Source organism: Bradyrhizobium sp. T-12, assembly GCF_058314695.1.
Window position 1 is genome coordinate 501,468 of sequence record NZ_CM177756.1, and the last position, 57,671, is coordinate 559,138.

Below are 57,671 nucleotides of genomic sequence, written 5' to 3' on the forward strand. Positions count from 1 at the left end.
GACGCCCTTGAACTCGTCGACGTCGATATAGAGGATGGCGAACGGCTTGCCTTCGCGGAGCTCGGCAACGCGCCGCTCCAGATGCCCGCGCATCAGCACGCGGTTCGGCAGATCGGTCAGCGCGTCGTAATGCGCCATATGGGCGATGCGCTCGTCGGCGCGGATGCGGTCGGTGACGTCCTCGTGGGTCGCGAGCCAGCCGCCGGCGGCGCCGGGCTGGTTCTTGATCTCGATCAGGCGGCCGTCGGCGGTTTCGACGATGGCGGTCTGGGTACGCCCGACATTGCTCAGGATGTCGTCGCAATAGGACGAGACGTCGCCGTGGAACGATCCGGTGTCGTGACGATGCTGGATGACGTCGCGGAACGCGGCGCCGGGCTTCACCACGTCAGGGGACAAGCCGTACATCTCGATGTAGCGCCGGTTGCAGACGATCAGCCGCTCGTCCTGATCGAACATCAGGAGTCCTTGTGTCATCGTGTTCATCGCGGTGTCGAGCCGCTGCTTCTCGAGCGAGAGCCGGCCCGTCATCTGACGGAAGATCAGGAATAGCGTGAGCACCAAGAGGCCGATCGACGCCACGGCGACGGTGACGAAGAATTTCGTCTGCGTGCGCCAGGTCGCGAGCGTCGCGTCCAGCGACTTGGTCGCGACCACGACCAGCGGCTCGCCGGCGAGCAGACGTGAGGCGACGATGCGGTCCTTGCCGTCGATCGGGCTTGCGAGCTGCATGGAGACGAAGGTGCGATCGAACACCGCCATCTGTTCCGGGCTGCCCTTGCGGAAATTCTGCCCGATCATGGCATCGACACGCGGCATGCGCGCGAGCAGCTGGCCGTTCTGATGGTGCATGGCGATCGAGGATTCCTCGCCCAGCCCGGTCGAGGCGAAGAACGACTCGAGTTGCTCGGGCGCGATCGCGCGCGAGACCAGCCCGAGGAACTCGCCGTGCGGACCTGAAACGCGCCGCGCGAACACGATCGCCGGCCCGGTGCCGAACCGGCCGGGCACGACCTCGATCTCTTCCTGCGAGGCGGGATCGTTCTTGAGGCGGTTGAAATAGCCGCGGTCGGCGACCGAGATATCGGGGACCGGCCAGCGCCGCGACGAGTTGATCAGCATGCCGCGGGAATCGAACAGATTGGCACCGGCCACGTCGGACCAGCCGCTGGCTTTTGCACGCAGCAGCTCGTGCATGGCCAGCGTGCCCATCTCGCTGCGGAACACATCGACGGAGGCGATGCCGCGGCTCTCGAGCTCGGCGATGATGCTCTTCTGCAGCACCGCGAAATCCTCGAACTCGCGGTCGAAATGGCGGGCCAGCAGGCGCACGGAGCTTTCGAGGTGGTCACGGCCGCTCTCGATCGCATTCTGCCGGAAGCGGTCGACGGTGAGCGCGGTGCCGACGGCCGTCGCGGCCATCAGCACGAAGCCGCCGGCGATCAACCATGTCAGCGGCGCCCCACGCCAACGGCGGAGCAACGCGCGTCCTCGCGCGCTCCATCGCATCGATGTGCCCATGCAGCCCTCCCGTGGGATGCAAGATGCGGCAAAACCGACAAGACCCGGTTACCAGTAAGGGTTAGCCAAATGTAAATCGGAGCGGAATCAGGAGGTTGGCTTCCTGAGCAAAGCAACCGCAGATCGAGACCCCGCATGGTGCCGCGACGGAAGCGTGTTCCCTCCTTCGCGAGGGGAGGAACGGAGAGAGCATCGTTGCGGCATCTACCGCTTGATCTCCCAGTTCAACGCTTCCGCGTTGCTCTTGGCGAACATCCTGGGCACGTCGAAGGTCCCCGTCTTGAGGTCGTAGCGGCAGCGCCAATTGGCGAGGCCCTTCACCGCGACGTTCTTCGGATGATTGTCCATTTCGCCTGACAGCGAGATCAGGAGATAGCGGTTGTTGGGCCAGTCGACACCGAGCCAGCGATAGGCATCCTCGGTGCCCTTCATCAGATTGGCCGAGATGTGGTAGTCGAGCTTCATGTTCTTGGTGTCGGGCCGGCTGTGGAAATAGGCCCAGGCGAGGTCGCTGAGCGACTGCTTCGTCGCGTTGACGAAGGCGCCGTTCTCGACATGGTAGAGAAACAGATCCTGCGAGCCCGAGCCGGTCTTCTGCATCCGCACCAGCCATTGCGAGTCGCTGGTGAAGCGGAAGCCGGCGCCATAGCCTTGCTCGGGCTTCAGCTCCGTCATCTGGTTGCCGCGCCGTGCCCAGACCTGCCATTTGACCTCGAAGAGGTCTTCACTGTCCTTCATGTACTGCTCGAGCCTGGTGGCGCCGTCGGGCGAGGTGAAGGCGAGGTCGGCATTGTCGGTGAGGACGAACCCCGGCGGCGGACCGGAGGCGGCGAGCGCAGGGGAGGCGGCGAGCATCAGGACCAGCGTCAGCCCAAATGACAGAGTTGGCGCGGCACGGGAAAATACGGTCACGGCAAAATTCCCTTGAAGAAATGCCGCGAGTGCGGCCTTGATCATTGGACACCCGCACCGTGGCGCCGGTTCATCCCTGATAGCGCCGGGACGGCGCTATCATCCCATCGACCGTCTTGCTGCCGCAGCCAAATCGGCGCAATTTGCCGGTCCCGGTCGATTTGCCAATTAAGGTTTTTCCGATGATTACCGCATCCAAGGCCTTCATTGCTTTCTGCCTGCTCGCGCTGGTCGGCACGGTGCTGGTGATCGGCCCGACCGAGCTGCGCCGCCTGCTGCCTGACGGAAGCAAGACCATGGTCGCCGCCAAGCCGGAAGCCAAGGTCGAACCCAGAGCCGAGGCCAAGGTCGAGCTCAAGCCTGAGCCGAAACCGGAACAGCCCAAAGCGGACCAGCCCAAGCTGGCCGCCGTGACGCCGCCTGCACCTGAACCTGCGCCAGCGGCGGTCCCGGCCGCCGAGCCCAAGCCCGAGTCCGCGTCCAAGGCGCCTCTACTGGCCGAGACCCAAAAGCTCGCCACGGCGCTGCCCGATCTCGCGCCGGTCAAGCCGCCGCCGGCGGTCGCCGACACCGGCCCCCGTTTCGACGTCGCCCGCGTCGACGATCACGGCGAGGCGGCGGTGATCGCGGGCCAGGCCGCGCCGGGTGCCAGGGTCGAGCTGCTGCGCGACGGCAAGCCGCTCGACAGTGCGATTGCCGACGCCTCGGGCCAGTTCGTGATGACCCCGCCGCAGCTTCCCGCCGGATCCTATGAGTTGACGCTGCGGGCCAAGGCGCCGGATGGCACGGTCACGCAGTCCGGCCGGACCATGCCGGTGACCATCGCCGAGGCGCCGCCGCCGCCCGCGCGCCCGGCGCCGGTTGCGAAGCAAGAGAACAGGCAAGAGCCGAAGCAGGCCGAGAAGGCGGATGACAAATCGGACGTCGTGGCCGCCCTGCCGTCGGCCTCGCCGCGTCTGGCGTCAGCTGCCCGGCCGAAACCCAGGGTCATGGCGCGCGCGCCCGCGGCGACCACGGTGGCCTCGGCCTCGCCGGCCGACGCGCTTCACGCCGCACCGGCGGAGGCCGGCGGCAGCCGGGTGATCTCCCGCGGCGACAGCCTGTGGACGCTCAGCCGGCTCGCCTATGGCGACGGCGCCCGCTACGCCGTGATCTTCAACGCCAACCGCGACAAGATCCACAATCCCAATCTGATCTATCCCGGCCAGACCTTCGTGATGCCGCAAAAGGCGGAGTGAGCGAGCGTCCCCGCGTCGTTCGTGCAGGGCATTTGAGAACGCCCCGCGACGCTTTGCCCTGCATCCCCCGGGAACAATTGGTTCCCTCGCGCGTCATTTGCCTGCGGCGCAGTGCGCGCTTGGAGGAGGCCGAATTGGTCAGGTCGGCGGTCATGTCGGGACGCATGGGACTGGCGCTGACCGGAGCGACCCTCCTGATTGCGGCCGTGCTGCTGCCCGAGAGAGCCGAGGCCCAGTTCGGTTTGCGCGGCGGTCCATTCGGCGTCGCGCGTTTCGCCGTCGGCCACGTGATCGGCATGTCGCGCCTGCGCCATTCCCGCACGGCGGTGCGGGGCGGCCGCTACCGCTCCGCTGCGCTGAGATCGCAAGATCCACGTCAAGACCCGCGCGGTGCCGAGCGCGGCCAGCTTGCCAACCCCTATGTTCTGCGCGCGGCGCTGACGGCGCAAGCCGCGCTTGCGGGCTGGCAGGGCGGCCGCCGCGCGCAAGGCTGGTGGCGTCATCCCGACGGCAGCTATGGCTGGGTCGGGCCGGTGTTCTGGCCGTTCGCGCATGACGACCTCACCAATGCTGTGATCTCGGGCGATGCGACCAGCCTCTCGCTCTACGGCTATGGCGACATCTATGCCGCGATCTTCGCGCCCTATGCGGCGACCGAGCTCGCGGCCTACACCGCGCCGCAGGGCAAACGCGCGCGCCGGATTCCATCGGCGCAGAACGTCTGCGATGCCAGCGAACCCGGCGGCTTCCCGGTGGATCGCATCGCCGCGGCCGTAGCGCCGAACGAATTGCAACGCACTGCGCTCGACGAACTCGTGACGGCCTGGAGCGAAGCCCGCGACAGCATCCGTGCCGCCTGCCCATCGCAAGTGCCCGAGACCGCGGCGGAGCGCCTCGGCCTCATGCGCGAGCGGCTCGAAGCCATGATCAAGGCCCTGGACGCGGTCGCACCGCCGCTGTCGAAGTTCACTAGCCTGCTCGACGACGATCAGAAGGCCCGGCTCAATGCCATCGCCGATCAGCGCCGCGCCGCGTTTGCGTCGATGCAGCGCAAGGATTCGAACAAAGGCGCGAACAAGGATCCGAGCAAGGATGCGCAGGCGGCCGCCGCCTGCAGCGCCGACGCCGATCCCCGCTATGACGAGAAGCTGCAGCGTCAATACGAGCAGCTGGTGCAGCAGCAATGGCCTGCGGGCGACATCGCTACCACGCTGCGCCTCGACGAGACCGCCCGCGCCCGCCTCGAGGTGCTGCAGGACACCACCCTGCGTACCATGGAAACGCTGAGCGCGTGCCCTACGGAGGCAGCCGCGACGCCGCAGGCCCGCCTCACCGCCGCGAAGGCGCGGCTGCAGACGATGCTTGCGGCCGTGAACGCCGTCACCGATGCGCTCGATGATTTCGAGGCTGATCTGAGCGATGAGCAGAAGGCGGGGTTCGAGGCGATCGGGCCGAAGCGCGGGGCGTGATCAGCCGCACGCCCAGTCGAACTTCATGTCCTTGAAGTCGAGCTGCGCGTTGCCGCCGCCGAAATTGTAGCCGCCGAAATATTCCTCGAACTCGATATAGAACGGGCTCATCTCCGGCACCTGCTGGCAGGGCCGCATGGTGCCGCCGAGATGGTCGCGGGCGTAATCCTTGGCCCAATCATGCAGGCGGTAGTTCTCGGTGGTCGGGACGCCGCCGGCAAAATAATAGTAGGACTGATAGTCGCTCGGCGGGTTGCGCGGGATATGCGGATCTTGCGGGGCCTTGCCGGCGTTGGGATCGGTCGCGCGCGGCATCAGGCCGATCGCGAGGGTTTCGGCCAGATCGGCACGCGGAGGGCGGGCGAACATCTTCTGCGCGAAGGGCGGGGCGGCCTCGAAGAAAGCGCAGGCGCCGCCGACATCGAGCCAGCGTGGCCGATCGGCCGTCGCCAGCGCAAGCGGCGCCGGCGGTGTCGCGAACGGGCCTTCGTATTCGGCTTTGGTCAGCAGCAGCGCGGCATATTCGTAGTCGAGAATGTCGGTCATGCGCGACAGGCGCGGATGCGAGGGCCGCGCCATGACCGCGTTCCGGACTTCAGGATCATCAGGCGCGCCGCCGTCATTGTGATCGGGCGGGGTGGCGAAGAACGACACTGCGACGATGTCCTCGCCATGCACGCGATAATCCTCCGGCAGCTTCAGCGTGAAGCCGTGCATCAGCGGATAGCCGGTGACGGGATCGAGCGGCCATTGCTCGCTCGAGATGCCCGGCGGCAACCCATAGACCCAGCCCTGGTCGCGCGCCCGGTTAGCGGGCCGGTCCAGCATCTGCAGATCATAAGCACGCGAAGGCAAGGCAAACGCCACGGACCGTCTCCATCCAGGTTCGAGCCTCGCCGTTGAGGCGAGGGTTAGTCGCGGGGAAGGGGGATGTGGTTCGGAGGATGACGGGATGATGCAGCTCCGCCGATGTTTTGGCCGATGTGTCAAAGAGCCTTGCAATCCGGCGTCTGGGCAATCCCGTAACTCATTGATCTTGCAGACCCCGCCTACTGTGCATGGGGTTGTTTTTCATGTTTTGCTTGAGGCCGTAGCCCGGATGGAGCGACGCGCAATCCGGGACTTCTGTCGATTGTGGCACTCCCCCGGATTTCGCGTCGCTCCATCCGGGCTACGATGCCGCTGCAGCCGCTATCCCCGCATCCGCACCGCGGCCGCGTCCACCACGTTGTCCGCCTCCTCGTGCCAGCTCAGGATCTCCATCGCCAGCACGGGGTGGTTGAAGCCCTTGAGCTGGAGATCGTCGAGCGGCTGCGCTTCGACCCAGGGCTCGACCATGCCGTAGACGCGGCGGCTCACCACGATCTGGTTGGGCTTGGCCTCGCCGCACAGGCGCGAGGCGAGGTTGGTGACGCTGCCGATCGCGGCATATTCCAGCCGCTGCTCGAAGCCGACCTGGCCGAGCGTGGCATAGCCGAGCGCGATGCCGATACCGAAGCCGAGGCTGTGTCCGCGGTTGCGCCAGCGCTCGGTGAGGGGACCGATGGTGTCGCGCATCTCCACCGCCATCTTCACGGCGCGCCTGGTGTGGTCCTCGAACTGGATCGGCGCGTTGAACAGGATCATCACGCCGTCGCCGGCATATTTGTCGAGCGTGCCCTCGTATTTGAAGATCAGCTCGCCGAGCGCTGCGTGATACTCGCGCAGCACGTTCATCGCCTCTTCCGGCTCGGTCGCCTCCGTGAACGCGGTGAAGCCGCGCAAATCGCAGAACACCACCGTCACCTCGCGGCGCTGGCTGGTGAGCAGTCCCTCGGGGCTGTCGGAGGAGGCGATCAGCTGCGCCACCTGCGGCGCCAGGAAGCGCTCGAGCTTGCGGATGCGCTCGATCTCGCCGAGCTGGGTCTGGACCCGCTCCTCCAGCGACTTGTTCCAGTCCTTCAGCTGCTCGGTTTGCCTCCGCAGCTGGTCGGCTTGCGCACGGACGGTCTCGTTCGCCGCCCCGAGCTCGCGGCCCTTGTGATCGACCTCGGTGAACAGGCGCGCATTGCGCATCGCCAGCACGGCCTGGTTGGCGAAGGTGCGCATCAGGCCGATGATGCTAGGTGCGAACTCGCCGCCGGCGCGGCGCAGCACCACAAGCGAGCCGAGCGTGCCCTGCTGGTCGACCAGCGGCACCACAAGCACCGAGTGGAAGCCGGCCGCGAGCGCGACCTCGCGCAGCGGCTGCTCGGCGGCCTGTTCGAGATCGGCCAGCGCGATCGGCTCGCCGCTCCCAGCGGCATCGCTCAGGATGTTCTCGCCGTCGTCGATGGTGACATGCGCGCCGTCGGCGGATTTGTCGATGCCGCCGGCCTCGACCAGGTTGAAGCGGCGCCGCTCGGCATCGAAGCCGTAGATCAGCACGGCATCGGCATGGGTGATCTCGATCGCGCGCGCGGCGATCGTCGACAGCACGGCGTTGAGATCGAGCGAGGCGGCGAGCGCGCGGCCGACCTCCTCCAGCACCTTCAGCTCGTTGATGGACTGCGCGAGGTCGCGCGTGCGCTCCTCGACCTTGGTCTCCAGGTTCGAATAGGTCTCCTGGATCTGGCCGGCCATCCGGTTGAACTGACCGGCGAGGTCCTCCAGCTCGTCCGAGGTGTGCACGTCGATGCGGTGACTGAAATCGCCTTCGCCGAGCAGTTGCGCGCCATCACGCAGCGCCGTGATCGGGATGATCATGCGGCGGGCGAGCAGCGTGCCGGCGAGGATCGCGACCATCAGGCCGATGCCGATCAGCAGCGCGATGCGCACCAGCTGGTCGCGGATCGGCATCAGGGCCTGCGTGGTCGGCTGCTCGAACAGCACGCTCCAGCCGAGCTTGGGCACGGTGCTCGCGGCGCTCATCACCGAATGCCCGTTGAAGTCGGTGCCCGTGCTGTCGCCCTCGTGGCCGGGCGCGATCGCGGCCGCGACCTGCGGCAGCTTCGACAGATCCTTGCCGACCTCGGGGCCCTTCGAGGACGTCGCCAGCACGCGGCCGCGCGGATCGACCACATAGGCGAAGGCGGCCTTGCCGACCTGCGCGTCGGACAGGAAGTCGGAGAGAAAGCCGAGATCGATCTCGGCCACGGTGACGCCGGCATTGAAGCCGGAATGCGCCACCGAGATCGACATCAACGGCGTGCCGCCGGCGAACCAGGCCGGCGCATAGCTGACGCCGCGGGCAACGGTCTCGGTAAAGCGGATGTCGCGGGAAAGGTCCGCGTTGCTGCCGGTCGTGGTCGACTGGCGCGAGACGCGCAGCACCTCGCGGCCTTCGCCATTGAGCTGGAACAGCTGGTTGACGACAGAGACCTGGTGCAGCAGCGACGCATAGTCGGCGCGGCGCTTCTCGAGCGTGTCCTGGCTCGCCCGCGTCACCCAGCTGATCTGGCGATCGAGCTCGGAGATCGACTGCTCGATGCGCCGGGCGGCGCTCTGCGCCTTGTCCTCCAGGCCGTCGGTCAGCTGTGTCTTGGTGGCGCGGTAGGAGATCCAGGTCTCCATCGCGCCGTTGACGGCGAGGACGAACACGACGAGGCCGACGAGGGAGACGACGTATTTGGCGAACAGGCCCCCGCGCAGAGATCGTGTCTTGTCGTTCGCTCCTGCCATCCCGATCCTCTCGCGCCGCCATCGACGCCGGCGCTACGGGCCGTAGGCCCTGCGGGGCCGTTCTATCACAATTTGGGCCAAAGGACCGCCGCGCGGCCGGGCCGACCGGCCGGATTGGTTACCCGCTGTGGACGCCGGGGGCAGACGGAAGGGGCTGAATTGTCGCAGCCTCATCCGTTCGGAGGAAGCCGGGGGCGGGCAGGCTGATGTAAGGGGATTGCCGTGGAGCCCAGCCCGCCAATCCGCCCATCACCGGTTAAAGAGTTGCCGCAGCACGTCGTTCATTGGCTGACTGTCCTGCTGCGCGACCGGCGGGTCGTCCATAGCGGGGGGCGCGGGCGAGGCCTGCGGCGCCGGTGTGGAGGGTGTCGCCGGCAGGCTGCGGCTGCGGCCACTGCCTGGCGCGGCGCCAGTGCTGCTTCCCGCGCCATTCGACAAGCCCTGCTGAATCAAATTGCCGATCGCCGCCCCCAGCGGCCCGCCGAGCAGATCATTCTGCCCCGGCTGCTGGGCCTGCGGATTGGCAGTGCCGGCGGGATTGCCGCCCGGCGCGGCGGCTCCGCCAAGACCAAGATTGCTACCGAGGCTGCCCAGGATATTGCCGAGCCCGGCGCCGTCGGGGCCGAACAGGCCCTTGCCCATCTCGCGCAGCTTGGCATAGGCGGCGTCCGGATTGTCCAGCATGCCGGCCATGTCGGGGTAGATCCGCGGCTGCGACCAGGCGCCCTGGATCATCACGGGAATGCCGAAGCCGACCGGTTCGTTGGCGCGGCCCTGGCCCTCGGTCGTCATCACCAGCTTCGGCTCGACGCGAAAGCCCATCATCTTGGTGTCGAGCGCGATGGTGCCGGCGCCGGTGACGCGCACCAGCGGACCGATCAGGTTGAGATCGGTCGTGACCGCCTGACCCTTGTCGATGCGGAACGAGGCCGAGAGCTGCGACAAATCCGTGCTCTGCTCCTGACCGGGGCTCTGGTTGGAGCTCTGGTTGGCTTGCCAGCCGGACAGCGTGCCCGATGTCAGCGAGCGGATCATCTGCGCGACATTGATGCCGCGAATGGCGCCGTCCTGGAAATTGACGAAGGCGGTGCCCTGCATGTTCGCCATCAGCGCGCGCTGGCTGGTGCCGGCGCTGCGCAGCGCGAGCTTGGCCTGCAGCTTGCCGTCGATGCGGTCGAATTCGGCAAGGCCCTGCAGCAGCGGCAGCGCGCGCACGCCGACGAGGTCGGAGTGCATGGCAAAGCTCGGCGCGCCCGTGGTCGCATCGAGGATCACTTCACCCGAGACCTGGCCGCCATAGGCGCCGAGATTGGCGGTGCCGGCCTTCAATACGCCGCCGGCGAGTTTGGCATCGAGCGCCAGCGGTGCGATGCGGGCATCGCCGATCACGGCCTCGTTCGCGGAGATCCTGATCTGGGCATCGACATAATTGAGCCCGGACACGTCGATTGGCGCATTGCTCCAGGGCTGCCCGGACGTCCCCTGCGGCGATTTCGCCAGCGGAACCGACAGCCGCTGGAAGTCGAGATCGACCTTCACCAGCGGCTTGCTCGCAATGTCGACCGACGCCCAGCCGTTGAAGGCGCCGTCGCCGAGCCTGCCATTCACGCCGTTGATCATCACGAGATCACCGTTCAGCCGCATCTCGGCATGGCCTGTGAGCTGGGACTTGAGCACATCGGGCATGTCGATGGCGAAATCCACCGGGATCGTCGGCCGGTCGGCCGGCGGCGCCGGCGTCGTCGCCTTGATGTCGAACTTGGTCGGGTGCTCGCCGACGCGCGCGGTGCCGGTGATGTTGACCTTGCGGTCGCGGCCCACGACCGCGTCCGCGTTGATGGCGCTGATGCGGCCCTCGACACGATCACGCACGCGCGTGAACGCGACTTCGCCGTCGGTGACCTTGACGCGGGCGATCGAGGCGCCGTTGGCATCGATCGCGAGCGGCTTCGACGCGCCTCCCGCATTTGGCAGGCGCTCACGCAGCAGCGGCTGGTAGAGCACGGGATGGGTGACGATGAGCTCGCTGATGTCGGGGCGGCCCGACCACACGCTGGAGAGCGACATGTCGGCCTGCACGCTGTCGATCGTCAGGCGCGTGATGCCGCTGCGATCCCGGGGGTCGGCAAGCGTGAGGTCGTTCAGGGTGACGTTCAGCGTCGGCCACAGGCTGATCTTCGTGGTGCCGTCGATCGACAGCCGATAGCCGGTCGCACTCTCGACGCGCGAGGCGATCGTCGAGCTCAGGAAGCCCGATGGGATCCCGATCACCAGCAGGAGCACGATCACGATGATGACGGCGGACAAAGCCGCGCCGGCGAATTTCACTACTCTCATCTCGACTTTCCAGCGACGGCCAATCGGCGTCGAATCCCGCGGATGACCGTCCTTTGCACCCGTCCTTTGCGCCGGAGTTTATCCCCGGACGGGAAGCGGCTCCAAGCGCGTAAAAATAGTCAGGGGGTGCTGCAAAGTTATGTGACTTATGACACACTTCCCCGGCGCGGTTTTACGCGATCCTGACGGTGATGATTTCAAGCGATTTGCCGAGACCACTGACAAGACACCTGACCTGGACGTTCACAAGGACATTGAAATGAGCAAGCAGGCCGAATTTGCGGTCATTCTGAAGATGAACGCGATGTTCGCGGATCTCGGTACAGACGAGCTCCAGCGGCTGTCCAATCTCTGCCACACCCAGCATCTGGGCAATGGCGAGGTGCTGTTCCAGAAGGGCGATCCCGGGGACGCGCTGTTCGGCGTGCGCCGCGGTCAGGTCCGCATCGAGACCGGCGCCTCCGACGGCAGCCGGCTCACGCTCAATTTCATGGGACCGGGCGACCTGTTCGGCGAAGTGGCCGTGCTCGACGGCCAGAACCGCACCGCGGATGCGACCGCGGGCGAGGCCAGTGAATTGTTCGTACTGCGGCGCGAAGATTTTCTCGCCTTCCTCGAACGTGAGCCGAAGGTTGCGATCAAAATCATCGCACTGCTGTGCCAGCGCATCCGCTGGCAAAGCGAGCGCATGGAAGAATCCATGCTGCAGCCGCTGCCGGTGCGCCTGGCGCGACGGCTTTGCGCGCTCGCCGCCGATTTCGGCTCCGAGGTGCACATCTCGCAGGAACAGCTCGGCGTCTTCGTCGGCGCCGCCCGCGAGAGCGTCAACCGTCAGCTCCAGGCCTGGCGCAAGGAAGCGATCTTGGATCTCCAGCGCGGCCGGATATTGCTGAGGAACATGACCAAGCTGACGGCGATCGCGCGGAACGAGTAGGGCTTTAACCGCTCGTCTTCCTCCAGTGCACGAGCGTGGCCTTTTGAATCCTATTCCGCCGCAGGATGCACGATGGTCTTCGGCGCCGGCCCCGCTTCTGCAGGGGCCGCTCCGTGATGCCCGGTGACCTCGGCGTCCTCGCTGTGCACGATCAGCCGCTTGGCGAAGCGCCAGATCAGGGCGCCGAAATCGTCCATCACCATGAACATCGCGGGCACGAACACCAGCGACAGGATGGTGGAGAAGATCAGGCCGCCGATCACCGCGAGCGCCATCGGCGAGCGGAACTCACCGCCGGCGCCGACCGCGAGCGCGCTCGGCATCATGCCCGCGGCCATCGCGATCGTGGTCATCACGATCGGGCGGGCGCGCTTCATGCCGGCGTCGATCATAGCCTCGTCGCGCGGCTTGCCGGCGTGAATGGCTTCGATCGCGAACTCCACCAGCATGATCGCGTTCTTGGTGACGATGCCCATCAGCATCAGGATGCCGATCCACACCGGCGTGGTGAGCTGCTTGCCGGTGAGGAGCAGAGCCGCGATGGCGCCGCCGATCGAGAGCGGCAGCGAGAACAGGATGGTGATCGGCTGCAGGAAGGTGCCGAACAGCAGCACCAGCACCGCGTAGACCATCATCAGGCCGGCCGTGATCGCGGTGGCGAAGCCGTCGGACAGCTCGTTCAGGCTCTCGGCGTCGCCGGAGGGCGAGACCTTCACGCCCTTTGGCCGGCTCTTCATCACCGGCAGGTCGTAGATCTTCTTGGTGGCGTCGCCGAGCGCGGCCGAGCCGACGAGATCGGCGGCGACCGTCGCCTGCCGCTCGCGGTCGTAGCGGTTGATGCTGGTCGGACCCTGGTCGAGCTTGACGTCGGCGATGACCGAGAGCGGCACGCCGCCCTTCTCGCCATGCTCGCCGAGCGGCACGCGGAGCTGCTCCAGCGTCTTCAGATTGCCGCGGGCGGCGTCCTCGAGCTGCACGCGGATCGGCACCAGGCGGTCGCCGACGTCGAATTTGGCGAGCGCGGGCCCGACATCGCCGATGGTGGCGACGCGGATGGTCTGCGACAGGCTTTCGGTCGAGACGCCGAGCCGCGCGGCGAGATCGGCGCGCGGCTCGACGCGCAACTCGGGCCGCTCCAGCGTGGTTTCCGAGATCACGTTGGAGATGGTCGGAATCCGCTTCATCTGCGTCGCGAGCTCGCTCGCGAAGTTGTTGACGATGTTGGCGTCGACGCCTGTCACGACCAGCGAGATGGCGCGCAGGCCGTTCTCGTCGAGGAACCAGAAGCGGATGTCGGGGATGTTCTCCAGTTCCTGGCTGATCGAGAACTCCAGCTCGCGCTGGGTGATGTCGCGGGCATCCTTGGGCGTGTAGTTGATGATCAGTGCGGCGCGCCGGACTTCCTGCGTACCCGGCGGGACGCGCCCGCCGTCGACGAAGATGCTCTTCACCTCGGGCCGTTTGCGCAGGCGCGCGACGATGTCCTCGGTGACCTTTTCGGTGTAGGCGAGCTGGGTGCCCGGCGGCAATTCGAGGGCCATCAGCGAACGCGCGCTGTCCTGCGCCGGCAGGAAGCCCTGCGGCAGCAGCGTGATGCTCCAGATCGAGGCGGCGAACACGCCGAAACCGATCAGCACCGTGATGAAATAGTGTCTCACCGACCAGGCGACGATGCGGTGATAGGACCGCAGGATGCGCCCGGGCGGCGGCTCCTCGTGATGGCCATGCTTGAGGAAGTAGGCGGCCAGCACCGGCGTGACGAAGCGCGCGGCGAGCAGTGAGAAGAACACCTGCACCGAGACGGTGATGCCGAACTGCTTGAAGAACTGTCCGGCGATGCCCGACATGAAGCTCGCGGGCGCGAAGATCGCGATGATGGTCAGCGAGATCGCGATCACGGCGAGGCCGATCTCGTCGGCGGCCTCGAGCGCGGCGCGATAGGGCGATTTGCCCATGTTCATGTGCCGGACGATGTTCTCGATCTCGACGATGGCGTCGTCGACCAGGATACCCGTCGACAACGTGATGGCGAGGAAGCTGACGAGGTTCAGCGAGAAGCCGAGCAGGTCCATCGCCCAGAACGCCGGGAAGATCGACAGCGGCAGCGAGATCGCGGCAATGATGGTGGCGCGCAGGTCCCGCAGGAACAACAGCACGATGACGACGGCGAGGATGGCGCCCTCGAACAGGGTCGAGATCGCCGCGTGGTAATTGCCGTTGGTGTATTCGACCGAGGTGTCGATCACCTTCAGGTCGACGTCGGGATAGGATGCCTTGAGCGCGTCGACGCGCTTCTGCACGGCCTCGGCCACCTTGACGTCGCTGGCGCCCTTGGAGCGCTTGATGCCGAGCGCGACGATCGGCTCGCCGTTGAAGCGGGCGAAGGTGCGGCGGTCCGCGATGGTGTCGGTGACGGTGCCGAGATCGTCGAGCCGGACCTCGCCGCCGCCGAACAGCGGGATCATGGTGCCGGCGAGGTCGCTCAGCGTCTTGGCGCCCGCGAGCGTGCGGATCGCCTGGTCGTTCTTGCCGATCTCGGCGCGGCCGCCGGCGACGTCGACATTGGTGCCGCGCAGGCTCTGGCTGACATTGACCGCGGTCAGCCCCATCGCCTGCAGGCGGTCGGGGTCGAGCGAGACGAGAATCTCGCGCTCGACACCGCCGATGCGCTCGACCTGCGCGACGCCGCGCACGCCTTGCAGCGCGCGCTTGACCACGTCGTCGACGAAGTACGAGAGCTGCTCCGGCGTCTTGCCGGGCGAGATCGCGGCGTAGGTGACGATCGGCAGGCCGATCACGTCGACGCGCTGGATCAGCGGCTCGGTGACGTTCTGCGGCAGGTTGGAGCGCACGCGCGTCACCGCGTCCTTGACGTCGTTCAGGGCGCGGTCGGTGTTGGTCTCCAGCGCAAACTGGATCGTGGTGACCGACACGCCGTCGGTGATCTGTGAGGTGATGTGCCGCACGCCTTCGACGCCGGAGACCGCGTCTTCGACCGTCTTGGTGACCTGGGATTCAAGCTCGGCGGGTGCCGCGCCGAATTGCGAGACCACGACCGAGATCACGGGAATGTCGGCCGACGGCAGCCGTGTCACCGCGAGCTTGGTGAAGGAGACCCAGCCGAGAATCAGCAGGATGATCGAGAAGACGACCGACGGCAGCGGATTGCGGATCGACCAAGCCGAGATATTGAGAGCCATCAGCGTACCCGCGTGCGATCGAGTTCATCGGCGAACATGGTCTTGATCTGGTCGCCGTCGTGGAGGGACGAACCGGCGTCGGCCACGACGATTTCGCCGACGTCGAGGCCTTCCAGAATTTCCGTTGCGCTGTCGGACGACAGTCCGACCCGCACCTTGCGCGTCTCGATCGTGTTGCCCTTGACGACCTGAATGGTGAGATGGTCGATCGCGGTCTTGGGGATCGAGACGCCGCAGCTTCGCTTGGCGTCGATCGAGGCGCGCGCGAACACGCCGACCTTCAGCGAGGGATTGTTGGTGACGCTGATGCGGACGCGGCCGAGCTGCGTGGCGCGGTCGATCTCGGGCGCGACCAGCCGGACCCGGCCGATCAGGTCGGGTGCGTCGTCGCGGCTGATGCGCACGGTGGCGCCGGAATTGAGCTTGGGCATGTGCACCGCCGGGACCTGGGCATCGAGCTCGATCTCGTTGTTGACGGCGATGCGGAACATCGGGCCGGCCTGCGGCGAGGTCGGCGCGCCGACGATGGTGCGGACTTCGGTGACGAGGCCCGGCGCAGGCGCCTTCAGCGAAATCGGACCTTGCGGGCCGGGTCGCTGCGGCTGGCCCGGGATCTGCGGCGGCGCGGTGAGGTGCGCCAGCTCCTGATTGTCGGCGACGATTGCGCCCTCGGTAACCAGGAGGTCGGTGACCTTGGAGCCTTCCTGGTCGGCGATGACCACGGCCTCGCGTCGCGGCACGAAGAATCCGGTCACGCGCACGAGATCGGAGAAGCAGGCATTGGTCGACTTCGTCACGATGACGAGCGCCTCGCTTTGCGTCTCCTTCGGCTCGGGGCGCTTGCGATGCTCGAACAGGTAATAGCCGACGCCGAGCGCGACCACGAACACCACGGTTCCGGCGGGCTTGAGATATTGGGAGAGATTCATCGCCGGATCATCCTGGCCGGGCTCACGGCCGTCCGCACGAGGCCCATGAAAAGCGTTTCCCTGAAACGAAGCGGCGTCCCGCAAGGCTGCGGGACGCGCGTTGGAAGCGAGACGTTACACCACATCACGACTTGTCACTGCAAAGGGATTACGTCGTGCTCACTTCGATGCGGTGGTCTTGTTTTCCATATTGACGACCTGCACGCGGCGGTTGGCCTCCGCCATCGGCTGGCTCGGGTCCTTCAGCTTGCTCTTGCCGTAGCCGACGGTGACGAGGTCGGTCGCGGAGATGCTGTACTTGTCGACGAGGTAGCGCTTGATCGCATCCGCGCGACGTTCCGACAGGTCCTGGTTGTAGGCTTCGCCGCCGGCGGCGTCGGTGTGGCCGGCAACCACGAAGGTCGAGCCCTTGAGGTCGGGGCTGGTCAGCGCGCGGCCGAGCGCCTGCACTGAGGGCATCGACTTGGCGCTGATATTGGCCGAGTTGTAGTCGAAGGTGATTTCGAGATCGATGTTCGGCTTGTCCTTGGCGACCGACGCGATTTCCTCGCGCTCGGTCGACGACAGCGAACGCGTCGAGCGGCCGCGCACGGACTGGATCAGCTTGGTCTCCGCCGCGTTCGGCGCGGGGTCGGCCTGCGGGGCGATCGAGAGGCCGCGGGTCAGGGGCTTCTTCTGCGCCGGCGCCAATGCGCGGACGATGTCGTCCTCGGTGACGTTCTTGCTGTTGCTTTCCTCGCCCGCGAAGGCGGACGAGGCCGGCAGCGATAGGGCTGCGCCAAGAGTTACAGCAAGAGTGATGACGGACAGGATCGCGGTAAGTCCCTTTGCAACCGATTTCATAACCAGTCCCTCCTGCGCGGCCAGTTCGCGCGGTTCGAAAATTTCAGCAATGAGCCCCCCTGAGAAGGCCGCCTGCGGCATCCGTTGGTTAGTCTTCCCTGGGCCACCAAGGGTTCGAGGCGACGCCTGCCTCAACTCAAAAAAATACTAGCGCACTCCGTAGCTTGCGAATTCCTGAACGATGTTCGGATCCATCGCCTTGGCATTGGCGATATCGAGCGCCCCTTCCTGGGCGGAGCCGTTGCGCTGCTTGGCGAGGCCGCGGCCGTAGAGCGAGGAGGTCAGGCGCGGATTGATCTTCAGAGCCGCATCGAAATCGGCGATGGCGTTCTTGACCGCGCCCGATTTGAGGTTGACGAGCCCGCGGCTGTCCAGCGCATCGACGAAGTTCGGCCGCAGCCGCAGCGCCTCGTTGCAATCCTTCAATGCGCCCTGGAGATCGCCGACCACGGTTCGGGTCCAGCAACGGTTGTTCAGCGCCTCGACATCCTTCGAATTGATCCGGAGCGTGTCGTCGAAATCCTTGATGGCGAGATTGTAGGCGCCCTTGCTGGCATAGACCTGGCCGCGCCGGTACAGCGCGTTCACGTCATCCGGATTGGCCGCAATCTTGGTGGTCAGGCTCTTGATCGTGGGATCGTCGGCCAGGGCCGCGGCACTCGGTCCGCTGTCCGTGCTCGGCGCCGGAGCGGTATCGATCGGTTTGACCGGCGGGGGCGGTGGCGGCGGGGGCAATGCAGCCTCGACCTGCGGCTTCGGCGTCGGGGCCGGCGGAGCTGGAGGTGCGGGGGCCGCGGCGGTGTCGGCCGGCTTCGGCGGCGGAGGCGGTGTCGGCGGGGCGGGCGGTGCCGGTGGCGGGTTGTTGGCGACGACCGGCGGCGGAGCGGGGGGCGCGGGCGACGCGCTCGGTGCCGGACGCGATCCGCCGGCTCCCGGACTGAACGAGAAATCCTCGGCCAATGAAGAGGATATCCACGGCACCTGCTCGCCGCGCGACGCCCTGGTGACGCCCATCTTGGTGCGGTTCAGCGTCTCCTCGGCCATCAGGTCGGGAACGCGGATTTCCTTCAGCAGCTCCTGGACGAACAGGCTGTGATCGCCGCCGGCGTCCGAGACCACCGACGCCAGCGCCGCCGAATACATCACCAGCGTGCCGTTCGGCGCGATGACCGGGGTCAGGCCGGCCGAGAAGCTGCGGAACCGGCGCTCGAACGGATTGCGCCTGGAGGCGTCGATCAGCGCGATCTTGACGCCGGCGCCGCGGGTGTTGAGCTCGCCGAGGACCGTCTCGAGGCTGAACCCGTCGCGGCGCACGTCGGATTCGGTCCAGATCTGCGCGTCGATCGGCAACATGTAGCTCTGGCGCGCCGACTGGATGCCGAAGCCGCTGAAGAACACCAGCGCCACCGAACCCGGCTTGACCTTGGCGTAGAGCTTGTCGAAGGCGCGGCGCATGCCGTCGCCGGTCAGATTCTCGCCGATCTCGACCGCAAAGCCGTCGCGCTTGAGCTCGTCGGCGACGTCGCGCGCATCGTTGATCGGTTCCTTCAGCGGGGCATCCGCGTCCGGATATTTGGCATTGCCGATGACCAGCGCAAAACGGTCACCGGCCGCAAGCGAGGGGGCAGTCGGGACGAGCGAGACGAGCAAGGGCAGAAGAAAAAAGAAGCGAATTTTCATAATCAGCGCGGTCCAGCCAAAAAGGCGCCGTTCCAGCTTGCGCCGCGGCGACCTTAACTTACGCTTCAGGCATTATCAAACCAGGGACGGGGGGCGTCAACCGCTTGGAGATACGGCGTTATCGCGACGATTGACCGCAACGCAAGGGTGCGCCGCAAGGGAATAAAAGGGTTTGTCATGGGCTGTGCTCGACGCGATCCTGTTGGCAGCACGTTAGGGCAACCAAGCCGATGAAAATGTGAGGGGTCTCACATTGAAGGGGCGCCTGCCGTTGCGCCGCGCGCAAGGTTTGACCTTTGCTGCGGACAATGGCTTGCTGCGCAGCATCGTCCCGTAAAGACGCCCTCAGAAAAGCAAAGCAAGAACCATGGGAAACGCCTACGAGATCTACGCCCTGCGCTATGCGACCATGTCGCCGCGCACCCCCAGCATGAACTTCCTGGCGCCCGATCCGCATGACAGCGCGGCGCAGGACCTCGACTATTTCGTCTGGCTGATCCGCGGGGGCGGCCGCGACATCCTGGTCGACACCGGCTTCAATGCCGAGGAGGCGAGCGCGCGGGCGCGCAAGCTGACGCTCAATCCGGTCGACGCGCTGGAGCGCTTTGGCGTCGCGGCGTCAAACATCCGCGACGTCATCGTGACGCATCTGCATTATGACCATGCCGGCAATCTCGATCGCTTTGCGAATGCGCGCTTCCATCTCCAGGAGCGCGAGATGGCCTATGCGACGGGACGCTGCATGTGCAACGGCCTGCTGCGACATCCGTTCTCGGTCGAGCACGTCACGCAGATGGTGCGCCATGTCTATGGCGAGCGCGTCACTTTCTATTCGGGCGACGGCGAGGTCGCGCCCGGCGTCACCGTGCACCGTGTCGGCGGCCATTCCGACGGCTTGCAGGTAGTCAAGGTCGAAACCGCGCGAGGACCGGTGGTGCTGGCGTCCGATGCCGCGCATTACTACGCCAATCTGCAGCGCCGCAGCCCGTTCCCGATCGTCTACAATGTCGGCGACATGGCGGTGGGTTGGGAGACGATCGAGCGCCTCGCCGGCCATCCCGATCGGTTCATTCCCGGCCACGACCCGATCGTGACCGAGATCTATCCGCGGGCCAGCGACAAGGTCGATGCCTGGGCGCTGCATTTGCCGCCGTCGCGGTCGTTTGCGAAATAGGAATTGTCATTCCGGGGCGCGCGTAGCGCGAACCCGGAATGACGAAAAAAAGCTAATACGCCTGCTTCGCGTCGGCCTCTTCGCTGGTTTGGATCAAATCGAGGCTCTGCTCGATCTTGCCGAGCAGCATCGACAGCTGTCTGCGCTCCTGCGCGGAGAGACAGGCGAGGATCTCGTCTTCACGCCGCAGCAATTGCGGGAACAGCTTCTCGTAGAGCGCGCGGCCCTTCGTCGTCAGTTGCAGGCGGAATTCGCGGCGGTCGGCTTCGTTCTCGACCCGCTCGATCAGGTCCTCATTGAGCAGCGTGGTCACCGCGCGGCTGATGGTGGATTTATGCGTGCGGGTGCATTGCGCGATGTACTGCGCGCTGCAGGCATCGTTGCGGAACCCGAGCGTGGCAATCACACGCCAGGCCGGGATGTCGAGGCCGTGCCGCTCCTGATATTCGACCGAGAGCGCGGAACTGACCTCGGCGGCGAGCCGGTTGAGGCGAAACGGCACGAACTTGAACAGATCGAGCCGGGCCTTTCGCCGCCCTGAGGCCTCATCGGCCTCGCGCGCCTTCACTGCAATATCGCCAGATGTCCTCGCCAAGGAGAGCGCTCCGAATTCCAGTTGACGGCCGGCCGGCTCCGGTCCAAAATAGTTGCACGTGAGACTATCTAGCAGATCGCTGCTCTCCTGACCATAGCCGAGGTTCGCGTATGGCGCAGGCCAATCCGCATCAAGCCAAAGCCCAGTTCGGCTATCGCCGCCATCCCGACCAGGACCGCGACGGCCAAGGCACCGCCGAGCATGCGGTCGTCATTGTCGGCGCCGGCCCGGTCGGGCTGTCGCTGGCGATCGATCTCGCCCAGCGCGGCCAGCGCGTCGTTCTTCTGGATGACGCCGACCGCATCGGCGAGGGCTCCCGTGCGATCTGCTTCTCGAAACGGTCGCTGGAATATTGGGACCGGCTCGGCGTCGGTGACCGCATGGTCGCCAAGGGCGTGGTGTGGAGCGTCGGCCGCATCTTTCATGGCGACTCGCAGCTTTATCAGTTCAACCTGCTGCCCGAAGACGGCCACAAGCGGCCTGCCTTCATCAACCTCCAGCAATATTACGCCGAGGCCTATCTGGTGGATCGCGTCAGCGATCTTCCGGAGATCGACCTGCGCTGGCGCAACAAGGTGACGGCGCTGGAGCAGCGCAACGATTCGGTGGCGCTGACGATCGAAACGCCGGAGGGCGCCTATCGTCTGCACGCGCAATATGTCGTCGCCTGCGACGGCGCGCGGTCCTCGCTGCGGCAGATGGTCGGCGCCGAATTCGCGGGCCAAGTGTTCGAGGATCAGTTCCTGATCGCCGACGTCAAGATGACGGCGGAATTCCCGACCGAGCGCTGGTTCTGGTTCGATCCGCCGTTCCATGCCGGCCGCTCCGCGCTGCTGCACCGGCAGCCCGACGACGTCTGGCGCATTGACCTCCAGCTCAATCGTTACGCTGATCCCGTGGTCGAGAAGAAGCCTGAGAACGTGCGGCCGCGGATCGCGCGCATGCTCGGTCACGACAAATTCGAGTTCGAATGGATCTCGCTCTATAAATTCCAGTGCCGGCGGATGGATCGTTTTATCCATGGCCGCGTGCTCTTCGCCGGAGATTCCGCGCATCAGGTCTCGCCGTTCGGTGCCCGCGGCGCCAATTCCGGGCTCGAGGACGCCGAAAATCTGTCCTGGAAGCTCGACCGTGTGCTGCGCGGCATTTCGCCCGCGCGCCTGCTCGAAAGCTACCATGCCGAGCGCAGCGTGGCGGCTGACGAGAACATCCGCGAATCCACCCGTTCGACCGATTTCATGGCGCCGAACTCGCATCAGGAAGCGCGGCTGCGCAAGGCGGTGCTGTCGCTCGCCAAGGAGACCGAGTTCGGCAAGCGCATGGTCAATGGCGGCCGGCTGTCGGTGCCGTGCAGCTACGATTCGCCGCTGTCGTCGCCGGATGCCGATGTGTGGGACGGCGGGCCGCCTCCCGGCTGCTCCATGCTCGACGCGCCGGTTGCCGAGCAGACCTACCTCACGGATGCCTTCCGCAAGGGCGGAACGGATTTCACCTTGCTCTCGTTCAGCAATGGCAGAGCGATTGATGTGCCCGATGGCGTCAAGACCATTCGTATCGGCGGCGAAGGCGGGCTTGCCGATCCCACGGGCCTTGTTGCAAAGCGCTATGACGCCGCGCCCGGCACCGCCTATCTGCTCAGGCCCGACGGCTATGTCGCCGCGCGCTTCCGTCATCCGACCGGCGAGGCGATTGCAGCGGCGTTGTCGCAGGCCCAGGGTCTCAATTGAGGTTTCGCATGCCGTTGTCCACCAGCTCCAATTTCGCGCGCCCCGACGATGCCTTTCGCGCCATCGTCGAAGCGCATCGCGGCCTCAGCGACGAGCAGAGCGCCGATTTCGATGCGGCGCTGGTGCTGATCCTCGCCAACCATATCGGCGACATCGACGTGCTGCGCGAGGCGATCGGGCTCGCGAAGCGCCGCATGATCGACGGCCAGCAGCAACAACAGCAGCAGCAATAACGCTGAGAACTCCAAGAACTCAAAGCAAAGCTCAAAGGACTGATGATGGCGAAGAACTTCGCATCCACCGGCGATCTCGCCGAAAAGAAGATCACCTTCTCCGAGATCGGCACCGATCTCTATGCTTTCACCGCCGAGGGCGATCCGAACACCGCCGTGATCGTCGGCGAGGACGGCTGCCTGGTGTTCGACGCGCAGGCGACGCCGGCGATGGCGAACAAGGTGATCGAGCGCGTCAAGGCCGTCACCGACAAGCCGATCAAATATGTCGTGCTGTCGCATTATCACGCCGTCCGCGTGCTCGGGGCCTCCGCCTATCACGCGCAAGGCATCGTCGCCTCGCAGGAGACCTATCGGCTGATCGAGGAGCGCGGCAAGCAGGATTGGGATTCCGAATATGGCCGCTTCCCGCGCCTGTTCCAGGATGCGCAGAGCATCCCCGGCCTGACCTGGCCGACGCTGACCTTCGAAGGCGAGATGTCGATCTATCTCGGCAAGCGCGAGGTGCGGCTGATGCAGTTGGGGGCCGGCCACACCTCGGGCGACATCGTCGCCTGGGTGCCGGATGCCGAAGTCATGTTCTCCGGCGACCTCATCGAATATCACTCGGCCTGCTATTGCGGCGATGCGCATCTACGCGAATGGCCGCTGACGCTGAACGAGATACGTAATTTCAATCCCAAGGCGATCGCGCCGGGGCGCGGCGACGCGCTGAAGGGCACCGCGACGGTACGCGAGGCCATTGCGATGACGCGCGACTTCGTCACCTCGCTCTATGGCGCCGCCGAAATCTCGGTCGCCAAGGGCCGCAGCTTGAAGGAATCGATGGCGGCGACGCGCGAGGTGATGGATCCGAAATTCCACAGCTTCGCCATCTACGAGCACTGCCTGCCGTTCAACGTGTCGCGCGCCTATGACGAGGCGTCGGGGATCGACGATCCCGTGATCTGGACCGACAAGCGCGACCAGGAGATGTGGGCGGCCCTGCAAGGAGGAGGATAGTCATGAACGTCAACACCTCGCCTGATCAGATCATCCGCAGCTCGGCCCAGGTGACGCCGGGCTACATGTCCGGCTTCGGCAATTCTTTCGAGACGGAAGCGCTGCCCGGCGCGCTGCCGATCGGGCGCAACTCGCCGCAACGCTGCGCCTACGGGCTCTATGCCGAGCAGCTCTCCGGCTCGCCCTTCACCGCGCCGCGCGGCACCAATGAGCGTTCCTGGCTCTACCGCATCCGTCCCTCCGTGAAGCATTCCGGCCGCTTCGAGAAGATCGATGCCGGCCTGTGGCGCTCGGCACCGTGCCATGAATATGATCTGCCGATCGCGCAGATGCGCTGGGATCCGACGCCGTTGCCGAAGGATGAGGTGACCTTCGTCCAGGGCGTGCAGACCATGACGACGGCGGGCGACGTCAACACGCAGGCCGGCATGGCGGCGCATGTCTATCTCATTACCAAATCGATGGTGGACCAGCACTTCTACAATGCCGACGGCGAGCTGATGTTCGTGCTGCAGCAGGGCAATCTTCGCCTCGTCACCGAATTCGGCCGCATCGACGCCGAGCCCGGCGAGATCGTGGTGATGCCGCGCGGCGTCAAGTTCCGCGTCGAGATTCCGAGCGGGCCGGCGCGCGGCTATCTCTGCGAGAATTACGGCGGCGCCTTCACGCTGCCGGAGCGCGGGCCGATCGGCGCCAATTGCCTCGCCAATGCCCGCGACTTCCTCACGCCCGTCGCGCATTACGAGGACAAGGACACGCCGACCGAGCTCTACGTGAAATGGGGTGGCGCGCTGTTCAAGACGCAGCTCGCGCATTCGCCGATCGACGTCGTCGCCTGGCACGGCAATTACGCGCCGTACAAATACGATTTGCGCACTTTCTCCCCTGTCGGCGCGATCGGCTTCGACCATCCCGATCCCTCGATCTTCACGGTGCTGACCTCGCCCTCGGAGACCGCGGGCACCGCGAATATCGACTTCGTCATCTTCCCCGAGCGCTGGATGGTGGCCGACAACACCTTCCGTCCGCCTTGGTATCACATGAACATCATGAGCGAGTTCATGGGCCTGATCTACGGCGTCTATGATGCCAAGCCGCAAGGCTTCGTGCCCGGCGGCATGAGCCTGCACAATTGCATGCTGCCGCACGGCCCCGATCGCGACGCCTTCGAGCATGCCAGCAATGGCGAGCTGAAACCGGTGAAGCTGACGGGGACCATGGCCTTCATGTTCGAGACGCGTTACCCGCAGCGGGTGACCGCGCATGCGGCGAATGCGTCCACGCTGCAGGATGACTACGCGGATTGCTGGAAGGGCCTGGAGAAGAAGTTCGATCCGAGCAAGCCGTAGCGTTCTTCCCCTCTCCTCTTGTGGGAGAGGGTGGCTCGCCGCCTGGCGGCGAGACGGGTGAGGGGTTCTCTCAGCGAGCGAACCTCTCATTTTTGAATACGCGGATAGAACCCCTCATCCGGCGCTTCGCGCCACCTTCTCCCGCAAGGGGAGAAGGAACAAAGAATCGGGCCAAACGTGACAACCCACCCCAACGACCCCAGCCTTCGCTCCTTCATCGAGGTCGATCCGTCCTCCGACTTCCCGATCCAGAACCTGCCCTATGGCGTGTTCTCGACCTCTGCCAATCCGACGCCGCGGGTCGGCGTCGCGATCGGAAACTACGTGCTCGATCTCTGGGAGCTCGAGCAGGATTCCCGGCTCGACGTCGGTCCGCTCGGCGTGTTCTCCGGAGGCTCGCTCAATCCCTTCATGGCGCTGGGACCGAAGGTCTGGAGCAAGACCCGAGCGCGGCTCAGCGAATTGCTGCGTCACGATCATCCGGAGCTGCGCGACAACGAGGAGCTGCGCAAGCAGGCTCTGGTGCCGATGCGCGATGCCAAGCTCCACATGCCCTTCGCCGTCTCCGGTTACACCGACTTCTATTCCTCAAAGGAGCACGCCACCAATGTCGGCGTGATGTTCCGCGGCAAGGACAATGCGCTGCAGCCGAACTGGCTGCATATGCCGATCGCCTATAATGGCCGCGCCTCCACCGTCGTGGTGTCAGGCACCAACGTGAAGCGCCCGCGCGGGCAGCTGAAGCCGCCGAACGTCGAGGTGCCGAGCTTCGGGCCCTGCAAGCGGCTCGATTTCGAGCTCGAGATGGGCGTCGTGATCGGCCAGCCCTCGCCGATGGGCGGCATGCTCAGCGAGCAACAGGCCGAGGAGATGATCTTCGGCTTCGTGCTGCTCAACGACTGGAGTGCGCGCGACATCCAGCAATGGGAATATGTGCCGCTCGGCCCGTTCCTGGCCAAGGCGTTCGCGACCTCGATCAGCCCGTGGGTGGTGGCGCGCGAGGCGCTGGAGCCGTTCCGTCTGAAGGGACCGGAGCAACAGCCCGTGCCGCTCGATTACCTCAAACAGGCAAAACCGCAGAACTACGATGTCGAGCTCGACGTTGCCTTGCGCGCCGCCGGCGCCAACGCGCCCGCCAGCATCAGCCGCACCAATTTCAAATACATGTACTGGTCCTCGGTGCAGCAGCTGATGCACCACGCCTCCTCGGGCTGCGCCATGAATGTCGGCGATCTCCTCGGCAGCGGCACCATCTCCGGCCCGGAGAAGAACCAGCGCGGCAGCCTGCTCGAGATCAGCTGGAACGGCACCGAGCCGGTCGAGCTCCCCGGCGGCGCCAAGCGCTCCTTCCTGGAAGACGGCGACAGCCTCGTCATGCGCGGCTGGTGCCAGGGCAACGGCTACCGCATCGGCTTCGGCGAGGTCGAGGGGACGATTCTGGCGGCGGAGTGAGTTGCCCACCCTACGAGACCTATCGCTTCTCCGGCGGCACGTCTCGTATCCGCGCGCAATGCGCGGCGACATCCTCCACGCTGTACTTCAAGTGCACGCGCTTGTCGGACGGTGCCTGCTTGCTCGTGCAGACGCCCGGCCGCCATTCCTGCATGGGCCGGATCGGACGTGGCGCAAAGCCGCCGCCGCAGTTCGGGCAGACGTTGGACAGTTTGGTCTCGACGCAGTCCGCGCAGAAGGTGCATTCATAGGAGCAGATCCGCGCGTCCGTTGCGTTTGGCGGCAGGTCGCGGTCGCAATATTCGCAGTTCGGCCGAAGCTGGAGGGCCATGGCAAAATCTCCCGGATCGTCGGAGATCATCGCAGATCGCGCCCGCGGTGCGAATGACGTAGTTCCCTCGATTTCAGCCGGGCTCTAGCGATGATCCAGCGCCGCTAGCCGCCGGCCTTCCACGCCTTCGTCACCGCGCCGATCTCCGCACCTTCCGGCTCGCGCACCGCCGACGGCGTGCGCGAGAACCGCGGCGCCGGTGCCGGCTGCTTCACGCCATGGCGCTCGACGAAGACGTTGCGGGCGACCATGTGCGGATGCTTTGTCGCCTCCGACATGGTCAGCACCGGCGCGAAGCAGATGTCGGTGCCTTCCATGATCTTGCACCAGTCCTCGCGCGTCTTGCTCTTGAACACTGCCCTGAGCTTCTCCTTCAGCGCCGGCCAGGCCTTGCGGTCCATCTGCGCGTCGAAATCGGCGTCCGTCAGGCCGGCGTGCTCGCGCAGCAGGGCGTAGAACTGCGGCTCGATCGAGCCGATCGAGACGAAATGGCCGCAGGCGCATTCATAGACGCCGTAGAAATGCGCGCCGCCGTCCAGAAAATTCTGGTTGCGGCCTTCGGTCCAGCGGCCGAGCGTCGTCATGTCGAAGAAGAACGACATCAGCGAGGCCGCGCCGTCGCACATCGCGGCATCGACCACCTGCCCCTTGCCGGACTTTTGCGCCTCCAGCAGCGCTGCGAGCACGCCGACGACGAGATAGAGCGCGCCGCCGCCGAAATCGCCGACCAGGTTGAGCGGCGGCACCGGCGCTTCCTTCGTGCCGATCGCGGCAAGCGCGCCGGTGATGGAGATGTAGTTGATGTCGTGGCCGGCGGCATTCGCCAGGGGGCCTTCCTGGCCCCAGCCGGTCATGCGGCCATAGACCAGCTTGGGATTGCGCGCGAGCACGACATCAGGCCCGAGGCCGAGCCGCTCCATCACGCCGGGGCGAAAGCCTTCGACCAGCGCATCGGCACTCGCGAGCAGGTCGAGCACCTGCGCGATCGCCGCCTTGTCCTTGAGATCGAGCTCGATCACCTTGCGGCCGCGGCCCGCCACCGACTTCATGCTCTTCCTGGCGCCGACCCGGTCGAGCGTGACGACGTCGGCGCCCATGTCCGCCAGCATCATGCAGGCAAACGGGCCGGGTCCGATGCCGGCGAATTCGACGATGCGGAAGCCCGAGAGCGGGCCGGAGGCGCGGACGGTCGAGGTGGGGGCTGATTTGTCGAGCACGTTGTTGTTTCCTCGGGTCGCGGGCGAATGCCGGTGATCCGGCAATCGTCTCCGACATTTCTTCTGTGGAGCGAGTTAATCGGCCGATTAACTTTTCTCGCCTTCGCGCCGGCGAGGCAAGCGGTTTTCATGCCGCATGGCCAAAATAAAACGGCGCGCACCGAAGTGCGCGCCGCGGAAAATTTGTGTCGAGACGCTGGCTGCGGGATCAGCCCGCAGCAGAAACCGCGCGCTGCGCCATCACCTTGATGAGATTGGCGCGGTACTCCGCCGTGCCGTGGATGTCTGCCAGCAATCCGTTCGCCGAAATGCTGACGCTATCGATCGCCGACGGCGACCAGTTCGATTTCAGCGCCGCTTCGATCGCGGGCACGCGCATCACGCCGCTTTGCGAGGCGCCGGTGGCGGCCACCCGAACCTCGCCCGACTTGGTCTGCGCGACGAACACGCCTGTCAGCGCGAAGCGCGAGGCCGGATGCCGCATCTTCTCGTAGCCCGCCTTCGCCGGCACCGGGAACGACACGGCGGTGATGATCTCGCCGTCTTCGAGCGCCGTCGAGAACAGGCCCTGGAAGAAATCCTCCGCCGCGATCGACCGCTTGTTGGTCTTCACGGTGGCGCCGAGCGCGAGCAGCGCGGCGGGGAAGTCCGCGGCCGGATCGTTGTTGGCGATCGAGCCGCCGATCGTGCCGCGATAGCGCACGGCGGGGTCGCCCAGCACCGAAGTGAGATGGGCGATCGCAGGGATAGCCTTCTTCACATCGGCATTCGTCATGATGTCGTAATAGGTCGTGGCGGCCTTGATGGTCAAAGTGTCGCCCGACAATTCGACGCCCTGCAGCTCCTTGATCTTGCCGAGGTCGATGACGTCGGAGGGGCTGGCGAGGCGCTGCTTCATCACAGGCAGCAGCGTCTGGCCGCCGGCGAGGAATTTTGCTTCGCTGCTCTTGCCGAACAGGCTGACGGCCTCGTCGACCGAGGAGGCGCGATGATAGGTGGTCTGGTACATCTTTGATGCTCCCTCTTAAGCCGCGTGGATCGTGCGCCACACCCGGTCAGGGGTCGCGGGCATTTCCAGATTGTTCTTGCCGATGGCATCCGTGATCGCGTTGATCACGGCCGCTGACGCCCCGATCGCGCCGGCCTCACCGCAACCCTTGATGCCCAGGGGATTGCCCGGGCACAGCGTCGTGGTGTGGGAGAGGTTGAAGGAGGGCACATCGTCGGCGCGCGGCATGGCGTAGTCCATGAACGAGGCCGTGACCGGCTGGCCGCTGGCATCGTAGATCGCGTGCTCGAGCAGCGCTTGCCCGATGCCTTGAACGAGGCCGCCATGGACCTGGCCCTCGACGATCATCGGGTTGATCAGCCGGCCGAAATCGTCGGCGGCGACGAAGTTGACGAAGGAGGTCTTGCCGGTGCCGGGATCGACCTCGAGCTCGCAGATATAGGTGCCGGCCGGGAAGGTGAAGTTGGTCGGGTCGTAGAAGGCGCTTTCCTTCAGGCCCGGCTCCATCCCGTCAGGCAGATTGTGCGCGGTGTAGGCGGCGAGCGCGACCATCGGCAGGGCAATCGCCTTGTCGGTGCCTGTCACCTTGAACTCGCCGTTCTCGATGACGATGTCGGCCTCGGAAGCTTCCAGCGCATGCGCTGCAATCTTCTTGGCCTTCGATTCCATCTTCTCCATCGCCTTCAGGATCGCGGTGAGGCCGACGGCCGCCGAGCGCGAGCCATAGGTGCCCATGCCGAACTGCACCTTGTCGGTATCGCCATGGACGATCGAGACCTGGCTGATGGGAACGCCGAGGCGCTCGGCGACGAGCTGGCAGAACGTGGTCTCGTGACCCTGGCCGTGGCTATGCGAGCCCGTGAGGATCTCGATGGTGCCGACGGGATTGACGCGCACCTCGGCCGATTCCCACAGGCCGACGCCAGCGCCCAGGCTGCCGACCGCCTTCGACGGCGCGATGCCGCAGGCCTCGATGTAGCAGGACACGCCGATGCCGCGCAGCTTGCCTTGCGACTTGGCTTGCGCCTTGCGCGCGGCAAATCCTGCGTAGTCGATCGCCTTCATCGCGGCATCGAGCGAGGCGTTGAAGTCGCCAGTGTCATAGGCCATGATCACGGGCGTCTGGTGCGGGAACTGGGTGATGAAGTTGGTCCGCCGCAGCTCGGCCGGATCGACCTTGAGCTGCCGCGCCGCCGTCTCCATGAGACGTTCGACCAGGTAGCTCGCCTCGGGACGGCCGGCGCCACGATAGGCATCGACCGGCGTGGTGTTGGTGTAGACCCCGATTACCTCGGCATGGATCGCCGGGATGTTGTACTGGCCCGACAGCAGCGTCGCGTAGAGATAGGTCGGCACCGACGACGAGAACAGCGACATGTAGGCGCCGAAATTGGCGTAGGTCTTCACCTTGAAGCCGGTGATCTTGTTGTTGGCGTCGAACGCCATCTCGGCATGGGTCACGTGGTCGCGGCCATGCGCGTCGGTGAGGAAGGCCTCGGTGCGGTCGCCGGTCCATTTCACGGGACGACCGACCTTCTTGGAGGCCCACAGCGCCACCATCTCCTCGGGATAGATGAAGATCTTGGAGCCGAAGCCGCCGCCGACGTCAGGGGCGATCACCCGCAGCTTGTGCTCGGGTGCGATGTTGTAGAACGCCGACAGCACGAGGCGGGCGACGTGCGGGTTCTGCGACGTCGTATAGAGCGTGAAGTGCTCCTCCGCGGCGTCGTAATCGGCGATCGCCGCCCGCGGCTCCATCGCGTTGGGGGCGAGGCGGTTGTTGGTGACGTCGAGCTTGACCACATTGGCGGCCTTGGCGAAGGCGGCGTCGGTGGCGCCCTCGTCGCCGATCACCCAGTCATAAACCTGGTTGCCGGGCGCTTCGGGATGAAGCTGCGGTGCGCCCGATTTGATCGCGGCCTGGACGTCGGCGACTGCAGGGAGTTCTTCATAATCGACAACGACAGCTTCCGCGGCATCGCGCGCCTGATTCTTGCTTTCGGCGATCACGACCGCGACGGCTTGTCCGACGAAGCGCACCGTCTCCGGCGCCATCGCCGGCCAGGCACCCATCTTCATCGGGCTGCCGTCCTTGGAGGTGATGGCCCAGCCGCAGATGAGGTTGCCGACCTTGTCGTCGACGATCTGCTGGCCGGTAAGCACTGCGACCACGCCCGGCATCTTCAGTGCGGCGGACGAATCGATCTTCTTCACCCTGGCGTGGGCGTGCGGGCTGCGGATGAAATGGGCATGGGTCATGCCCGTCAACTTGATGTCGTCGACGTAACGGCCCTTGCCGGTGATGAAACGCTTGTCTTCCTTGCGCACGACGCGCGCGCCGATACCTTCAACACCCATGTCTGGTCCTCCCGACCGGAAATTTCATGGCTGCGCTCTCCTTCGAGAGCGGCAGCAGTGATTCTTTTCGAGGCGTGCCGCTTTACTCGGCCGCCTGCGAGACCTTCATGCGACCGGCTGCATCCAGCACGGCCTTGACGATGTTGTGGTAGCCGGTGCAGCGGCAGATATTGCCTTCCAGCTCGCTGCGGACGGTGGCCTCGTCGAGCTGGCCACCATGGCGATGCACGATGTCGATCGCCGACATGATCATGCCCGGCGTGCAATAGCCGCACTGCAGGCCATGATTGTCGCGGAAGGCGGCCTGCATCGGGTGCAGCTCGTCGCCCTTGGCGATGCCTTCGATGGTGGTGATGCTGGCGCCGTCGGCCTGGCCCGCCAGCATGGTGCAGGATTTCACGGCGCGGCCGTCCATGTGCACGACGCAGGCGCCACACTGGCTGGTATCGCAGCCGACATGGGTCCCCGTGAGGTTGAGGTGATCGCGCAGCAGATGGACCAGCAGCGTGCGGTCCTCGACGTCGACAGCAACGGCCTTGCCGTTCACCGTCAGTTTGACTGTAGACACGTGACGTCCTCCCAGAGTGATTTTGATTGGTTCTAATTAGAGACAGCGCAACGGAACTTTGCAACTGGCATTTTGGTGACCTCGCGTCATGGAAAGGTCATCGTGGCGGCCGTCGCGCGTTGCGCGATTCGATCAAGCTGCTCCGGGCCGTCGCCAACATGGGGCGCAGCCGCACGGGAAGGTCTGGAAAGTTCGGTGTCGCGCCTGCAGGCAACGTCGCAGCATCGACGCCGTGCATCGCCGCCGCTCGCGCGCGAGTTCAGCCCTGCCGCACGTGATTCTCCCCTTGGATGTCTTGTTCCTTAGGCTGAATAGGAGCACGCGCCCGCGGCTTTGTAATCGCGATCTTGGTAGTAGGTGATTGAGAGCTAAGTCATTGATTTTGCTGCGGGCGGGCCGGAGCGTTGCCGGCGCTCCCCCTCCTGCTTCCTTGGCGATTGATCGACGGCGGGTGCCGCCTTAGTCCGCGCTCAACGATCCCGAGATTCTGAAACGCTGCATTCCCGGCTGCCAATCGCTCGAGATGACCTCGCCCACGGAGATGACGGCAATTGTTGTGCTGAAGGTTGGTCCGGTGAAGGTGACGTTCAGCGGCAAGGTGACGCTGACCGATATCGATGCGCCGAGCGGCTACCACATCGTTGGCGAGGGCGCCGCCGATTTTGCCACGGGCGGTGCGAAGGTCGCCTTCGCGGAAGAAACACGGGACATCACCATCCTCCATGACGAAGCCGAGGCGCAGATTGGCGGCACGCTCGCACAGCTCGGCGCGCGATTGATCGGTTCGACGTCACGCAAACTTGACGCGAACGTCTTCGAAAACTTTGCGGCGGTGGTAGCGCCATCATCGTGACCTCCGCGCGATTGCGGCACGATGCTGCCTGAATTCGATGACGCGTTTCGAGCTGTAAAACAAGGGCAAGACGCGAGGCAGGACAACGAGATGGGCGACGAAATTCGCCAATGATTTGCACTACTACCTTCCGCCTATACTAAGCGCGAAACGTCGATGCTGTAATTTCGAACGATGGCTCGCAGACGAACTGCGCATCATGAGCGCAATGCGCTCAGGCGTCCAACGTGGCGTGCACAACAACATCGTGGAGGGAATACATGACCTTTGAAACGAAGGGGTTCTTGGCTGGCATCTCGATGGTTGCGATGCTCGCCGCCGTGACGTCAGGCGTTCGCGCCAACGACTCGCTGATCAAGGCGCAGTCCGACCAGAACCAGTGGGCCGTTGCCGGCCACGACTACGGCAATACGCGCTACAGCCCGCTCAAGCAGATCAACACGGAGAACGCCGGCAAGCTGACGCTGGCCTATTCGTTCTCGCTGGCATCGCTGCGCTCCAACGAATCCTCGCCGATCGTCGTCGGCAACACGCTGTACGTGTCGAGCTCGTGGGGCCCGAAATACGTTTACGCGCTCGATGCGGCGACCGGCGCGCGCAAGTGGACCTGGGAGCCGGAAATTCCCGAGGACGTGCTGCAATATGCCTGCTGCGACGTGAACAATCGCGGCGTCTCCTATGCGGATGGAAAGATCTTCGTCGGCCGTCTCGACGGCAAGCTGACGGCGCTCGATGCCGCGACCGGCAAGTCGCTGTGGACCACGAAGGTGGTCGACTACAAACAGGGCTCGGTCATCACCTCGCCTCCGCTGGTCGTGCGCGACAAGGTCATCACCGGCTTCGGCGGCGGCGAGTATGGCGTGCGCGGCTCGTTGCAGGCCTTCGACATCAACACCGGCAAGCAGCTGTGGCAGACCTTCACGGTTCCCAGCCCGGACGAGCCCGGCGGCGACACCTGGAAGGGCGATTCCGCCCAGCACGGCGGCGGTGCGGCCTGGCTGGTCGGCTCCTACGATCCCAAGACCGATACCGTCTATTGGGGCACCAGCAATCCCGGTCCGTGGAACACCGGCGTCCGCTCCACCGGCGACGGCAATTTCGGCAAGCTGACCAACCTCTACACGGCGTCGACGCTCGCGCTCGATCCCAACACGGGCAAGATCAAGTGGCACATCCAGACCACGCCGGCCGATGCCTGGGACTATGACGGCGTCAACGAGGCCGTGCTCGCGGATCTGAAGATCGGCGGCAGTACCGTTCCGGCGCTGATGAAGGCGGACCGCAACGGCTATTTCTTCGTCGCCAACCGTGAGACCGGCAAGGTGCTCTCGGCCGAGAAATACGTCTTCTCCAACTGGGCCAAGAAGTGGGACGTCGCCACGATGCGCGCGGTCGAGGATCCCGACAAGCGTCCCGGCCCGAACCATCCCGCCAAGGACATCTGCCCGAACCTCATCGGCGGCAAGAACTGGCAGCCGATGTCCTTCAATCCGCAGACCGGGCTCGTCTACATCCCCTCGAACAATGTCTGCATGGACTGGTCGGTCTCCGACGTCGCCTACAAACGCGGCGTGTTCTATCTCGGCGCCGAATTCCCGACCAAGGAAGGTCCCGGCGGCTTCCTCGGCGAGCTCGTGGCCTGGGATCCGATCGCCCAGAAGAAGGTCTGGTCGATCAAGGAAGACCTGCCGTTCAACGGCGGCACGCTGACCACCGGCGGCGGCCTCGTATTCGCCGGCAACATTCATGGCGACTTCCGCGCCATCGATGCCAAGTCCGGCAAGGTGCTGTGGAGCAAGAATCTCGGCTCCGGCATCGGCGCAGGTCCGGTGACCTACAGCGTCGACGGCAAGCAATACGTCGCCATCGTCGTCGGCCGCACGGCAGCATTGCCCGCGTTCCTGGGCGAGGTTGGAAAGAAGATGACGGCCGCAGCCCCCGAGGGCGGTTCGCTCTTCGTGTTCTCCGTCCAGTGACCACTCGCGCGCGTATCCCGAAGGAGACGGGATACGCGCGTGCTTTTCTCGACATCGCGCGGCGACGGCACCAGTCAGATCCTGTGCCGCAACGCCTGGTCCATCAATTCCCAACTGCCGGAGATGAGGATGCGTCCGATCAATCCAGCTAACGGCAAGAGCCGACATCACACCATCGCGGGACGGCTCGCATGGCTCGCCGCGTCTGCGGTGATCGCATCGACCGCATTGGCACATGCCGACGACACAAAACCGTTTCGCCTGTGCGCCGATCCGACCAATCTGCCGTTCTCGAGCGATAATCCGTCGCAGCCCGGCTTCTATGTCGAGATCGGCCAGGCGCTGGCGCAGGCGCTCGGCCAGCCCATCACTTACGACTGGTACAAATCCTATTTCGGCAAGCGCACCGTGCGGGTCACGTTGCTCGGCAAGCAATGCGACGCCATGATCGGCCTGCCGCGCTCCGAGGATTTCATGGGGCCCGCCGTCATCTTCTCCAATAGCTTCGCGAAGGAGGGCTATGCCCTGGTCGCCGCGAAGGGCCAGGCGATCGGCGGCGTGGACGACCTCAAAGGCAAGCGTGTCGCGGTCCAATACGCCAGCACGCCGCAAAACCTTCTCGCGACACGTGACGACGTCCAGAAGGTGACCGTGCTGTCGCCCGAGGAGGCCATGCAGGCGCTCGACCAGGGCAGGGCGGACGTCGCCTTCATCTGGGGGCCGGTCGCCGGCTGGCTGAACATGACGACCTACGGGGATCGCTATCAGATCCGGCTCACCGAAGGCGAAGGCCTGTCCTGGGATGCCGCGATCGGTTTTGCGAAGGGATCGACCGAGCTGCGCGACCGCGTCGACGCGATCCTGCCGACACTTCAGAAGACGATCGCCGATCTCGCGGTGAAATACGGCCTGCCGGCCGGACAGCCGGTCCGCTTCGGAACGGCCGAGGCGGTGCCGGCGGGGACCACGACCGGGACCGGACCGGGGCCCGCTTTGGCGCAAGTCGCAAACGTGGTGGCAACCGAGGCCAAGGGCGATGCGACGGCGCCGAATGCGGAGATCGCCGGTGCGGGCAAGGAGATCTTCAACGGAACCTGCGCGCATTGCCACGGCCCCGACGCCATTCAGAGCGAGCGGAAGATCGATCTGCGGCTGTTGCGTCACCGCTACGGCGACGACATGCGCGACACCTTCTGGAAGACCGTGCATGACGGGCGCCCCGCCAAGGGCATGCCGGCGTGGAAGGAGGTCTTCACCGACACCCAGTTCGACAGCATCTATTCCTTCCTGATGACGGTCCAGGTCGAATCGAATGACTGAACGCCCTTGACCGCACGCGATCGGGAAGATGTGGTAGCATCCACCTTGCATCTTCCCGGCGCCGGACCGGTCCAGGAGGGGTGCGCTGCTGCCGCTCGCGCGGTGGATCCTTTGGAAGGCGCCATGGCCAGCTTCCTGATCATCGACGATCATCCGCTGTTTCGCGAAGCGCTGGGCAATGCCGTGCGGCTGGCCTTGCCCGAGGCCCGCATCCTGGAGGCGATGTCGATCGAGGACGCGCTGGACATCCTGTCGGCCGAGCAGGGGATCGACCTCGCGCTGCTCGACCTGTCGCTGCCGGATGCGACCGGCTTCTCCGGTTTCCTCCGCTTGCGCGAAACTCACCCGCGCCTGCCGGTCGCCATCGTCTCGAGCGAGGAGGACCAGCACGTGGTCCGCGAAGCACTGGCGCTCGGCGCGGCCGGCTATCTGCCGAAGTCGACGTCGAAGCGCGAGCTGGCCCAGTCGATCGAGGGCGTGCTCTCCGGATCGGTCTCGGTGCCGCGGGATTTCGTGGCGACGCCGCAGCGGCGAAAAGCCGAGACCAGCAAGGCGCTCGAGGTCAAGCTGCGCGAGCTCACGCCGCAGCAAATTCGGGTCCTGGACCTGCTTCGGCGCGGCTATCCGAACCGGCAGATCGCGCAGGAGCTGCAACTCGCCGAATCCACGGTCAAGGCGCACATCACCGAGATCCTGCGCAAGCTAGGGCTATTCAGCCGCAACAAGGCGATCATCGAGATCGGCAAGATGGAGCTGCCCGACCCCAGGAACCGGCCCTATGCGCGGGCCGACCGCGGCAGGCCGCAATGATCCACCCCGCCATTGTTGACTTCGATCAAGCCGGCGCGCGCCGGCTGATACATTCTCAAAAGAGTTCGACATCCGGCAGATATTTGGAAATGGCTGACGCGTGATGCGATTTCTGATTGTCGAAGACCATCCGCTGTTCCGCGAGGCGCTCGAAGGCGCGTTGCAAATGGTGGCGCCCGAGGCCGAGATCCTGCAGGCGATGTCAGTCGACGGCGCGCTCGAGCAGCTGTCCGCGGGCGCCGAGCTCGATCTCCTCCTGCTCGATCTGTCGATGCCGGGCACGACCGGCCTCTCGGGCATCGTTCGCATCCGCAAGGCCTTCCCGAAGGTCCCCGTCGTCGTCGTGTCGGGACATCAGGATCCCAGAATCATCTCCGGCGCCTTGTCGCTCGGCGTCGCCGGTTACATTTTCAAATCCTCGTCCAAGCAGGAACTCGCCCAGTCGATCGGCGAGGCGCTGAAGGGGCTGGTCTGTCTTCCCGACGCCTATCGTGCCCTCCGGCCGCAACGTGCCCCAAGTCCCGCTCATGATCTGCTGAAGCGGCTGCATGATCTGACACCGCAGCAATTGCGGGTCCTCGAAATGCTCAAGCGCGGCCTTCAGAACAAGCAGATCGCCTTTGAGCTGAAGATTTCCGAGACCACCGTGAAGGTCCATGTCTCGGACATCCTGCGCAAGCTGAACGTCGTGAGCCGCACCAAGGCGATCGTCGAAATGTCCAAAATCGATTTTGCGACGCTGGCGAGCGACGGGGGCCGTGCCAAGCACGATCGTGCCCAGCCGGATCAGCCGTGACGCGAATGTCTTCCGGTCCTGTCGCGCCGATCGACGGCCGCTAGATCGGCAAGTAAGTCATGCCATTGGCGGAATGTAATTTAGTACCGCTACTGTGCATGGGGTTGTTTTTCGATATTTGGTTTGGCGCCCCGGCGCAGGGAGCTAGCTCAGCAGGAACGACAGCAGCGCGCGCATCTCGGCGGGCTTGACCGGCTTCTTCAACACTTCGAGGCCGGAGAGGCTCGCCTGCTTGGCGGCCTTCTCGGAATAGTCGGCGGTGATGATCATCGCGGGCACGTCGAGCTTCAGGTGCTCTCGGATATCGGCGATCGCCGACAATCCGCTTTCGCCGTGATCGAGATGAAGGTCGGCGATGACCGCGTCGGGTGCTCCGCCCAGCTCGCTGAGGCGCAGCAGCGCGTCCGCCGCCGATGGCGTGGTCGCGACGTCGCAGCCCCACCCTTCCAGCAGGGCGGCCATGGCCTCGGAGCCGGAGGGATCGTTCTCGACCAGCAGGATCTTGGCGCCTTCGAGGCCGCCATATTGGCGTTCACTGAGCTTGGTCTCGTGCACCTCGTCGCTGACCTCGGCGAGATCGGCCGGCTCGAGCTCGAGGACGAACGTCGAGCCCTTGCCGACCTGCGACGACAGCCGCACCTCGTGTCCGAGCACGGTCGCGAAGCGGCGGACGATGGACAGACCAAGCCCGAACCCGGCCTGGTCGGTGGCACTGGCTTCACCGCGCTGGAATTCGCGAAAGATGGCCTCTTGCTGCGTCTGCGCAATTCCCGGTCCGGTGTCGGAGACCTGGACGCAGATGCGGCCGTCTCGCCGCCTGCAACCCATTACGACGCCGCCGCTGCGCGTGTAGCGGATGGCATTGGCGAGCAGATTTTGCAGGATGCGCCGGAGCATCATCGCGTCCGACCACACCGCGAGCGGCGAGTTGCGGATGCGCAAGGACAGGCCCTGCCGCGCAGCGAGCGGCGCGAATTCGTTGTGAAGCTGCTCGAACAGCGGCGCCAGCGCGAGCGGACGCACTTCGGGTCTGAGCGCGCCGGCGTCGAGCTTGGCGATCTCCAGCAACGACCGCAACAGATCTTCCAGCGTCACCAGCGAGCGGTCGACCTGGTCGATCAGAAGGCCAGCCTGCTGTGCCTCCATCATCTCGGCTAACGCCGAGAGCGTCAGCCGCGCCGCGTTCAGCGGCTGCAGCAGATCGTGGGTGACCGAGATCAGGACGGACGATTTGAGCGAGCTTGCGGCCTCGGCCTGCTGCTTGGCGCGATACAGGCCCTCATTGGCGCGTTCGATCGAATGCAGTGCCTCGCGCAACTGGGTGGTCCGGTCCCGGACCTGGCGGTCGAGCGCGATGGCCGTCTCGAACAGCGAGAAGGCGTTGAGCTGCTGGTCCATCGAGCGCTCGACGCGGGACATCAGCGCCGCATTGATCTTCCTCAGCTTCGCGGTTTCCCGCTGCAGCTGCTCGACCGTGTCTGGCTCCTGCAATAGCTCGGTCACGAGGGACGCCTGCCGATGGCGACGCCCGTGAACGTCTGATTCACGTGCATCGATCCGAACTGCTCGCCATAGGTATGAAAACCGACGACGCGATTCTGGCGGTAGAGCTCGGACATGTCGCGGGCGAGCTGGTGCTGTTCGGCATCGAGCCGGCGCAGCAGGCATTCGAAGCCGATATAGAGCGAGACCTCGCCGATCTGGTCGCGCGTTTCCGCAAAGGCCTCGCGTGTCGTGCCGACCAGGCTGCGCGATGTCGCGGCGGTCAGCACCATGCCTTCGTCGATCGCGCAGAAGAAGTGCAGCGACCCGTCGGGTTCGACGCGCTGGATCGACCGGGCGTAGTAGGAGCCGCCGACGCGGACCAGGACGGGATGCGAGGCGAACGAGAACGGGTCGAGCTTGGCATCCATGATCCCGACGACGCGGGAATATTCCTGCGCCGCGGGCTCGGCGTTCAGCTCCCTGACGGTTCGATTCTCGATGTCCGCCTCGGTGACCACCATCTTCTGGGGCCGCGGTTCGAAATTATCGCATTTGAAGACCCGGAACGGCAGCGACGTGCTCAGGAGGATCAGGAGGGCGGCGTTGGTGTGCGCCTTGCCGTCGAGAAACACAAAGGTCCGCTCGAAGCGCATGCCGTCGCCCGCAGAACCCCCGACGATGGGAATGTCGTCCAGCGAGGCATAGATCGCGGACATCACCGCTTCTTCCCGGCCGCACAGGCCGTCGATCAGGACCAGGCCGAACGAATTTCCGCGCTCGACCTCGGGGGATGCCCGCAGCAGCTCCTGCCGGGCCTCGGCGCTGATCCTGCGGCCGTCCTCGACGTGAAAACCATCGAGATTGAGAATGGGCCGCACCACGGCCGCAAAATCGGTGCGACTGAAGGCGAGCGCGACGACGCTGTTCTCGTCCCAGCCGTCGGGCGCCAGCTCGCCGGCGGTGGTGCAACCGCAGACCGGGATCCCGTCAAATTGCCGGCTGATCTCCGCGATGAATTGGTGCGGATCGTAGCTCGGGGAGACGAAGAGCAGGAGCAGCGCCAGCTCATCGGATGGGAGCTGAGCGGCGAGGTCGGCAACGGCTTGCTCGACGCCCGCGGCCTTCGACTTCGCGACGGCAACGCCAGACGCACCGCCAAACCGAAAGTCGGTTTGCCCCACTCCGTTTCTCCCTCAAGGACCCGCTCGGTCTGATGCCGTGCCTGACAAGTGCCCAGAGAGTATGGCCTTTTTCGCCTGGTCGCAACATGGCGGCGAGAATCGCGGAACGTGCGTTCCGCGCGCCAGGCGGCCCTCGGCCACGAATTTACCGCCCCTTGACGATTGTGCCCTAATTTTCATCGCGGGTCCGGGAGGGGCTGCTCCCGGGCAGCGTTGCACGTGCAAGAACTGATCTTTGGGGGTGGGAATGTCCGGGCGTACCGCGTCGTCGTCTAAGCGCACACTGTTTCCCACCCTGAGGTTCCGCGCCAAGATCATCCTGGGCTTTGCGGTCGTGCTCGCCATCTCGGCGGTGAGCCTCGCCTTCGCCTATTTCGGCTTCGAGCGTGTGTCGGAAGGCGTAGGATCCTACCGCAGCAGCGTCTCGGAGGCCGATCTCGCCCGCAATATCGATCGCGAGCTGCTCGGCTATCGTTCGGCCGCGCGTTATTTCGTGGTGACCGGCAAGGAAGACGACGCCAAGGCGGCGCTGGACGCCGAAGCCAGCCTGAAGAGCGCGATCGATCAGGCGATCCAGAACGCGAAGAACCCGGCCCGGCTCGAAAGCCTCAACAAGCTGGCGAAGGAATTTTCCAACTTCTCGGCGACCTTCGCCAAGATCTTGCAAGCCAAGCGCGACAGCGCGCTGCTGGTCCAGAACCAGCTCCAGCGCAACGCCAATCTGCTGAAATACAAGCTCGACGACATCGGTAACAACGCCTCCGACTCCGAGGCGCAGGCGATCGAATTCGGCACCAAGCAGGTCAACGCCCAATTCCAGACCGCGAGTGGAGCCGCGGGCAACTTCATCCTCAACTCGGACCAGGCCGTCGGCGCAAGTGCGATGGCGCGGCTGAAATTCGTCGAGAACTCGCTCGGCGCGGTCTATTCCATGGACGACAAGATCGTCACCGGCCTGAAAGAGGCCAAGGCTCTGCTCGGCGCCTATCGCGATGCGCTGGAAAAGCTGATCGCGAAAGCGAAATTGGTCGACGAGCTCGTCACCGAGATGAGCGGCTCGGCCGGTGCGATTCTGCAGGGCGCGACCGCCATGAAGGCGGATCTCGTCGCCGAACAGCAACGGCTGGACCAGGAGTCGGAAGCGACCATCGGACGGACCGAGCATCTGGTTCTGATCCTCGCCATCGGCGGCACGCTGCTCGGCGCGGTTCTCGCCTTCCTGCTCGGCACCGGCATCTCGCGCCCGATGATCGCGATGTGCAAGGCGATGCGCGAGCTCGCCTCGGGCAATTTCGACGTGGTGCTGCCGGGTCTCGGCCGCAAGGACGAGATCGGCGAGATGGCCGGTGCGGTCGAGGAGTTCAAGGTTCAGGCTGTCGCCAAGGCCGAGCGCGATGCCGCGGCCAGCGAAGTGCAGAACCGCGAGCAGGCCGCAAGCCGCCGTGCCGAGCTGATCCGCTTTGCCGATGATTTCGAGAGCGCGGTCGGCGCGATCGTGTCCAACGTCTCGGCCTCGGCCGTGCAGCTGGAATCGGCCGCGTCAACGCTGACCCGGACCGCCGAGACCACCCAGAGCCTGTCGAGCCAGGTCGCGGACGTCTCCGAGCAGGCCTCCTCCAACATGCAGTCGGTCGCCACCGCGACGGAAGAGCTGTCGGCCTCGGTCGAGGAGATCGGTCGCCAAGTCCGCGATTCCAGCCGTATTGCGGAAGCTGCCGTGGTGCAGGCCAAGGAGACCGACGGCCGCATCGGAAAACTCTCGCATGCGGCGCAGCAGATCGGTGAGGTGGTCAAGCTGATCACGGCGATCGCCGAGCAGACCAACCTTCTGGCGCTCAATGCCACCATCGAGGCGGCGCGCGCCGGCGAAGCCGGACGTGGCTTTGCGGTGGTTGCGAGCGAAGTGAAATCGCTGGCGAGCCAGACCGCGAAGGCGACGGACGAAATCTCTTCGCACATCGCGGGGATGCAGGGCGCAACGGCGGAATCGGTTGCCGCGATCAAGGAGATCGGAGCGACCATCGGCCAGATCTCCTCGATCTCGACCTCGATTGCCAGCGCCGTCGAGCAGCAGGGCGCGGCGACGCAGGAGATCGCGCGCAGCGTCCAGACCGTGGCACAGGGCACCCAGACTGCGGCCACCGACATCGGCCAGGTCAACCGCGGCGCCGCCGAGACCGGCTCGGCCTCGGAGGAGGTGCTGCACTCGGCCAAGACGCTGTCATCCGAAAGCACCCGCCTGCGCGCCGAGCTCGATCGCTTCATGGGCAATATCCGGGCAGCGTAAGGCGCGCTGTTGCGTCATATCCAACTGTCGTCCCCGCGCACGCGGGGACCCATAACCACAGGGAGCGGCTAAGGAGCGAGCGGGTAACTCCGAGTCTTCGCCACACTTCTCCCTGTGGCTATGGGTCCCGGATCTGCGCTTCGCTTGTCCGGGACGACAGCGGAGATTGGCGCGCGGATCAATTGTAACGCCGCGGGAAAGCGGACCTTAACAACTCCTCTGCGTCACCTAACCGCCAGCCAGGCGTCGCAAATTTACCACAGCTTATCCTTTGCCGATTACCGTGCGGACGAGTCAGAGAGCGGGCTGCTCTTTCGGCTGCGCCTGGTTTTCCGCGAATGGAATGGGGTGGGGGAATGTCGGTCAAGTCGAAGTCGAACCAATCGAAGCTGCCAACTTTGCGGTTTCGCGCAAAAATCATCCTCGGCTTCGTGGCGGTGCTGGCCATCCTCGCCGTCAGCATGGCCTTCGCCTATTTCGGCTTCGAGCGGATTGCCGGCGCCGTGGCCTCCTATCGCACCAGCGTCTCGGAAGCCGACCTCGCGCGGACGGTCGACCGCGAACTGATCGCCTATCAAGGACTGGCCCGCGCCTACACCCTGACGGGGGCCGCGGATGACGAGACCGCAGCCAAGGCTGCCGAGGAAAATCTGAAGAGCGCGATCGCCAAGTCGATGTCCGCCACGACCGGCGCCGCCCGACGCGAGGAGGTCGGCAAGCTCGAGGCCGAGTTCCAGCGCTTCACCAAGGTGTTCGGGGAAATCATCACGCTGACGCGTGAGAACAACAAGATCGCGGCCGATGAGCTCAACAGCGTCGGCAACAAGATCCGGTTCAAGTTCGACGATCTCGCCGATACGGCCGCGCTGGCGGGGCTGGCCTCAGTCCAGACCACGGCCAAGGACATCACCTCGCAATATCTGGCGGTCTCCACCTCGGTCAGCGCCTTCGTCGCCAAGCCGGAGCCGAAGACCGCCGATGGCGTGATCGCCCGCGTCAAATTCCTGGAGACCCTGCTGGTCTCGATCTATGCCAACGACCAGAAGATCACCGACCGCGTCACCGAGATCGGTAATCTGCTGAAGCAGTACCGTTCCTCCTTCACGAAGCTGTCGGAGAATGTGAAGATCATCGTCAAGCTGAACGGCGAGATGACCAAGACGGCGGCGGGCATCCTCAAGCTCTCCGGCGAACTGCGGTCGGACCTGACGGCCGATCAGCAGCGCATCGAAGCGAGCGCCAATGCGACGATCGTGGATACCGAGCGACTCATGGTGATGCTGGCGCTCGGCGGCCTCGCCATCGGCGCGGTGCTTGCCCTGATGCTCGGCAACGGCATCTCGCGTCCGATGATCGCGATGTGCAAGGCGATGCGGGAGCTCGCCTCGGGCAATTTCGACGTCGTGCTGCCGGGTCTCGGCCGCAAGGACGAGATCGGCGAGATGGCCGGCGCGGTCGAGGAGTTCAAGGTTCAGGCTGTCGCCAAGGCCGAGCGCGATGCCGCGGCCAGCGAAGTGCAGAACCGTGAGCAGGCCGCAAGCCGCCGCGCCGAGCTGATCCGCTTTGCCGATGATTTCGAGAGCGCGGTCGGCGCCATCGTGTCCAACGTCTCGGCCTCGGCCGTGCAGCTGGAATCGGCCGCGTCAACGCTGACCCGGACCGCCGAGACCACCCAGAGCCTGTCGAGCCAGGTCGCGGGCGTCTCCGAGCAGGCCTCCTCCAACATGCAGTCGGTCGCCACCGCGACGGAAGAGCTGTCGGCCTCGGTCGAGGAGATTGGTCGCCAGGTCCGCGATTCCAGCCGCATTGCGGAAGCTGCCGTGGTGCAGGCCAAGGAGACCGACGGTCGCATTGGAAAACTCTCGCATGCGGCGCAGCAGATCGGCGAGGTCGTCAAGCTGATCACGGCGATCGCCGAGCAGACCAACCTTCTGGCGCTCAATGCCACCATCGAGGCGGCGCGCGCCGGTGAGGCCGGCCGCGGCTTCGCGGTGGTCGCGAGCGAAGTGAAGTCGCTGGCGAGCCAGACCGCGAAGGCGACGGATGAAATCTCCTCGCACATCACGGGCATGCAGGGCGCCACCGCCGAATCGGTTGCCGCGATCAAGGAGATCGGAGCGACCATCGGCCAGATCTCGTCGATCTCGACCTCGATCGCCAGTGCCGTCGAGCAGCAGGGCGCGGCGACGCAGGAGATCGCGCGCAGCGTCCAGACCGTGGCACAGGGCACCCAGACCGCGGCCACCGACATCGGCCAGGTCAACCGCGGCGCCGCCGAGACCGGCTCGGCCTCGGAGGAGGTGCTGCACTCGGCCAAGACGCTGTCATCCGAAAGCACCCGTCTGCGCGCCGAGCTCGATCGCTTCATGGGGAATATCCGCGCGGCGTAGGCCTCGCTGTCGCTTCACCCTCGGTTGTCGTCCCCGCGAAAGCGGGGACCCATAACCACAGGGAGTGGTTATAGAGCGAGGGGGTAACTCCGAGTCTCCGCCAAGCCGCGTCCTGTGGGTATGGGTCCCTGTGTATCGAAATCCTGTCATGGTGGAGTGGGCGGGAAGCCGTTGGGTCCTTGGCGCTTGACGCCGTGAGCCGGCTCGGTCTCCCGCCCGTTCCATTTATCAACCTGAACAGTTGCACGAGGCTGCGCCAACAGACCTCGCATCACAGGGACAGGCACCATGATCATACGCCCTCGTTACGTCGGAATCGACGTCTCCAAACGATATCTCGATATCTTCGATGAGAGCCTGGGCGTGCCGGAGCGCATCGCCAACGCGCCGCAGGCCATCACACAGATCGCGGCGCGTTGGCGATGCGATGTGCTGGTCGTCTTTGAAGCCACGGGCGTCTATGACCTTGAGCTTCGTGAGGCGCTCAGCCAGGCCGGCATCCGCTTTGCCCGGATCAACCCGGCCCGGGCCCGGGACTTTGCGCGCGCCAGCGGCCAGCTCGCCAAGACCGACCCGATCGATGCCCGGATGCTGGCGAGCTTTGCCCGGGCCATGCAGCCTGCCGCTGAGCAGGCTGCCAATCCTGCCCGCAATGCCCTGGCGGGGCTTGCAAAACGGCGGGATCAACTGGTTCTCATGCGTGCCCAGGAGAAGAACAGGCGCAGCGAGGCCGAGGACCGCGCCATGGCCGATCGCATCGGTCGGCTCATTGAAGTCCTCGACAATGAGATCGCCGCAATCGAGGCCGATATTAGCGCACTGATCAAGACTGAGCCGGAGGTCTCCGATGATGCGCAGTTGATGCGGTCACTTCCCGGCGTGGGCCCCGTAACCTGCATGCAGCTGATCGCGCAGATGCCGGAACTCGGAAAAGTGGGACCGAAGCAGGTGGCCGCGCTCGCCGGCCTGGCTCCCTTCAACGTCGACAGCGGCGCTTACCGCGGCAAGCGGAAGATCGTCGGGGGCCGAAAGCGCGTCCGCGATGCCCTCTACATGGCCGCTCTCAATGCGGTCCGCCGGGCCGATCCATTCAAGGCCTTCTACGCTCGACTGCGACAGGCCGGTAAACCTGCCAAGCTCGCTCTCATTGCCGTTGCCAGGAAGCTGTTGACGGTCCTCAACGCCATCATCCGCGATCGAAAGCCGTACCTGTACACTAGGCCAACATAACAGTTGCCGGATCTTCGCTGCGCTCGTCCGGGACGACAGCGGAGTTAAGAGCGCCGTCTGAGACTCACTCCCTCCCGAACGCCCGCTTCAGCTCGACCTTCGCCTTTTCCAGCCGCGCGCGCTGTGTTTTCGGCAAGGTCTTGCCGGCGCGGTTGATGTAGAAGGTCAGCATCGACAGCGCCGAACGATAGGCGCCGGTCTTGCGTCGTGAGCTGTGCTCGGCCGATCGCTTCAGTGACGTCGCGATCTTCTTCGGGCTGGTCAGCTTGAACACGCCCTGCTTGAGGTCGAGTGCGTCGCTCTCTTTGGTCACACGCTGCGACCAGCGCTTTGGCGTTGCGCGTTTGGCGTTCTTGCGCGTGGTCGTGCTGCGCCGCGTGCTTGTCTTCCGGCGGCTGGATTTGCGGGCGCCGCTGTTTCGCGAATGTGTCGTCTTTCTGACATGAGCCATGCGTCAACTCCTTGCGGCTCCATCGGAAACGGCCGGTGCTGGCGGCCGTTCCTGCGGGAACCCGGCCTCGCCGCGGACGTTGTCGCAGGTGGCAGGCGGAATGCCGCACCCCAATGATCGGATCGACCCCGTTCACGTCCTGTGAATCGGGGCCGCTTCTATTGATCGAACGCAACAGCCCGATGGAATTGCAGCAAAGCCCAGCGCGGAACTATGCATCTGGGGTCTCGGCGGCCGCGACCGACCGCATCGTCGAGACCAGTATTCCGGCGCGGCTCGACGCGCTGCCCTGGAGCGGGTTTCACACCCGCGTCGTGCTCGCGCTCGGCATCACCTGGATCCTTGACGGGCTCGAGGTGACACTGGCCGGCGCGCTCTCCGGTGCGCTGAAGCAGAGCCCGTCGCTGCACTTCTCCAATCTCGATCTCGGCATTGCCAATTCCGCCTATCTCGCCGGCGCCGTGCTCGGTGCGCTCGGCTTCGGCTGGCTCACCGACCGCATCGGCCGCAAGAAGCTGTTCTTCATCACGCTGGCGCTCTACCTCTCGGCGACGGCGGCGACCGCTCTGTCGTGGGATGTCGCGAGCTACGCGGCGTTTCGTTTCCTCACCGGCGCCGGCATCGGCGGCGAATACACCGCGATCAACTCGACCATCCAGGAGTTGGTGCCGGCGCGCTATCGCGGCTGGACCGATCTCGTCATCAACGGCAGTTTCTGGATCGGCGCCGCGATGGGCGCGGTCGCGGCCATCGTGCTGCTCGATCCCGCCGTGATCGCGCCCGATCTCGGCTGGCGTCTCGCTTATCTGATCGGCGCCAGCATCGGTCTCGTCGTGCTGTTGATGCGAATGTGGATTCCGGAAAGTCCGCGCTGGCTGATGATCCATGGCCGTCCCGACCAGGCGCATGCGATCGTCGACGAGATCGAGCGTTCCGTGATCGGGCATGGCCAGGATACGAGCGAGGCGCGCTTCACCAAGATGCGGCTGAAGATGCGCGATCACACGCCGATCCGCGAGGTCGTGCACACGCTGTTCTCGGCGTACCGCCAGCGCGCGCTGGTCGGCCTCGTGCTGATGAGCGCGCAGGCGTTCTTCTACAACGCGATCTTCTTCACCTTCGCGCTGGTGCTGACCGATTTCTACGGCATCCGCGCCGATCACGTCGGCTGGCACCTGCTGCCGTTTGCCGCCGGCAATTTCCTGGGGCCCCTCTTGCTCGGCCGGCTGTTCGATACGCTGGGACGCCGCACCATGATCATGTTCACCTACGGCATGTCCGGCGTGCTCCTGGCGGTCTCGGGCTATCTGTTCTCCATCGGCGTGCTCTCTGCGCAGGGGCAGACCATCGCCTGGATGGTGATCTTCTTCTTTGCATCGCCGGCCGCCAGTGCGGCCTATCTCACCGTCAGCGAGACCTTTCCGCTCGAAGTTCGCGCGCTGGCGATCGCCGTGTTCTACGCGGTCGGCACCGGCATCGGCGGCGTGATCGGGCCGGCGCTGTTCGGCGCACTGATCGACACGGGATCACGCACCAGCGTGTTCGCCGGCTATCTGCTGGGGGCAGTCCTGATGATCGCGGCCGCGATCGTGGCGTGGCGCTATGCCGTCTCGGCGGAGCGCAAATCGCTCGAACAAATCGCTCGGCCGCTCGCCTTTATGGAGTAGACTGATGAAATCGGAACTTGCAGAGATGGCGTTGGACCAGCAGAACACCCTACGCGACGACGACACCCCGGAAACGGTGCCGGTGCCGCATGCACTGGTGCCGCATCTCGACGAGACCGCAATTCTGCTCGACATCGACGGGACCCTGCTCGACCTGATGCCGACGCCGCGTGAGGTGTGGGTGCCGCCGGGCCTCTCGGACACGCTGAACCGGTTGACCGAGCGGACCTCCGGCGCGCTGGCGCTGGTCAGCGGCCGCTCGCTCAACGACATCGACCTGATCTTCGCGCCCGACGTGTTTCGCGCCGTCGCCGGCCACGGCGCCGAGATGCGGCTGTCGGTCGACAATGAGGCCGATGCCGTGCACGCGCCGCCGCTGGACAAGGAGCTGAAGCGGCGGCTGGCGGCCATCGCCAAGCTTTCGCCCGGCATTCTGCTCGAGGACAAGGGCTATTCGCTGGCGCTGCATTACCGTCTCGCGCCGCATGCGGAGAAAGCCATCTACGAATCCGTCTCGGTGATCCGCGCCGATCTGCCCAACGCGCCGATCGAGGTGCTGCCCGGCAAGTTCGTCTGCGAGATCAAGCATTCCGGGTTTACCAAGGCGACCGGCGTACGCGAGCTGATGAAGCGGGAGCCGTTCAAAGGGCGGCGTCCGATCTTCATCGGCGACGACGTCACCGACGAAACCGTCTTCGCGATCATGCCCGACATGAACGGGCTCGCCTTCTCGGTCGGACGTCGTGCCATGGGCGTGAATGGCCATTTCGACGCGCCGAACGACGTGCGTGCGTTCCTTGCCCGCCTGCTTGATCCCAGGTGAAACGAGGGCAGCGCCCTCTCGCAGACATAATGTCGGTCGGCTCGGCGTCTTGGCGCGCCGCGCTATTTGGTGTGCAACACAATCGCACACGCTGTCTTTGCAGCGGAATTTCCCGGGTTCCGCAAGCGAAACCAGTTCCAACGCGCACGCCCGATTTTGGTTTCAATTGGTTGAAACGATGATCAGGAACCATATTGATGAACGGCAGTTAAACGGGGTGGAATGAAACAGGAGGGGACGACCTGTGAACTTAGTCGTCGTTTCGAATCGCGTCGCGCGCGGCAAGCCTAATGAGCCCATGACGGGCGGCCTCGCGGCGGCCTTGTTGCCGGTGGTGGAACATTCGGGCGCGATCTGGGTGGGATCTTCGGGCCGGGTCCGCGACGGCCATCAAAAGGAACCTTTTGCCGAGATCGAAGCGCTTGGCACCGGCGCAATCGCGACGTTGGATCTGCCCGCGGCGCATTACGGCGGCTATTACGAGGGTTTTGCCAATTCCGCGCTGTGGCCGGCGCTGCATTCGCGCAGCGACCTGATCCGCGTCTCGCGCGAGGATTACGTCAGCTATCGCGAGGTCAACGCCTTCATGGCGCGCGCCTTGATGCGTTTCCGAAAAGCCAAGACCGCGTTCTGGGTGCAGGATTATCACTTCCTCGCGCTCGGTGCGGAGCTGCGCGATCTCGGCGTCGACGACCCGATCGGCTTTTTCCTGCATACGCCGTGGCCCGTCGCCGCGGTGATGCAGGGCGTGCCCAATCATCGCGAGCTGATCACGGCGATGCTGGCCTACGATCTGCTCGGCTTCCAGACCAATGAGGACTGCCAGAACTTCCTCGGTTATGCCGGCGGCGAGCTCGGTCTCACCGTCGAAGACGGCGTCGTGCTCTCGCAGCACGGCCGCACCCGCTGCGAGGTGTTTCCGATCGGGATCGATGCGGAGAAGTTCGCAGCTTACGCCGCGAAATCGGCCTCGCATCCGGACGTGTCTCGGCTGCGCCGCAGCCTCAATGGCGAGCGGCTCGCGATCGGCGTGGACCGGCTCGACTATTCCAAGGGCCTGATCAACCGCATCACCGCGTTCGACCGGCTCTGGACCGAGCAGCCGCAGTTTGCGCGCAGCATTTCGCTGCTCCAGATCGCCAACCCTTCGCGCGGCGCGATCGAGGCTTACGGCAATCTCCAGAACGACGTCGCGCGCCTCGTCACCGACGTCAACGGCCGGCACGGCGAGGTCGACTGGACGCCGATCCGCTATCTGAACAAGGGTTTCAGCCAAGCGGTGCTGGCGGGCCTCTATCGCACCGCGCAGGTCGGTGTGGTGACGCCGCTGCATGACGGCATGAACCTCGTCGCCAAGGAATATGTCGCTGCGCAAAACCCGGCCGACCCCGGCGTGCTGGTGCTGTCGAAGTTCGCGGGCGCTGCCAACGAGCTCGAGACTGCCTTGCTCGTCAATCCGCACGACATCGACGGCATGGCGCGCGCGATCGCGGTCGCGGCCGCGATGCCGCTCACCGAGCGCAAGATGCGCTGGGACGCGATGATGAAGAAGCTGCGCGGTCACACCATCCAGCAATGGTCGGCCGATTTCGTCGCCGAGCTGGAGAAGTGCCGAACCGAGAAGGCCGCCGTCGCCCCGCTCGCCGCGCAACCGCCGCAAGCGCTGCGCTGGCTGAAGTCGGCGATCTCGGGCGTAAGGCTGATCTGAGATTTTTTCTCAGTCCTATCAACTCGTCATGGCCGGGCTTGACCCGGCCATCCACGTCTTGCGTCCGACAACGTGGATGCCCGGGACGAGCCCGGGCATGACCGCAAACAGCGCATAGCGCCATCAATAACAATACGAGACCCCATCCAGGATCGCGCATTGCCGCTTGTTCGGCGCGTTGGGATCGTCCATCGGCACCATGCCCTTGCCCTGGCCGACGAACACGCCGGGGCCGACATGCACCGAGCTCTTGTTGCCGATGATCACGCTCGGATGCGGCGTCGAGCTCGAGCGCGTGCCGTCCGGCCAGATGATGGCATCGCCCGACAGCACCCCGCGCCGGCCGTCGTTGCAGCTGACGTCGACGCCTTGCCGGGTGCAGACCTGGGCAGCAGCGGGGACCGCGAGGGCGGAGCCGAGGCCTGATGCCAGGCCAAGGGCGAGGATGGTCTTGCGGATGGTCATGGTGTCCCCCGTAGGCGTGTTCGCCGCTCCTGCGTGAATCGTCGCGCCAAACCCGCCGCGGGTTCAGCCGGCAGGCGGATCGGTGGACCTGTTACATCAGATATTGTCTTGCAACTACAACAAGTTGCGGAAAATTCACCCGATTGAGCCGCGATCCCTTGCAAAATCGGCGGCGCCCCTTCAAGAGAGGGCGCTCCGGAGAGATGGCCGAGTGGCTTAAGGCGCACGCTTGGAAAGCGTGTGTGCGGGAAACCGTACCGTGGGTTCGAATCCCACTCTCTCCGCCATTGGCCCTCATCCCCCTTCATCCGCGCCATGTCACGCTCCGTCAGCGCGGACTGCTCGTGCGCATCAGCACCAGTTCGATTTGACGTCGGCACAGATGCGAAAGACGGCGATGCAGAATCACGCCTGTACAGAGACGCGAGCCGTCCCTAACTTCTCGCGCGCAATTGTGGGAGATGGGGCGTGGCGAAGAAGGCGACCAAGAACAAGACTGCGAAGAAGGCGGCAACGCGAGCTGCGGCGAAGAGCGGGGCCCGCAAAGGGACTGTCGCGAAGCCGGTCCGAAAAACCGCCACCGGCAAATCAGCGAAGCCGCCCCGCCCACGCGGACCGGCTTGGCAATGGTCGGCAGTCGAGACCGCAGCCGCGATCCGCTCCGGCGCGATCTCCGCGGTCGAGACCGTGGAAGCCCATCTCGAGCGGATGCGCGCGGTCAATCCGAAGCTCAACGCCGTCGTCGTCGATCTCTCGGAAGAAGCGTTGAAGGCTGCCCACGCGGCCGACAAGCAGCGCGCCAAGGGCGCTGCGCTCGGCCTTCTGCACGGCGTGCCGATCACGATCAAGGAAAACGTCGATTACGAGGGACGGCCGAATTTCAACGGCGTGCCCGCCAACAAGGACCTTATCGCGCCGTCGGACGCGCCGGTCGTGCGCAACCTGAAGAAGGCCGGCGCGATCGTCATCGGTCTCACCAACACGCCGGAATTCTCCTTTCGCGGCTTCACCGACAATCCCCTGCATGGGTTGACGCTCAATCCCTGGGATCCTGATATCACCTGCGGCGGCTCGTCGGGTGGCGCGGGTTCGGCAGTCGCTGCCGGCATCGGCACCATCGCCCATGGCAATGACATCGGCGGCTCGCTGCGCTGGCCGGCGCATTGCAACGGCGTTGCCACCATCAAGCCGACGCAGGGACGTATCCCCGCGTTCAACGAAAGCGCAACGGCCGAGCGGCCGATGCTGGCGCATCTGATGTCGGCGCAGGGGCCGCTCGCGCGCCACGTCGCCGACGTTCGCCTTGCGCTCGAGGTGATGAGCCAGCGCGATCCGCGCGATCCCTGGTGGGTGCCGGCGCCGCTGGTCGGCGAGAAGCCGAAGGGGCCGATCAAGGTGGCGCTGGCCAAGATCCCCGCCGATATGGATGTCGATCCGTCCGTCAGCGCGGCGCTGCGGCAGGCCGCCGACCATCTCGAACGGTCCGGCTACCGTGTCAGCGAGGTCGAGGTGCCCGACATCAACGGCGTCTGGCAGACCTGGTGCGACATCATCACCAACGAGACTGTGGTGATGCAGGAAGCTTCCATGCTGAAGGTCACCTCCGAGGATTTCCACAAGGCCTGGGGCGGCATGAAGGCCAAGGCCAATGTGCTCGATCTCAAGGCCTGGATGCAGGCGACCGCCGCGCGCAACGGCCATATCCGCGCCTGGCAATTGTTCTTCGAGGACTACCCAATCGTGCTGGCGCCGACCACGGTGAAGCCGACGCCGGGCCCGCGCGAGGACACCGTCAGCGCCGAGCGCGTGCGCGAGATCTTCTGGGGCGAGATCCGCTTCATCTCCGCGATCAACGTGCTGGGCCTGCCCGGCGCGGTGGTGCCGGTGGCGCTCCACGACGGCAAGCCGATCGGCGTGCAGCTGATCGCCGGGCGCTATCGCGAGGATCTCGCGCTCGATGCGGCGGCCGCGATCGAGAAGCGGGCCGGCGTGCTCACGCGCCAACTAGAGGGATGGGGTAGGGCGATAATCTTACCCTATCTTCGTGCGGGAGAGGGTGGCTCGCGGCCGGCGTCTCGGCAAGCCGACGCTCTGCTGCGCTGAAGAGTTAGATCGAGACAGTCGCATATGTCGGTTTAGCGGCGTCCGAACCACGTGGGCAGAACGCGGGTCGACAAGCGCCCACATGCCGCCGCTCTAGGCGTCAGGCGTCCATTATCCTCTTCATGGTGGCCCTTTGCATTGATCGCGGCGTCAAACGATTTGAAAAGGCAGCCATCTTGTTCGACAGGCCTGCGATCACGGTGGCCTTTCCTTGCATGAGCGCCCGAATACCGCTCGCGGCGACCGGACGCGGCTTCATGGTGAGGAGCCGCAGCAAGCTCGAAGCGGTTGCACCGGCTGCCGCATCAAAGCCTGTCGCCGTGTGTCCCGGGCAAAGACTGGTCACGACCACACCATGTGGGCGGAGTTCGTCATGCAGGGCCTCGCCAAAGGCCAGCACGTAAGCCTTGGTCGCTGCATAGGCCGCATAGGTGGGGACGGCCTGGAAGGCCAGGAGGCTGGCGATCAGAAGGATATGTCCGGATCGCCGCTGAGCCATGTCGCGGCCGAATAGATAGGTCAGCTCTGTGAGCGTGGTGATGTTGAGCTGGATCATGTTCGCGGTCTGCTCGATCGGCGTGTCCAAAAAATTGCCGTGCAAGCCGAAGCCGGCATTGTTCACCAAAATGTCGATCGTCACGGACCTCGCGTCGAGACTGCTTTTCAGGCGGCTGGCCGCGTCCGGCGCGGCAAGATTGATCGCCTCGACCAGCACGTCCACCCCGTATTTGCTGCGGAGATCGGAGGCAAGCTTGTCCATCGTCTCCCGCCGTCGAGCCGCCAAGACGAGATTGACCTTCTGCGCTGCCAGGAGATCTGCGAATTCGAGGCCGAGGCCACTCGACGCCCCCGTGACCAGCGCCCATTTTCCGGCGAAGCTATCCGTTGCTTCTTTCGACATCGTTCTCTTCTCGTCTATCTGGAGTCAGCGAATGGGCTCGCACCCATTCAATCGGAACACCGGCCCATCCACTCAAGCGGCTGCGGTGTCGCGAACCTGCTCGGCCGCGGCATCCAACAGCGCCTGAGCCAGATCAGGGTCGTTGACGACGCGCGACAGCGTCACCGCGCCGATCATCGTCGCGAGGATGGCCATGGCCTTGCCGCGCGAGGCCTCCTCGCCGGCTCCGGCTAGGAAGCGGCTGAGCACGTCGAGATGCGCCTTGATCCCCGCTTCGAATTCCGCCTTCACCTCGGGGCCTTGTCGGGCGGCATCTGCGCCGAGCGCCACGATCGGGCAGCCGTCCATCCTTTCTCCGCGATGGTCGTCACTGAGGTAGAACGAGATTACCGCGCCGAGCGGATCATCGGGATGTGCCGTGGCCGCGTCTGACCATCGGCCGGACGCGCTTTCCAATGCGCGCCTGGACGCCTCGACCGCCAGATCCTCTTTCGAAGCGAATTGCTTGTAGAAGGCGCCTTGAGTGAGCCCGGCTCCCTTCATCAGGTCCTTGAGGCCGATGCCATCAAAGCCGCGCTCCCTGAAGAGGCGACTGGCCACATTGATCACGGTTTGGCGGTTCTCGGCCGCCTGGGTGCGACTCACTCGCATCGTGGACCTCCATTTGGATTTCGTTCGACCTCTATAACAAGTATAGAGTTCGACTGCAATCTATCAATCTGCAGGAATTTGACTGCCGCCCGAGGAAAACCGCCGCTCAAGGGATCACGCTCCCGTTATCCGCCACAATTTAGATTGCGAACAAAATCTAATGTACGTATAGAGTTCGTACGTAATCTAAATCTCAAGGGAGACGGCCATGAAAAGGGGTGTTGCGGTGCTCGCCGGTATTTTGATCCCGGCGGGGGTGGCGACTTTCGTTGCGCTTGCGATTCCCGCCCATGAGGCTTCCGCAGTTAGCGATCCCAGGCAGGAGCCACCTATGGTCCGTCTGGTGACCCCCAACCGGGTCGGAGGATCTGAACGCGGTTTTACCGGGACCATCGGCGCCCGCGTGGAAAGCAATCTCGGCTTTCGCGTCGCCGGAAAGATCGTCGAACGACTCGTGAATGTCGGTGAGCAGGTCAAATCCGGCCAGCCGCTGATGCGGATCGACGAAACCGATCTCCGTCTCGCGCTCACCGCGAAGCGCAACGCCGTTGCCGCTGCGCGCGCAATTGTCGTGCAGACCGATGCCGACGAGCGGCGCTACGCCAATCTGATGAACGACGGATGGACGTCAAAGCAACGCTACGAGCAGGCGAAGGCCGCATCGGACACCGCCAAAGCGCAGCTTGCCGCGGCGGAAGCCGATGCAGGGGTTGCCGAGAACCAGGCGACCTATTCCGTCCTGGTTGCCGATGCCGACGGGACGGTCACCCAGACGCTTGGTGAGCCCGGACAAGTCGTCTCCGCCGGCCAGGCTGTCGTTCGGCTGGCACAGTCCGGTCCTCGCGAAGCCGTGGTGGCGCTTCCGGAGACGATCCGGCCGGCGATCGGTTCGCTCGCGGAGGCCAGTCTGTATGGAAGCGACGGACGCCGCCATACCGCACATCTTCGTCAGTTGTCGGATTCCGCCGATCCGCAGACCCGGACCTATGAGGCCCGCTACGTGCTCGATGGTGAGGCCGCGGCGGCGCCGCTTGGCGCGACGGTCACCATTCGGCTTGCAAGCCAGGACAGTCAACCGGAAGTCCAGGTGCCGCTGGGCGCCGTGCGCGACGACGGCAGAACGACCGGCATCTGGGTCTTCGACGCTGCGACCTCGACCGTACGCCTGCAGCCCGTCAAGCTTCTGCGTGTGACCAGCGAGACGGCCGTTATCTCCGGATCGAGGTCCGGTGACCAGATCGTTTCACTCGGCGCTCATCTGCTGCACGAAGGTGCCCACGTCAGGACTGCCGCGGACAGCAGGAGCAACTGATGAGCTTCAATCTTTCCGCGCTCGCCGTTCGCGAGCGGGCCGTCACCCTGTTCTTCATCCTCCTGCTGGCGGCCGCGGGCGCCTACGCCTTCTTCAAGCTCGGACGGGCCGAGGACCCGTCCTTCACCATCAAGACCCTGACGGTCACCACCGTGTGGCCGGGCGCCACCGCACGCGAGATGCAGGACCAGGTCGCCGAACCCCTGGAGAAGCGGATTCAGGAGCTGACCTGGTACGATCGGGTGGAGACGACGACGCGGCCCGGCTATGCCTACATGACGGTGACGCTGAAGGACAGCACGCCGCCATCGAGCGTGCAGGAGGAGTTCTATCAGGCCCGCAAGAAGCTGGGCGATGAAGCGCGCAAGCTGCCCTCTGGCGTGCTCGGCCCCTTCGTCAACGACGAATATTCGGACGTCAGCTTCGCGCTTTATGCGCTCAAGGCCAAGGGCATGCCGATGCGCGAGCTCGCAAGGCAGGCCGAGGTCATCCGTCAGGACCTCCTGCACGTGCCCGGCGTCAAGAAGATCAACATTCTCGGCGAGCGTCCCGAGCAGATCTTCGTCGAGTTTTCCTTTGCCAAACTGGCAACTCTCGGTGTGTCGGCAACGGATATCGTTGCTGCCTTGCAGCGGCAGAACACGGTGACACCGGCAGGCTCGATCGACACCAAGGGCCCGCAGGTCTTCATCCGCGTCGACGGCGCTTATGACAGCGTCCAGGGGATCGCAGACACGCCGATCGTCGCTGCCGGGCGGACGCTGAAGCTGTCCGACATCGCCGAGGTCCGCCGCGGCTACGAGGATCCTCCCACCTACATCATCAGGCACCAGGGTGAGCCCACGATCATGCTCGCGGCGGTGATGCAGGAGGGCTGGAACGGCCTGGCGCTCGGCAAGGCGCTGGAGGAAAGGTCCGCGGCGATCGCCCGGACGCTGCCGCTCGGTATGAGCCTGGCCAAAGTCAGCGATCAAGCCGTCAACATCACCTCGGCGGTCGACGAGTTCATGATGAAGTTCGCGATGGCGCTCGGCGTGGTGCTGCTGGTGAGCCTGCTCAGCCTTGGCTGGCGCGTCGGCATCGTCGTGGCAGCTGCCGTCCCCCTGACGCTCGCCGTCGTGTTCCTGATCATGCTGGAGACCGGCCGGTTCTTCGACCGCATCACGCTCGGCGCCTTGATCCTGGCGCTTGGTCTTCTCGTCGACGACGCCATCATCGCGATTGAAGTGATGGTCGTGAAGATGGAAGAGGGCATGGACCGCATCTCGGCAGCCGCCTATGCGTGGAGCCACACCGCGGCGCCAATGCTGTCCGGAACGCTGGTGACGATCGCGGGCTTCCTGCCGGTGGGTTTTGCCCGCTCGACCGCCGGCGAATACGCCGGCAACATCTTCTGGGTCGTGGGGTTCGCCCTCATCGTCTCCTGGATCGTCGCCGTGATCTTCACGCCGTATCTTGGCGTCAAGATGCTGCCCGCGATCAAGCCGGTCGAAGGCGGTCACCACGCGATCTACGGCACGCCCAACTATCAGCGCTTGCGAGGCG

Annotated in this window: 44 protein-coding genes and 1 tRNA gene (2 of these 45 cut by a window edge); 24 read left to right on the plus strand and 21 right to left on the minus strand. The window is 65.1% G+C overall.

What is annotated here, in order from left to right; translation table 11 throughout:
• Positions 1 to 1,521 carry the 5' portion of a bifunctional diguanylate cyclase/phosphodiesterase gene (locus AC0WRY_RS02435; protein WP_194405518.1) on the minus strand. The gene continues 1,143 nt to the left of window position 1, outside the view, so only the first 1,521 of its 2,664 coding nucleotides appear in the window; it begins with the start codon at positions 1,519 to 1,521; its stop codon lies off the left edge, out of view.
• Positions 1,522 to 1,725: 204 nt separating this feature from the next.
• Entirely contained in the window at positions 1,726 to 2,376 is a 651-nt protein-coding gene (locus AC0WRY_RS02440; protein ID WP_194408138.1) for a hypothetical protein, read from the minus strand.
• A gap of 239 nt (positions 2,377 to 2,615) precedes the next feature.
• Here AC0WRY_RS02440 and AC0WRY_RS02445 point away from each other — a divergent pair, with 239 nt between their 5' ends.
• Entirely contained in the window at positions 2,616 to 3,671 is a 1,056-nt protein-coding gene (locus AC0WRY_RS02445) for a LysM peptidoglycan-binding domain-containing protein (protein ID WP_194405519.1), read from the plus strand.
• Between the two features lie 152 nt (positions 3,672 to 3,823).
• Positions 3,824 to 5,140, plus strand: coding sequence for a Spy/CpxP family protein refolding chaperone (locus AC0WRY_RS02450; protein ID WP_491122605.1), 1,317 nt, complete (start codon positions 3,824 to 3,826; stop codon positions 5,138 to 5,140).
• Here AC0WRY_RS02450 and AC0WRY_RS02455 read toward each other — a convergent pair whose 3' ends face one another.
• The 3 genes from AC0WRY_RS02455 to AC0WRY_RS02465 all read right to left on the minus strand — a co-directional run bounded on the left by AC0WRY_RS02455 (position 5,141) and on the right by AC0WRY_RS02465 (position 11,116).
• Positions 5,141 to 6,007, minus strand: coding sequence for a hypothetical protein (locus AC0WRY_RS02455; protein ID WP_194405521.1), 867 nt, complete (start codon positions 6,005 to 6,007; stop codon positions 5,141 to 5,143). It abuts the gene before it with no gap.
• Positions 6,008 to 6,331: 324 nt separating this feature from the next.
• On the minus strand, positions 6,332 to 8,779 hold the full coding sequence (locus tag AC0WRY_RS02460; RefSeq protein WP_194405522.1) for an adenylate/guanylate cyclase domain-containing protein: 2,448 nt from the start codon (positions 8,777 to 8,779) through the stop codon (positions 6,332 to 6,334).
• Between the two features lie 249 nt (positions 8,780 to 9,028).
• A complete protein-coding gene (locus AC0WRY_RS02465) occupies positions 9,029 to 11,116 on the minus strand; it encodes an AsmA family protein (protein ID WP_491122606.1) in 2,088 nt (695 codons plus the stop codon).
• A 259-nt stretch (positions 11,117 to 11,375) separates the two neighbouring features.
• Here AC0WRY_RS02465 and AC0WRY_RS02470 point away from each other — a divergent pair, with 259 nt between their 5' ends.
• The gene (locus AC0WRY_RS02470; protein WP_063198283.1) at positions 11,376 to 12,050 is read left to right on the plus strand and encodes a Crp/Fnr family transcriptional regulator; all 675 of its coding nucleotides are present in this window, start codon (positions 11,376 to 11,378) and stop codon (positions 12,048 to 12,050) included.
• A gap of 50 nt (positions 12,051 to 12,100) precedes the next feature.
• Here AC0WRY_RS02470 and AC0WRY_RS02475 read toward each other — a convergent pair whose 3' ends face one another.
• From AC0WRY_RS02475 to AC0WRY_RS02490, 4 genes are all read right to left on the minus strand, one after another.
• Entirely contained in the window at positions 12,101 to 15,250 is a 3,150-nt protein-coding gene (locus AC0WRY_RS02475; protein WP_194405524.1) for an efflux RND transporter permease subunit, read from the minus strand.
• Positions 15,250 to 16,179: an efflux RND transporter periplasmic adaptor subunit gene (locus tag AC0WRY_RS02480; protein WP_491122607.1), complete on the minus strand. Its 930-nt coding sequence runs from the start codon at positions 16,177 to 16,179 to the stop codon at positions 15,250 to 15,252. Before AC0WRY_RS02480 ends, AC0WRY_RS02475 begins: the two co-directional genes overlap by 1 nt.
• A gap of 159 nt (positions 16,180 to 16,338) precedes the next feature.
• The gene (locus AC0WRY_RS02485) at positions 16,339 to 17,022 is read right to left on the minus strand and encodes an OmpA family protein (protein WP_491122608.1); all 684 of its coding nucleotides are present in this window, start codon (positions 17,020 to 17,022) and stop codon (positions 16,339 to 16,341) included.
• Positions 17,023 to 17,169: 147 nt separating this feature from the next.
• Positions 17,170 to 18,702 (minus strand): caspase family protein, encoded by a 1,533-nt coding sequence (locus tag AC0WRY_RS02490; protein ID WP_212069066.1) that lies wholly within the window; start codon positions 18,700 to 18,702, stop codon positions 17,170 to 17,172.
• Between the two features lie 367 nt (positions 18,703 to 19,069).
• Between AC0WRY_RS02490 and AC0WRY_RS02495 the strand changes: the two genes are divergently transcribed.
• On the plus strand, positions 19,070 to 19,876 hold the full coding sequence (locus AC0WRY_RS02495; protein ID WP_194405528.1) for an N-acyl homoserine lactonase family protein: 807 nt from the start codon (positions 19,070 to 19,072) through the stop codon (positions 19,874 to 19,876).
• Positions 19,877 to 19,928: 52 nt separating this feature from the next.
• On the opposite strand, the gene AC0WRY_RS02500 is transcribed toward AC0WRY_RS02495, so the two are convergent.
• A complete protein-coding gene (locus tag AC0WRY_RS02500) occupies positions 19,929 to 20,471 on the minus strand; it encodes a MarR family winged helix-turn-helix transcriptional regulator (RefSeq protein ID WP_212069064.1) in 543 nt (180 codons plus the stop codon).
• Positions 20,472 to 20,581: 110 nt separating this feature from the next.
• Here AC0WRY_RS02500 and AC0WRY_RS02505 point away from each other — a divergent pair, with 110 nt between their 5' ends.
• The 5 genes from AC0WRY_RS02505 to fahA all read left to right on the plus strand — a co-directional run bounded on the left by AC0WRY_RS02505 (position 20,582) and on the right by fahA (position 26,234).
• Positions 20,582 to 22,198: an FAD-dependent oxidoreductase gene (locus AC0WRY_RS02505; protein WP_491122609.1), complete on the plus strand. Its 1,617-nt coding sequence runs from the start codon at positions 20,582 to 20,584 to the stop codon at positions 22,196 to 22,198.
• A gap of 8 nt (positions 22,199 to 22,206) precedes the next feature.
• Positions 22,207 to 22,431: a DUF2783 domain-containing protein gene (locus tag AC0WRY_RS02510; RefSeq protein WP_194405531.1), complete on the plus strand. Its 225-nt coding sequence runs from the start codon at positions 22,207 to 22,209 to the stop codon at positions 22,429 to 22,431.
• Positions 22,432 to 22,476: 45 nt separating this feature from the next.
• On the plus strand, positions 22,477 to 23,433 hold the full coding sequence (locus AC0WRY_RS02515) for an MBL fold metallo-hydrolase (RefSeq protein ID WP_194405532.1): 957 nt from the start codon (positions 22,477 to 22,479) through the stop codon (positions 23,431 to 23,433).
• A gap of 2 nt (positions 23,434 to 23,435) precedes the next feature.
• Positions 23,436 to 24,782 (plus strand): homogentisate 1,2-dioxygenase, encoded by a 1,347-nt coding sequence (hmgA, locus tag AC0WRY_RS02520; protein WP_491122610.1) that lies wholly within the window; start codon positions 23,436 to 23,438, stop codon positions 24,780 to 24,782.
• A 177-nt stretch (positions 24,783 to 24,959) separates the two neighbouring features.
• Positions 24,960 to 26,234, plus strand: a complete 1,275-nt coding sequence (fahA, locus tag AC0WRY_RS02525) for a fumarylacetoacetase (RefSeq protein ID WP_194405534.1) — start codon at positions 24,960 to 24,962, stop codon at positions 26,232 to 26,234.
• 19 nt (positions 26,235 to 26,253) lie between these two features.
• Here fahA and AC0WRY_RS02530 read toward each other — a convergent pair whose 3' ends face one another.
• The 5 genes from AC0WRY_RS02530 to AC0WRY_RS02550 form a co-directional block, all read right to left on the minus strand.
• Positions 26,254 to 26,565 carry a DUF1272 domain-containing protein gene (locus AC0WRY_RS02530; RefSeq protein WP_194405535.1) on the minus strand — a complete coding sequence of 104 codons (312 nt, stop codon included), beginning with the start codon at positions 26,563 to 26,565 and terminating at the stop codon, positions 26,254 to 26,256.
• A gap of 104 nt (positions 26,566 to 26,669) precedes the next feature.
• Positions 26,670 to 27,782: a CaiB/BaiF CoA transferase family protein gene (locus tag AC0WRY_RS02535; protein WP_194405536.1), complete on the minus strand. Its 1,113-nt coding sequence runs from the start codon at positions 27,780 to 27,782 to the stop codon at positions 26,670 to 26,672.
• A gap of 208 nt (positions 27,783 to 27,990) precedes the next feature.
• Positions 27,991 to 28,791, minus strand: a complete 801-nt coding sequence (locus AC0WRY_RS02540) for an FAD binding domain-containing protein (RefSeq protein WP_194405537.1) — start codon at positions 28,789 to 28,791, stop codon at positions 27,991 to 27,993.
• Between the two features lie 15 nt (positions 28,792 to 28,806).
• Complete coding sequence (locus AC0WRY_RS02545; protein ID WP_194405538.1) at positions 28,807 to 31,149, minus strand: xanthine dehydrogenase family protein molybdopterin-binding subunit; 2,343 nt, start codon at positions 31,147 to 31,149, stop codon at positions 28,807 to 28,809.
• 82 nt (positions 31,150 to 31,231) lie between these two features.
• Positions 31,232 to 31,717 (minus strand): (2Fe-2S)-binding protein, encoded by a 486-nt coding sequence (locus AC0WRY_RS02550; RefSeq protein WP_194405539.1) that lies wholly within the window; start codon positions 31,715 to 31,717, stop codon positions 31,232 to 31,234.
• Between the two features lie 523 nt (positions 31,718 to 32,240).
• On the opposite strand from AC0WRY_RS02550, the gene AC0WRY_RS02555 reads away from it, so the two are divergent.
• From AC0WRY_RS02555 to AC0WRY_RS02575, 5 genes are all read left to right on the plus strand, one after another.
• Positions 32,241 to 32,570, plus strand: a complete 330-nt coding sequence (locus AC0WRY_RS02555; protein ID WP_491122611.1) for an SRPBCC domain-containing protein — start codon at positions 32,241 to 32,243, stop codon at positions 32,568 to 32,570.
• A gap of 260 nt (positions 32,571 to 32,830) precedes the next feature.
• The gene (locus AC0WRY_RS02560; RefSeq protein WP_246776401.1) at positions 32,831 to 34,546 is read left to right on the plus strand and encodes a PQQ-dependent methanol/ethanol family dehydrogenase; all 1,716 of its coding nucleotides are present in this window, start codon (positions 32,831 to 32,833) and stop codon (positions 34,544 to 34,546) included.
• A 39-nt stretch (positions 34,547 to 34,585) separates the two neighbouring features.
• Positions 34,586 to 35,866, plus strand: a complete 1,281-nt coding sequence (locus tag AC0WRY_RS02565) for a c-type cytochrome (protein ID WP_246776402.1) — start codon at positions 34,586 to 34,588, stop codon at positions 35,864 to 35,866.
• A gap of 123 nt (positions 35,867 to 35,989) precedes the next feature.
• Positions 35,990 to 36,676, plus strand: coding sequence for a response regulator (locus AC0WRY_RS02570; RefSeq protein ID WP_194405540.1), 687 nt, complete (start codon positions 35,990 to 35,992; stop codon positions 36,674 to 36,676).
• Positions 36,677 to 36,779: 103 nt separating this feature from the next.
• Positions 36,780 to 37,472 carry a response regulator gene (locus tag AC0WRY_RS02575; protein WP_194405541.1) on the plus strand — a complete coding sequence of 231 codons (693 nt, stop codon included), beginning with the start codon at positions 36,780 to 36,782 and terminating at the stop codon, positions 37,470 to 37,472.
• 144 nt (positions 37,473 to 37,616) lie between these two features.
• Here the strand turns inward: AC0WRY_RS02575 and AC0WRY_RS02580 are convergent, their stop codons facing one another.
• Together AC0WRY_RS02580 and AC0WRY_RS02585 are read right to left on the minus strand one after the other, a co-directional pair.
• Positions 37,617 to 38,975 carry an ATP-binding response regulator gene (locus AC0WRY_RS02580; protein WP_194405542.1) on the minus strand — a complete coding sequence of 453 codons (1,359 nt, stop codon included), beginning with the start codon at positions 38,973 to 38,975 and terminating at the stop codon, positions 37,617 to 37,619.
• Entirely contained in the window at positions 38,972 to 40,138 is a 1,167-nt protein-coding gene (locus AC0WRY_RS02585) for an FIST N-terminal domain-containing protein (protein WP_194405543.1), read from the minus strand. Before AC0WRY_RS02585 ends, AC0WRY_RS02580 begins: the two co-directional genes overlap by 4 nt.
• Positions 40,139 to 40,385: 247 nt before the next feature.
• Here AC0WRY_RS02585 and AC0WRY_RS02590 point away from each other — a divergent pair, with 247 nt between their 5' ends.
• The 3 genes from AC0WRY_RS02590 to AC0WRY_RS02600 all read left to right on the plus strand — a co-directional run bounded on the left by AC0WRY_RS02590 (position 40,386) and on the right by AC0WRY_RS02600 (position 46,045).
• Positions 40,386 to 42,425 carry a methyl-accepting chemotaxis protein gene (locus tag AC0WRY_RS02590; protein WP_194405544.1) on the plus strand — a complete coding sequence of 680 codons (2,040 nt, stop codon included), beginning with the start codon at positions 40,386 to 40,388 and terminating at the stop codon, positions 42,423 to 42,425.
• Positions 42,426 to 42,781: 356 nt separating this feature from the next.
• Positions 42,782 to 44,815: a methyl-accepting chemotaxis protein gene (locus AC0WRY_RS02595; protein ID WP_194405545.1), complete on the plus strand. Its 2,034-nt coding sequence runs from the start codon at positions 42,782 to 42,784 to the stop codon at positions 44,813 to 44,815.
• A 288-nt stretch (positions 44,816 to 45,103) separates the two neighbouring features.
• The gene (locus tag AC0WRY_RS02600; protein WP_194404488.1) at positions 45,104 to 46,045 is read left to right on the plus strand and encodes an IS110 family RNA-guided transposase; all 942 of its coding nucleotides are present in this window, start codon (positions 45,104 to 45,106) and stop codon (positions 46,043 to 46,045) included.
• Between the two features lie 64 nt (positions 46,046 to 46,109).
• Here AC0WRY_RS02600 and AC0WRY_RS02605 read toward each other — a convergent pair whose 3' ends face one another.
• A complete protein-coding gene (locus AC0WRY_RS02605) occupies positions 46,110 to 46,496 on the minus strand; it encodes a DUF3175 domain-containing protein (RefSeq protein WP_194405546.1) in 387 nt (128 codons plus the stop codon).
• A 182-nt stretch (positions 46,497 to 46,678) separates the two neighbouring features.
• Between AC0WRY_RS02605 and AC0WRY_RS02610 the strand changes: the two genes are divergently transcribed.
• The 3 genes from AC0WRY_RS02610 to AC0WRY_RS02620 all read left to right on the plus strand — a co-directional run bounded on the left by AC0WRY_RS02610 (position 46,679) and on the right by AC0WRY_RS02620 (position 50,694).
• On the plus strand, positions 46,679 to 48,163 hold the full coding sequence (locus tag AC0WRY_RS02610) for an MFS transporter (RefSeq protein ID WP_491123537.1): 1,485 nt from the start codon (positions 46,679 to 46,681) through the stop codon (positions 48,161 to 48,163).
• A gap of 4 nt (positions 48,164 to 48,167) precedes the next feature.
• Entirely contained in the window at positions 48,168 to 48,986 is an 819-nt protein-coding gene (gene otsB, locus AC0WRY_RS02615) for a trehalose-phosphatase (protein ID WP_194405547.1), read from the plus strand.
• Between the two features lie 244 nt (positions 48,987 to 49,230).
• Positions 49,231 to 50,694 (plus strand): trehalose-6-phosphate synthase, encoded by a 1,464-nt coding sequence (locus AC0WRY_RS02620; RefSeq protein ID WP_194405548.1) that lies wholly within the window; start codon positions 49,231 to 49,233, stop codon positions 50,692 to 50,694.
• 123 nt (positions 50,695 to 50,817) lie between these two features.
• Here the strand turns inward: AC0WRY_RS02620 and AC0WRY_RS02625 are convergent, their stop codons facing one another.
• A complete protein-coding gene (locus AC0WRY_RS02625; protein WP_194405549.1) occupies positions 50,818 to 51,159 on the minus strand; it encodes a hypothetical protein in 342 nt (113 codons plus the stop codon).
• 197 nt (positions 51,160 to 51,356) lie between these two features.
• On the opposite strand from AC0WRY_RS02625, the gene AC0WRY_RS02630 reads away from it, so the two are divergent.
• Both AC0WRY_RS02630 and AC0WRY_RS02635 read left to right on the plus strand, forming a co-directional pair.
• Positions 51,357 to 51,446 (plus strand) — tRNA-Ser (locus AC0WRY_RS02630).
• A 181-nt stretch (positions 51,447 to 51,627) separates the two neighbouring features.
• Positions 51,628 to 53,262, plus strand: a complete 1,635-nt coding sequence (locus AC0WRY_RS02635) for an amidase family protein (protein ID WP_491122612.1) — start codon at positions 51,628 to 51,630, stop codon at positions 53,260 to 53,262.
• Between the two features lie 100 nt (positions 53,263 to 53,362).
• Here AC0WRY_RS02635 and AC0WRY_RS02640 read toward each other — a convergent pair whose 3' ends face one another.
• Complete coding sequence (locus AC0WRY_RS02640) at positions 53,363 to 54,163, minus strand: SDR family NAD(P)-dependent oxidoreductase (protein ID WP_194405551.1); 801 nt, start codon at positions 54,161 to 54,163, stop codon at positions 53,363 to 53,365.
• A 72-nt stretch (positions 54,164 to 54,235) separates the two neighbouring features.
• Entirely contained in the window at positions 54,236 to 54,814 is a 579-nt protein-coding gene (locus AC0WRY_RS02645) for a TetR/AcrR family transcriptional regulator (protein ID WP_194405552.1), read from the minus strand.
• A 208-nt stretch (positions 54,815 to 55,022) separates the two neighbouring features.
• Here AC0WRY_RS02645 and AC0WRY_RS02650 point away from each other — a divergent pair, with 208 nt between their 5' ends.
• The gene (locus tag AC0WRY_RS02650) at positions 55,023 to 56,126 is read left to right on the plus strand and encodes an efflux RND transporter periplasmic adaptor subunit (RefSeq protein ID WP_194405553.1); all 1,104 of its coding nucleotides are present in this window, start codon (positions 55,023 to 55,025) and stop codon (positions 56,124 to 56,126) included.
• Positions 56,126 to 57,671, plus strand: partial view of an efflux RND transporter permease subunit gene (locus tag AC0WRY_RS02655; RefSeq protein WP_194405554.1) — the 5' end (the start) only. The gene runs 1,565 nt beyond the window's last position; only the first 1,546 of its 3,111 coding nucleotides appear in the window; its start codon is at positions 56,126 to 56,128; the stop codon falls past the right edge of the window. Before AC0WRY_RS02650 ends, AC0WRY_RS02655 begins: the two co-directional genes overlap by 1 nt.

Bases quoted from the DNA above. Each gene is read 5' to 3' on its own strand.
- AC0WRY_RS02460 (WP_194405522.1), bottom strand. From the start codon at position 8,779: ATGGCAGGAGCGAACGACAAGACACGATCTCTGCGCGGGGGCCTGTTC.
- AC0WRY_RS02645 (WP_194405552.1), bottom strand. From the start codon at position 54,814: ATGCGAGTGAGTCGCACCCAGGCGGCCGAGAACCGCCAAACCGTGATC.
- AC0WRY_RS02605 (WP_194405546.1), bottom strand. From the start codon at position 46,496: ATGGCTCATGTCAGAAAGACGACACATTCGCGAAACAGCGGCGCCCGC.
- AC0WRY_RS02480 (WP_491122607.1), bottom strand. From the start codon at position 16,179: ATGAATCTCTCCCAATATCTCAAGCCCGCCGGAACCGTGGTGTTCGTG.
- AC0WRY_RS02590 (WP_194405544.1), top strand. From the start codon at position 40,386: ATGTCCGGGCGTACCGCGTCGTCGTCTAAGCGCACACTGTTTCCCACC.
- AC0WRY_RS02540 (WP_194405537.1), bottom strand. From the start codon at position 28,791: ATGTACCAGACCACCTATCATCGCGCCTCCTCGGTCGACGAGGCCGTC.
- AC0WRY_RS02610 (WP_491123537.1), top strand. From the start codon at position 46,679: ATGGAATTGCAGCAAAGCCCAGCGCGGAACTATGCATCTGGGGTCTCG.
- AC0WRY_RS02570 (WP_194405540.1), top strand. From the start codon at position 35,990: ATGGCCAGCTTCCTGATCATCGACGATCATCCGCTGTTTCGCGAAGCG.
- AC0WRY_RS02515 (WP_194405532.1), top strand. From the start codon at position 22,477: ATGGCGAAGAACTTCGCATCCACCGGCGATCTCGCCGAAAAGAAGATC.
- AC0WRY_RS02650 (WP_194405553.1), top strand. From the start codon at position 55,023: ATGAAAAGGGGTGTTGCGGTGCTCGCCGGTATTTTGATCCCGGCGGGG.
- AC0WRY_RS02505 (WP_491122609.1), top strand. From the start codon at position 20,582: ATGGCGCAGGCCAATCCGCATCAAGCCAAAGCCCAGTTCGGCTATCGC.
- AC0WRY_RS02510 (WP_194405531.1), top strand. From the start codon at position 22,207: ATGCCGTTGTCCACCAGCTCCAATTTCGCGCGCCCCGACGATGCCTTT.
- AC0WRY_RS02575 (WP_194405541.1), top strand. From the start codon at position 36,780: ATGCGATTTCTGATTGTCGAAGACCATCCGCTGTTCCGCGAGGCGCTC.
- AC0WRY_RS02475 (WP_194405524.1), bottom strand. From the start codon at position 15,250: ATGGCTCTCAATATCTCGGCTTGGTCGATCCGCAATCCGCTGCCGTCG.
- AC0WRY_RS02625 (WP_194405549.1), bottom strand. From the start codon at position 51,159: ATGACCATCCGCAAGACCATCCTCGCCCTTGGCCTGGCATCAGGCCTC.
- AC0WRY_RS02530 (WP_194405535.1), bottom strand. From the start codon at position 26,565: ATGGCCCTCCAGCTTCGGCCGAACTGCGAATATTGCGACCGCGACCTG.
- AC0WRY_RS02465 (WP_491122606.1), bottom strand. From the start codon at position 11,116: ATGAGAGTAGTGAAATTCGCCGGCGCGGCTTTGTCCGCCGTCATCATC.
- hmgA (WP_491122610.1), top strand. From the start codon at position 23,436: ATGAACGTCAACACCTCGCCTGATCAGATCATCCGCAGCTCGGCCCAG.
- AC0WRY_RS02545 (WP_194405538.1), bottom strand. From the start codon at position 31,149: ATGGGTGTTGAAGGTATCGGCGCGCGCGTCGTGCGCAAGGAAGACAAG.
- AC0WRY_RS02470 (WP_063198283.1), top strand. From the start codon at position 11,376: ATGAGCAAGCAGGCCGAATTTGCGGTCATTCTGAAGATGAACGCGATG.
- AC0WRY_RS02490 (WP_212069066.1), bottom strand. From the start codon at position 18,702: ATGAAAATTCGCTTCTTTTTTCTTCTGCCCTTGCTCGTCTCGCTCGTC.
- AC0WRY_RS02595 (WP_194405545.1), top strand. From the start codon at position 42,782: ATGTCGGTCAAGTCGAAGTCGAACCAATCGAAGCTGCCAACTTTGCGG.
- AC0WRY_RS02445 (WP_194405519.1), top strand. From the start codon at position 2,616: ATGATTACCGCATCCAAGGCCTTCATTGCTTTCTGCCTGCTCGCGCTG.
- otsB (WP_194405547.1), top strand. From the start codon at position 48,168: ATGAAATCGGAACTTGCAGAGATGGCGTTGGACCAGCAGAACACCCTA.
- AC0WRY_RS02560 (WP_246776401.1), top strand. From the start codon at position 32,831: ATGACCTTTGAAACGAAGGGGTTCTTGGCTGGCATCTCGATGGTTGCG.
- AC0WRY_RS02450 (WP_491122605.1), top strand. From the start codon at position 3,824: ATGTCGGGACGCATGGGACTGGCGCTGACCGGAGCGACCCTCCTGATT.
- AC0WRY_RS02640 (WP_194405551.1), bottom strand. From the start codon at position 54,163: ATGTCGAAAGAAGCAACGGATAGCTTCGCCGGAAAATGGGCGCTGGTC.
- AC0WRY_RS02600 (WP_194404488.1), top strand. From the start codon at position 45,104: ATGATCATACGCCCTCGTTACGTCGGAATCGACGTCTCCAAACGATAT.
- AC0WRY_RS02555 (WP_491122611.1), top strand. From the start codon at position 32,241: ATGACCTCGCCCACGGAGATGACGGCAATTGTTGTGCTGAAGGTTGGT.
- AC0WRY_RS02440 (WP_194408138.1), bottom strand. From the start codon at position 2,376: ATGCTCGCCGCCTCCCCTGCGCTCGCCGCCTCCGGTCCGCCGCCGGGG.
- AC0WRY_RS02495 (WP_194405528.1), top strand. From the start codon at position 19,070: ATGGGAAACGCCTACGAGATCTACGCCCTGCGCTATGCGACCATGTCG.
- AC0WRY_RS02485 (WP_491122608.1), bottom strand. From the start codon at position 17,022: ATGAAATCGGTTGCAAAGGGACTTACCGCGATCCTGTCCGTCATCACT.